This is a genomic window from Pseudomonas sp. GW822-FHT01E03, assembly GCF_058802985.1.
This window is the reverse complement of the sequence record NZ_JBXAOQ010000003.1, coordinates 517,616-574,619: the sequence shown is the minus strand read 5'-3', so window position 1 is coordinate 574,619 and position 57,004 is coordinate 517,616. Positions and strand designations below refer to the sequence as shown.

The following is a 57,004-nucleotide window of genomic DNA, read 5'->3' as shown; positions in this document are numbered from 1 at the left end:
ACGAAAGCGGTATGGCAGTCAACATTGATGTTGAAGCTGATGGCCCCATCGCGAGCAAGCTCGCTCCCACAAGGTTTCAGTGTCGCTCACATAATCTGAGCCAGGCACAAAACCTGTGGAAGCGGGCTTGCTCGCGAAAGCGGTATGGCAGTCAACATTGATGTTGAAGCTGATGGCCCCATCGCGAGCAAGCTCGCTCCCACAAGGTTTCAGTGTCGCTCACATAATCTGAGCCAGGCACAAAACCTGTGGGAGCGAGCTTGCTCGCGATGGCGGTATGGCAGTCAACATGGATGTTGAAGCTGATGACCCCATCGCGAGCAGGCTCGCTCCTACAATTGCGACTGTTCAACGTTCGATAATGGCGGTCACGCCCTGCCCGCCCGCCGCGCAAATCGAAATCAGCCCCCGCCCCTTGCCCGCCGCATCCAGCAACTTCGCCAGGTTGGCGACGATGCGCCCGCCCGTGGCGGCAAACGGATGCCCCGCAGCCAGTGAGCTGCCCTTGACGTTGAGCTTGCTGCGGTCGATCGAGCCCAGCGCCGTATCGAGCCCGAGACGGGTTTTGCAGTACTCCGGATCTTCCCAGGCCTTCAAGGTGCACAGCACTTGCGCGGCGAAGGCTTCGTGGATTTCGTAGTAGTCGAAGTCCTGCAAGGTCAGGCCATTGCGCGCGAGCAAGCGCGGTACTGCGTAGACCGGCGCCATCAACAACCCTTCGGCACCGTTGACGAAATCCACCGCCGCCGCCTCACCGTCACGCCAGTAGGCCAGAATCGGTAACCCGCGTGCCTTGGCCCATTCCTCGCTGCCCAGCAGCACCAGTGACGCGCCATCGGTCAGTGGCGTGGAGTTGCCGGCGGTCAGGGTGCCCTTGGCGCTTTTCTCATAGGCCGGCTTGAGCGCGGCGAGCTTTTCCAGTGTGGAGTCCGGGCGCAGGTTGTTGTCGCGGGTCAGGCCCAGGAACGGTGTCATCAGGTCGTTGTGCCAGCCCTCGGCGTAGGACGCCGCCAGTTTCTGATGGCTCTCAAGCGCCAATTGATCCTGTGCCTGGCGAGGGATGTTCCAGGTCTGGGCCATCAGCTCGCAATGCTGGCCCATGGACAACCCGGTACGCGGCTCGCCGTTGCGCGGGAGTTCGGGGATCAGATGTTTGGGACGCAATTGCAGGAAGGTTTTCAGTTTGTCGCCGGTGGTTTTCGCGCGGTTGGCTTGCAGGAGGATTTTGCGCAGGCCTTCGCTGACACTGATCGGCGCATCCGAGGTGGTGTCCACGCCACCGGCGATGCCGCAATCGATCTGGCCCAGGGCAATCTTGTTCGCCACCAGCAGTGCCGCTTCCAGCCCGGTGCCGCACGCCTGCTGGATGTCATAGGCCGCAGTGGCGGGCGACAGTCGCGAACCCAGTACGCACTCGCGCGTGAGGTTCATGTCTCGCGACAACTTGAGCACCGCCCCGGCGACCACTTCACCAATGCGCTGGCCGTGCAGGTTGTAACGTTCGATCAGGCCTTCGAGGGCGGCGGTGAGCATCACCTGGTTACTGGCCGTGGCATAGGGGCCGTTGGAGCGGGCGAAGGGAATCCGGTTACCGCCGATGATCGCGACGCGGTGCAGTTGGGTCATGAAGAGCTCCTGACAAAAGACCTGATGTAAACACTAACCCCTGTGGGAGCGAGCCTGCTCGCGAAGAGGTCAGCACATGCAACATCGATGTTGGCTGATACACCGCCATCGCGAGCAAGCTCGCTCCTACAATGTAACCAAGCGTAGGCCTTATCTCGTGGATCGAACGACTGATCGCCATTCATGGTCCACACTTTGATCCCCAGCTTTCGGAGCGTGTTCCATGTCTGACCGCTATATCGACTTCGCCAATTCGTCCATCGGCCATCGCCTGGTCGGCGCCCTGGGGTTGCCGACACCGACCAGACTGGAGCGCTGGCAAGCGGGCCGGTTGCGACCTGTAGAAGGCGCCCTGCTGATTGGAGGCGGGCCGTTGGCCGAACACGTCAGCGCTTTCGCCAACCGTCTGACCGACGCAATCTACAGCTACGGCGCCGAGCCTTCGATGGCCACGGCCTGGATTCCCGGCCATGGACCGAAACTCAAGGCCGTGGTGTTCGACGCCAGTGACCTGCTGCACACCGATCAGCTCAAGCAACTTCGCGAGTTTTTCCAGCCGCTGATGAAAAACCTCGACCACTGTGCGCACCTGGTGATTCTCGGGCGCGATCCGCAAACCTTGCGCGACCCGTTCGCCGCCAGTGCCCAGCGTGCCCTGGAAGGTTTCAGCCGTTCACTGGCCAAGGAGTTACGCAGCGGTGGCACCCTGCAATTGATCTACGTCGGTGAAGGTGCCGAGGGGCAACTGGAAGGCCCACTGCGGTTTTTCCTCTCACCGAAAAGCGCCTTCGTGTCCGGGCAGGTCATTCGCTTGAATCCGTGTTTGACGCCCGTCACCGACTGGACACGCCCGCTCGCCGGGCGCAAGGCACTGGTCACCGGTGCGGCGCGCGGTATCGGTGCCGCCATTGCAGAAACCCTGGCCCGCGATGGTGCCGACGTCATCCTGCTCGACGTGCCGCCGGCCAAAACCGATCTCGAAGCCCTCGCCGCACGCCTCGGCGGGCGCACCATCACCCTCGACATCTGCGCCGAAGACGCCGCCGCGCAATTGATTGAACAACTGCCCGACGGGCTCGACATCGTGGTGCACAACGCCGGCATCACCCGGGATAAAACCCTGGCCAACATGACCCCGGAATACTGGGACGCGGTACTGGCGGTCAACCTCAATGCGCCGCAAGTGCTGACCAAAGCCCTGCTCGACAGCGGCGCCCTGCACGACAACGGCCGGGTGATCCTGCTGGCGTCCATCAGCGGCATCGCCGGCAATCGCGGGCAAACCAATTACGCGGCGAGCAAGGCCGGGTTGATCGGATTGGCGCAAGCCTGGGCGCCGCTACTCCACGAGCGCAGCATCAGCATCAACGCCGTGGCACCGGGCTTCATCGAAACGCAGATGACCGCGCACATTCCCTTCGGCCTGCGCGAAGCCGGACGCCGCATGAGTTCGCTTGGCCAGGGCGGCCTGCCGCAGGACGTCGCCGAGGCCGTGGCCTGGCTCGCGCAACCGGGCACCGGCGCGTTCACCGGGCAAGCGTTGCGCGTATGCGGGCAAAGCGTTCTGGGGGCTTAAGGATGATCACCGACTGGCACACACTCAACCGCGAACCCGGCCTGCCGGGATTGTACGCACGAGCGGCGACACGGCGAAAAATCACGGGCACCACCCTACCCGATTCGGGTTTGCGTTGCTGGGTCGAAGTCGATCCCAAGCGCCTGGCGGCTTATCGCAAGGTCTGTGGTTTCGCCGACAACGGCCTGCTGCCACCGACCTACCCGCACATCCTCGGGTTTGCCTTGCAGATGCGACTGCTCACGACCAGGGACTTCCCGTTCCCGCTACTGGGCCTGATTCACCTGAGCAATCGCGTTCGTGTACTGCGTCCCATGGGTGGAGTGAATCGGGTGCGCGTCAGCGTGCATGTGCAGAACCTGCAACCCCACGCCAAAGGCGCGACGTTCGATCTGCTGACCACCCTCGACGATCAGTTGGGGCCGTTGTGGGAAGCAGAAAGCCGGATGCTCTGTCGCGGCGTCAAACTCGAGGGTGAACCGCTCGAAGAGAGCCTGGTATCTAGCCTGGCCCTGAGCGAAGTCGAGCACTGGAAAGCGCCTTCGGACATCGGCCGGCAATACGCCAAGGTGTCCGGCGACTACAACCCGATCCACCTCAGCGCGGCCAGCGCCCGACTCTTCGGCTTCCCGACCGCCATCGCCCATGGCCTGTGGAACAAGGCACGCACGCTGGCTGCGCTGGCCGGGCATCTGCCTGTAGCGAATGTCGAGATCGCGGTGCAGTTCAAGAAACCGGTACGGTTGCCCAGTGAGGTGACGTTACTGGCCAGTGCGCCAGGGCCGAGCGGGGATTTTCAGTTGGTGGGTGTCGGGGAGCTGGAGCATATGGTCGGGCATTGGCGGCCGGTTGCCTGATAAAGCTGATACCTCGACGTGGCGAGGGCGCTGGCTCCCTCGCCACAAAAGCTCCGTGGTTAGTTTTGCGGATCGAGATTATCCAACGCCCGGTTCACCGCCAGCTCACCCAGCATGATCACCTGCGCAATCCCCAACAGGGTGTTGCGCTGCGAGCCCTCCAGAAAACCTGCGAAATCACTCGCCATCACACTCGCCGACGCCAGCGACTCACAGGCGTGGGCCAGCAGGGTCTCGGTATCGATGTCCGGGGCGATGACGAACAGAGTGCTGGGTTTGTGAACGGCAGGTGGCTTGGACGGATTGAGGTAGTGATCGAGGGCGCGGTCGGCGGCTTCGTGGAATTTATTTGAGTGAGGGGATTGGTAGGGGGAAACGTCGTCGGTTTCGGGGGGATTTGGGGTGGGTTTGAACATGGTGAAGCTCCATTCTTGGATTTGGAGTTCGCCATCACTGCGACCAAGCAGAAGGGTGGCGAACCGTACGCAGGTTGGTCGACCAGGGAATGGAAACCCGGCAGGGCCTAAGCCCTCCCACGCACAGCTCGCCATTAAGCAAGCACAAAAATGCCGCTCACGCGGCACTGTGCGCCATTCTAAACCCGGGCGACCAAACCCGATCACTGATTTTGCAGCGACCGACAAAGGCTAGAGATCGCGCTTCCGACGGACAACCTGAAAAACATGTCGGAGATTTCCTCGGGATCTGAGGAAAACTACACAGGAATGTGTTGGCTGAAAGGGCGTCATCGCGAGCAAGCTCGCTCCCACAGTGGATTGGGTACACCCGCAAGATTTCGGTCGGCTGGCAGGGCGTCATCGCGAGCAGGCTCGCTCCCACAGCCAAAAGTGACCCGCTAAGAGCGGAACCGTAAGCAGCCGCTGCCGAAGAAATGGATATGTACACAACCCAAACCTCCGTTTTGGCGGAATGATTCTATGCTGACATTACTCAGTGATGGTCAAGGTAGACGCACTCATGAAAGCCAGCCTCCCCCACAAACAAAAAAGTGCCGCCGCGAATGAGTTCGCCCTGGGATTGCTGACCGCCGCCATTCATCTGAACCTGCCGGGCATCGGACAGGTACCGAATCTGCCGGCGACCCTCACGACCAGTGCGAGCCTGCAATTTTGAGTGCCGGGGACAAACTCTTCGGGCGCCTGCTCCATCGCCATCCGCCGCCCCCGCCGGAGCCGCAAGAGGCACCGCGGGTGCACAGTTTCGGATTGCAGATGCAGCTCAATGCCGAGGGGCGTGTCGTTCAACTGAGCGGTCCGCTGCGGCACTTGCTGGCCCAGCACCCCCCCAGCGAGCAGGCACCGCATCTGTTCGACTTCCTGTTGCCCCACAGCAGCCTCATCATCGAAGGCTCGCCGGCGGACTGGCAGGGGCAAACCCTGGACCTGGACTTCTACAGCCTCAACGGCCCCCCGCTGCATTTGCGCGGCTGGGTGCAGCCCTTGGCCGATACCTGGTTGTTGCAGATGCTGGACATCGGCGACCTGCTGCTTGAGCGCCTGCAATCGCGCAACCGCGAACAATGCCAGGTGCTGGCGCAGCAAATCGCCGAACAGTTGCGCCTGTGCAGCCTGACGCGCCTGCCCGAGGTGCTGACCGAGCAACTGCAAAGCCTGGCCCAGCGTTTTCAGATCCCCTGCATTGCCCTCGCCTTACTCGATGAGCAGGAACATGGTTGGCAGATTCAACAGCACTACGCGGCCCCGGATGCACCGCAACTGTGGCAAAACGGTCAACGCCTGGGCACGGGGCTGGACAGTTTGAGCGGCTCGGCTCCGCAGCACCTGACCCCGCGCGAACACCCGCGCCTGCAAGGTACGTTCGGCAATACCGATGGCTTCGTCGTGCCCTATCATGATGCGCAAGGGGTGGTCGCCTGGTTGCTGTGCGGTTTCTACACGGCGCAAAAACGCGCCCCCGATGTCACGGAACGCGACTGGCTACAAATCACCGCCGCGCTCGCCAGTCCCTTGCTCGGGCGCCTGCGCGAGCACCGGCATCACCTGCAACTGGAACGCCTGGAATCGCTGCAAGCCTTGCTGGGAACAGGCTGGTGGGAAGTTTTCAGCGACAGCGACGAGGTTCAGTTGGCACCTTCGCTGGCCACTACCCTGAACCTTGGAATGTCGCGTTTATCCATGCAGGACTGGCTCGATCAGGTGTATCCCGCCGACCGCGAAGAGCTGCGCATCTGCCTGCAAGACTTGCAGGAGACTGGCACTCCCCTGCTGCTGTGCGTGCGCCTGTATCGCCCCTACGGTGCGCCCGCACCCGCCTGGTATCGCCTGCAAGGCCAGGCTCTGGGCGCGGGAAAAAACCGTCGTCTGGTGGGGTTCATGCTCGACATCAGCGACATCAAGAACCAGGAACAGAGCGCCATCGCCGCCCATGCACGTCTGGACAATCTGATCGCCAGCTCTCCGGCGGTGATTTACGTACAGCGCTATGTCGACGGTGCGTTGCACCCGGTGTTTTTCAGCGACAGCCTGTTGCCACTGCTCGGCTGGACCCTCGCCGACTGCGCACCCGGGGCGCTCGTGGAGCGGGTGCATCCCGACGACCGACCGCAGTATTTCGAGCGCACGCGGCTGTTGCTGCGTGAAGGCTCGGTGCGTGCCCGCTATCGGTTGCGTGACAGTCACGGCGACTATCACTGGCTGCTGGATGAAGCGAAGTTGTTGCGCAACGACCTCGGCCTGCCGGTGGAAGCCGTGGGCCTGTGGCTGGACATCACCGAAGCGACCCTGGCCACCGAACAGGTCAGGCAGAGTGAAGAACGCTACCGGATGTTGGTGGAAGACTCGCCGGCGATGATCTGCCGCTACCAGCCGGACTTGACCCTGACCTTCGGCAACCGCCCGCTGGCCACCTGTCTGGAGTTGACACCCGAGCAATTGCCGGGGGTGAATCTGGGCGACTGGATGTCCGGGGAACAGCGCACTGCATTCATCCAGCGGCTGAACCGACTGAGCCCCGAGTTTCCGGTCAGCACCGCCGAGATCAACCTGCAACTGCCCGGCTGCGAACACGCCTGGTGGGTCTGGTCCGATCGTGGAGTGTTCGATGAACAGGGCCGGTTGCTCGAGGTCCAGGCCGTGGGGCGCGACAACACCGAGGTGAGGCGCGCGCAGCAGCAGCTCACACAAAGCGCGAAAATGGCCACCCTCGGAGAAATGGCCACCGGCCTGGCCCATGAGATCAACCAGCCGCTGAACGTGATGCGCATGGCTATCGTCAACGTACTCAAGCGCCTGAACAACGGCGACGTACAGGTCGACTACCTGATCGACAAGCTCACGCGCATCGACACGCAAGTGCAGCGCGCCGCGCGGGTGGTGGACCACATGCGGGTGTTCGGCCGCCGCTCGGAAACCGAGCAGCAACCGTTCAACCCGGTCCAGGCCATCGAAGGCACGCTGTCACTGTTGTCCGAGGACCTACGCGACAAAGGCGTCGACCTGCGCATCAGCGAGACCGGTTTTGAGGTGCAGGTGCGCGGCTATGTCGATCAGCTTGAACAGGTACTGATCAACCTGATGGTCAACGCCCGGGACGCGTTGCTCGGCAAGCGCGAAACCCTGCCCGGGTTCAAGCCGTGGATTTCGCTGTACACCGAACGGGATACACACTCGGTACGCCTGTGGGTCGAGGACAACGGCGGCGGTATCGACCCGCGTTTGCTGGAGCGGATTTTCGAGCCGTTCTTCACCACCAAACCGGTGGGCTTCGGCACCGGTCTGGGGCTCTCGGTGAGCTATGACATTGTCGAGAACATGGGCGGCAAGCTGAGCGTCAGGAACTCCACCGAGGGTGCGCGTTTCTGCATAGAACTGCCGATTGTGCTGCCGGATCAGATCACCAGGGATGGGCGTCCCGAGTGACAACCGAGGTTGGCACCCACCTCGACTTTGTTCAGGTCGATCCCCAGGCTCGTCAGTGCCAGGCATAAAAACCCCTGTAGGGCACAGGGGTTGAGAGACTGGCTGACTCTAGGATGCGTGCGGTGGGTAGTTGGCCAATATCCGCGTGACTGTTTCCCAGATGGCATCGCGACGATCCGTCGGGTTCGGCGTGCGGCTGAGTATCTGTTCGTCACTACCACGCCACACCAGTTTGCCGTCCTTGCCATCGAGCAGGTCGATCTGGATGGTCGCCACTTTGTAGCTGACGTTGCGGGTTTCGTTATACATAGGGGCGCCGTAGTAGCCATACCACGGGTTACCCCAGCCGCCACCGTAATTGGTGGTCACCTGTTGTTGCCGCTCTTCGACAATCAGGTAGGTCTGCACATTCAAATCGCCCTTGGCGCCTGCGGCGGCCGGGCGCAGACCGCGCTGATCCAGTTGATCGGCAACCGCCTGACGGATGCGCTGCTCGGTCAGGTCGCTCTTGATCCGTGGATCGTCGGGACGGTATTGCAGGGCGGGTTCTTTCCAGGTCCAGCTGCGATAGGCAGCAAAGTCGCGGCTGGCGTCGAAGTCATGATTGACCTGGTTGGCGGCGCAGGCACTGAGCAGCGCGGCCACTGCCAGTAAAACAAAACGGCGGAACATGATGAGTCTCCGGTTGAAGGCATGATCCTGCGGAATGCTTCTTATCTACAAGAAGCTAACTAGGAGGATACGCCGACATTGCCTTTTTCACAGCCTCCCGTATGGCATCGGCCCGCTCGCTTTCGCTGCCCCGGTTGCCGGTTTCAGCGCTGGAGCTCCACACCGGCTGGCCGCTCCTGGCGTCAAACATATCCACCTGAACCACCACGACTTGCTCCTGATAGGTACGAACGACAGGTACGGTGGCGTACCCGCCATATCCAGGGCCGTAGCCGTTGTAGCCACCATAACCGCCGCCGTAATAGTCGTCCTGTACCTGGCGCAAACGGGTTTCCAGGCGCAGGTCGGCGCTGACCAACAGGTCGGCCGGGCGATTGTCGTGCAACGGGCGCAAGCCGCGTTGATCCAGCGCATTGCTGACCGCTTCGGCGATCTGTGCCGAGTCGGCCCAGGCGGTGCCCGGCGGCAGATGCCCGTCGAGCCAGGCCCAACTGCGGTAGCGCCCATAGTCACGGGGGGCTGCCGGGTAAGCGCTGCGGTCAAAGGTGTTGGCGGCCTGGGGCGGCGCCGGTGGCAATGGGTTGGACGTGGCGACATAGGGGTTGCTGCCCTGACAGGCAGCCAGCCCCAGGCAGAACACCAGTACACCTGAATGACTTTTCATTGCGTGCTCCGATCAGACAGGCCGACAGATCCAGTGCAAGTAACGTCCAAGCCCGGCAAAGCTCGGATGACGACGGTGGGCCAGTTCCATTTCCAGCAGGTCCGCCAGCTCGGCGCGGGCCTGGAATTCCACCGGCATGTAATCGTGGAAAACCCGCACGCCACTCATGGTTTCGACCTGCCACAGACCTTCAAGTTGCGCCGCCAGCTCACGCGGATCAAGGGGCTGTTGCGGGGTCAGGCTCTGCTTTTCGCCGGCCATGTCGTTCTTGCGCATCTTGCGGAAATGCCCCTTGAGCAAGTTGCGATATATCAGCGCGTCACGGTTGTAGAACGCCAGGGACAGCCAGCCGTCAGCCTTGGTCAGCTGATGCAGCACCGGCAGGATGGCGTGGGGTTCGGCCAGCCATTCCAGCACGGCGTGGCACAACACCAGGTCGTAGGGTTCGGTGAGTTGCCCGAGCAGCTCCTGCCAGGGTGCCTGAATGAACGTGGCGCTCTGCCCTGCTTCGGCAAAACGCTGGCGGGCGCCTTCGAGCATCGGCTCGGCAGGCTCGGCGAGGGTTACCTGATGGCCGCGCTGTGCCAGCCACAACGACATGTGGCCAAGGCCAGCGCCGATGTCCAGCACGCGCAGCGGCCGGTCGGGCAAGACCTCGGCCAGATCGGCCTGCAACACCGCCAGACGGATCGCACCTTTGGCGCCGCCGTAGATTTTTTCGGCGAAACGGGTCGCCAGTTGATCGAAATGACGGTCGCTCATCAGCTGAATCTCCGTTCGCTGTCCGCCAGTTTGCTGCGCACCACGGCGTCCATGTCCAGGCCCAGTTCGCTGCACAGCAGCAATAGATAAAGCACGATGTCACCGACTTCCTGCCCGGCGTGGGCGAGTTTGTCCGCCGGCAACTGGCGTGACTGGTCTTCGGTCAGCCACTGGAAAATTTCCACCAGTTCGGACATTTCCACACTCGCGGCCATGGCCAGGTTTTTCGGGCTGTGAAATTGCCGCCAGTCATTGCGGTCACGGATGGCGTGCAGGCGTTCGGTCAGTTCAACAAGGTTCATCGGGCTCTCCTGAAGACGTATAGCTTCGGGGGGATCACAGGTGAAGGCAAGGGCAGAAGATGCATGTTCTCTGTGCAACCCTCTATGCTTGTGGGAACTCGGCAGCCTGATCGACAGCCCAAGACTCAATTCTCTTTAAACAGGACGTTCACTTCATGCAGGTAGAAGGTTTTTCCGAATGGCTCGGCCAGGTACTCGGCTCGATCATCCGCTTCATCGTTGATGGCCTCAGTGGTCTGTTCAATCTGTTGAGCAACGCCAGCAGCAATTTCATCGAAGGCCTGTCCCAGGCGCTGGGCATGGATACCTCGGTCATCAGCATCGTGACCTTGATCCTCGGCCTGATCCTGCTGTGGTCAGCGATCCGCGCCTTTCTCAATGCGTCGTTCATCATGGGTTTCATCTGGTTGGTGCTGGGGCTGTGGTTGCTCAGCTGGATCATCCATTGACCCCACCGAACACCTGTGGGAGCGAGCTTGCTCGCGATGGCGGCGGCACATCAAAAATTGATTCAACTGAAAGAGCGCTATCGCGAGCAAGCTCGCTCCCACATTGGATCTCTGGTCTTTTATGAATTGAGCTCACTTAGCTAATCCGTTTTCACCGCTACAATGCCCGCTCCTCCAAGGAGCCTGCATGTCCAACCTGACCGCCGACTGGCGCGACCGCCCTACCCATCGCCGGGTCTGGGCACTCGCCGCGCCGATGATTCTCTCGAACATTTCCGTACCGCTGGTGGCATTGGTCGACAGCACCGTCATCGGTCACCTGCCCCACGCCCATCAACTCGGTGCCGTCGCGGTCGGGGCCAGTCTGTACACCTTCCTTGCCTGGGCCATGGGCTTTCTGCGCATGGGCTCCACCGGGTTCGCCGCCCAGGCAGCGGGGCGTGGGGATGGTGCCGCCTTGCGGCAGATTCTGTTGCAGGGCCTGCTGCTCGCCATCGGCCTGGCCGTGGTCCTGGGTGCGGTGGGCGTGCCTTTGAGCGGGGTCGCGTTGCATTTCATGCAACCGTCGGCTGAGCTCGATCAGCTGACCCGCGAGTTCTTCCATACCCGCCTGTTCGGCCTGCCGGCGGCGCTCGCCAGTTATGCACTGGTCGGCTGGTTCCTCGGCACCCAGAATGCCCGGGCACCCCTGGCGATTTTGCTGAGCACCAACCTGGTCAACATTGCCCTGAACCTGTGGTTCGTCCTCGGCCTGGAATGGGGTGTGGTCGGTGCTGCCCGGGCCTCGGTGATTGCCGAATGGACCGGCGCACTGATCGGCTTGCTGATGACCCGCAAAGCCCTGCGCGCCTACCCCGGGCATATCGTCTGGGCGGCACTGGCGCTGTGGCAGAGTTGGCGGCCATTGCTGGCGGTCAACCGCGATATCTTCATCCGCAGCCTGGCACTGCAATCGGTGTTCTTCCTGATCACGGTGCAAGGCGCACGGCTGGGCGACGCCACGGTCGCGGCCAACGCTCTTTTGCTCAATGGCCTGCTGCTGACCGCCCACGCCCTCGATGGCCTGGCCCACGCTGTCGAAGCCCTGTGCGGACATGCTCTTGGCGCCCGTAACCGCGATGCCCTGCGCCGTTCATTGGTGGTGGCCGGTGGCTGGTCGTTGCTCGCAAGCCTGGGCTTTGCCGCGCTGTTTCTGTTCGCCGGGCATCTGTTCATCGAGATGCAGACCGACATTCAAAGTGTGCGCGACACCGCGTTCATCTACCTGCCCTACCTCGCCGTACTGCCGCTGATTGCCGTCTGGAGTTACCTGCTCGACGGCCTGTTCATCGGCGCCACCCGCGCCCGGGAAATGCGCAACGGCATGCTGTTGACCGTGGCGCTGGTGCTGCCTTTCGGCTGGGCACTGCAAGGCGGGGGCAACCATGGCCTGTGGATAACCTTTCTGTTGTTCATGCTGCTGCGCAGCCTGACCCTCGGCATGATCGCCTGGCGCCTGCGCCGTAACGATGGCTGGTTCGCCGGCGGTATTCACTGATCGGGCGTGGCCCCGACAATCAATTTCGACCTCATGGCCAGGGTGGATCGTTCTGCCACAGGTTTCGCAGGTGATCGAGGCGTTCCTGTTGAGTTCCGCCCGGCAACGGCTGCACGGGCGCCGCGTCGGGATACTGCAGGCGTAGCCATATCCAGCCATCGAGCACCGGGCGCTCGCTGAACCCCAGCGCGATCCCCTCCTGCACATGAGCCCACAGGCGGGGAAAATCGACACCGGTGGATCGGTTCCAGCGCCAGGCATGCTGCTCGAGCAGGCAGGTTTGCAATTTTCCCTGCTGTCCAACGCTGAGGCTTTCCTCGACTGCCAACGGGCTGACCGACAACCCCGGGCTGGACAAGCGCTGCCAGCCCTCACACCCCATCGCGCGGTCGGCCCAACTTCCGCCGAACCAGCGTAACTGGTGGATAGGTCCTAGCCAGCGACTTAGTTCAACCGCATCGCAGGCATCGAAAAAATAACTCGCCGTGGTTGGGTTGTAGTAACTCAGAAGGGCCCGGTGCAGGCCAAGCGTGACCGTGAGCATGCGCCGCAAATGCGCCAGCAACGACGAAGCGCCCGCCTCGCTGACCACCAGCAATCCGGGCCAGCGTTTTCCGTCGACGATGCATAAATCGGCCAGTGCCGGGCAGGTGCGCAGATCGACCAGGACCGGCCCCTGTTCATGCAGTGCATGCCACTCCGTGCCTTCGAACAACCCGAACCATCGGGCCTGGGCAAACATTTGCCGAAGTGTGACACCCGCCTGCGGCGTGCCCGGCACATCCAGCAACAGCCACTGCGGGGGTGCCTCGGGCGTACGTGTGACAATCATGCTCCAGAGCTCTGGCCAAGCTGCTTCGCCAGACGACAGGTGCACAAAGCCTGTGCGCAATGGTTGAAGCTGCCGCCACCGGGTAGCAGGCACAACATCAGCAATGGCTCCCCCGAGCGCAACCATTGCTCCAGGCCCTCATCATGGGTGCAGCCGGGCTGGGGAGTGTCGGCGTCCGTCACCTCGACCGTTGCCGGCGCATGCAGCACCCCGGTTATCTGCGGTTGATCGGGATCGCCCTCGACAAAACCCACGACCACCTCGGTCCCTTCCCGTATCGGCGTGAACGTCGAACCCTGCAACTGCCTGGCCAGGGGCAGCCAGCAATGACTGGGCGTCGCCCCTTCGCCCTGATAAAGCCAGTCGAATTGCACCGGTACCGGCCTTTGCGGGTCAGGGCTTGGCTCATCGACCTCGACGACCCACGCCCGTTGCGGGCCATGCATCCTTGGTTCGATCGTCGCACAGGGCGGTTTGATGGGTGCCGGCCAGTGCAGGGCACGGGCCTGGTTGTGGTAAGGCGTCGTCGTATCCTGGCTGCCCCAATGCTCAACGCAGGTCAGCAGCCAGAGCCGATTGCAATCGGCAACCGGATGACCGGACAGCGGCATCAGTCGACCGCTGCGCAAGGTCGCCAGGTCCGTCCGGCATTCGGCGCACTGCACAGCTGTCCCACCGCTACGCCGACGTTCGAACTGCCGCACCGCCGGTCGATCGCCCTCGCTGCGCAATACCACAGGTTCGCCGGTTGGAAAATGCTGCCGGTCATCACCAAACACCACACAGTGCCCCCGGGCCCGGTGTTCGAAGTGGTAGTGAAGCCCCTCCTGGGCGCACAGTCGCTGGAGAAATTGCAGGTCTGACTCTCGATATTGTGTGCAAAAATCCCGGGACGGGTATTGGCCACTCAGCTCCAGACGTCGATCCTTGCCGGTAATGCCGTGCTCCTTGAGGACCTGGTCGAGGATTTGCGGCACTGATCGGGCACTGAAGATTCGCTGGCTGAAGCGCTGGGCCAGGCAAGCCAGTTTTGGCCCCAGGCGCACCTGGCAGAGTCGGGGTCCGCTGGTGTGGTCACGCTGGACGAGCTCATGCAATTGTCCATGCACGTAGCTTCCGGCTGGTCCGAAATGCAACGAGGCAGGGCGATACAGCAAACTGGTAAGGTCAAGCACCGGGTCTTCGATCAGCAGTTCCAGGTCGAACACGAACGGCTCGCTGATGGCTTCTCTGCCGGTAAAGACCAGGACCTCTAAGGAATCGGGCAGACCTGCTACATCCAGACGAAATGACGGTTCGCTGACTGGATTGAACATCGGCGTTTCTCTACAGGAGGGGCGGCCGGGGATTCTCGCTGAGAGACATGGCCGAGTAGAGTGCCGAAATACAAATTAGGAAATAACCTACGCGAAAAGAAGACCAAATGCGTTGGGTCGTCGAAGATGTTGGAAATTTCGCCTGGAACAGGAGAATTGCCGCACCAGGTCATCTGAAATTTCCGCAGCGAACGGTAAATTTTCAGACAACCTGATGAGCGTGACGCTTACCTCAGGAAGACAGGTAAGACGAACGGGTCAGCCCCAGACGCAAGGCATCGAGGAACTGCGTGCGCTCGGTTGCGCTGATGCGGGCACTGGCGCACTTGTCGCGGTAGTGGGTCATCAGTTCTTCCGGCGACAAGTGCACGTAACGCAGCATGTCTTCGATGGTGTCGTGGGTTTCGATACCGGCGTGGTACACGCTGCCATCGGCGTTCTGGTAGATGTTCACCGAATCCGTGTCACCGAACAGGTTGTGCATGTCGCCAAGAATTTCCTGGTAGGCACCGACCAGGAACACACCCAGCAAGTAGTCCTCACCTTCTTTCAACGCGTGCACCGGCAAGCTGGTCTCGATGCTCTGCTCGTCGACGTACTGGTTGATCTTGCCGTCGGAGTCACAGGTCAGGTCTTGCAGTACCGCACGACGCAGCGGCTCTTCGTCGAGACGGTGCAGCGGGATGATCGGCAGGACCTGGTCGATGGCCCAGGTGTCCGGCAGGCTCTGGAACACCGAGAAGTTGCAGATGTACTTGTCGGCCAGCTTGTCGTTGAGTTCGTCCAGCACCTGACGGTGGGAACGCTGGCGTGCCTTCAACGAGTTGTGCAGGCGACGGCACACGGCGAAGTAGCACTGCTCGGCCAGGGCTTTCTCGGCCAGGGTCAGCTTGCCGTCGGCGTACTGGGAGGCAACATCACTCATGTAGTGCGTGGCGCGCCAGTAGGTTTCGGTGACCATTTCGATGTCGGTCGGACCCAGCAGGTCCACCAGCCACTGCACGGTTTCCGGCAGCGCTTCCTTGTTCTCGATCTGCGGCACGTCGTCGTTGTGTTTCTCGACGTCGGTCACCTGAATCACCAGCATCGCGTGGTGCGCGGTCAGGGAACGGCCGCTTTCGGAGAAGATGTTCGGGTGCGGCAGGCTTTGCGCATCGCAGAATTCCTTGAGCATCCCGACCACGACACCAGCGTAGTCGTCCATGTCGTAGTTGATCGAACTGGCATTACGCGAGTGCGTGCCGTCGTAGTCCACGCCCAGGCCACCGCCGACGTCGATGTGATCCACCGGAAGGCCGAGGTTGCGCAGTTCGCCGTAGTAACGGATCGCTTCCTTGAAACCGTGCTGGTAGTCAGCGAGGTTGGCGATCTGCGAACCCATGTGGAAGTGCAGCAGGCGAATGCCCTGGTCCAGGCCGGCCGCGCGGAAACGCTCGACCACCGACAGCAGTTGTGCCGCCGACAGGCCGAACTTGGATTTTTCACCGCCGGTGTCCGCCCACTTGCTCGAGGCCAGGGACGACAGGCGCACGCGCAGGCCGACCTGAGGTTTGACCTTGAGCGAAGCCGCTTCTTCGATCACCAGGCCGACTTCGGATTCTTTCTCGATCACGATGAACACGTTGTGGCCGAGCTTCTGGCCCATCAGCGCCAGGCGAATGAACTCGCGGTCCTTGTAGCCGTTGCAGACGATGGTGCCGCCCTTCGGCGCCAGTGCCAGCACCGCCAGCAGTTCAGGCTTGGAGCCGGCTTCCAGGCCGATGGAAACGTTCTGGGTGGCGATGATGTTTTCGATCACCGCTTCCTGCTGGTTCACCTTGATCGGGTACAGCGCGGTGTACTTGCTCTGGTATTCCAGACGCTCGATGTTGGCGTCGAATGCGCCGGTCAGCTGACGCACGCGGTCTTGCAGGATGTCCGGGAAACGGACCAGCAATGGCAAGGACAGGCCGCTTTTGCGCAGCTGGTCGACTTGCTCGTACAGGTCGATAGGCGAGCTGCTCGGACCGTTCGGACGAACTTCGACGCGACCGGCGTCATTGATCGCGAAATACCCGGCCCCCCAATGGCGAATCCCGTAAACACTGCGGCTGTCCGCAACTGTCCATTGGCTGCCATCGTCTTTGCGTGTGCGTCGTACGGACATCGAAGTCCCCTATAAAGAAGTCATAGTGCGTCGCCTGGGTTCAGGCCGGCGCAGTCTAAAGAATGAAAATGACGGTTCGTCAACGAGGCAATAGACCCCGCCGACCGCAGTGAGTTTAGATACCGGTCATGAACAGGCTCTGTGAAAACCATGTAGACGATGCCGGACCTGAATGTCATCAGGACCGGATCAAGCCGAGGGTGGTTTTCACAGAGGCTGCTAGCCGCCGGACTTCTTCGCTTTGAAACCGAGCTTGATCAGTTCTGCCAAGAGTAGCTCGACATGATCGCCCTGGATTTCGATGACACCGTCTTTCAGCGCCCCACCGGTACCACAGCGTTTCTTCAACGTCGTGGCCAGGTCCTTGAGCGCGTCTTCAGCCAACGGCACGCCGGTGATGGTGGTCACCGTCTTGCCGCCACGGCCCTTGCTTTCGCGACGCACGCGAGCGATGCCGTCGCCGGCCGGGATAACGGTCTGTCTGCAGATGCAGGCGTCCACCGGTTTACTGCATTCCGGGCAATGACGACCTGCGTCGGTGGAAAATACCAGGCCGCCCAAGGCGGCGAAGGATGCGGCTTTTTTGGCCACCGGCAATCCTCTTCGGAGGACAAAGACTGGTCGCAGCACTTGGGAAGGCTATCGACCGCGAAGCCCCACTCAGGCAGGGGCAGCGCTACTGAAACGGTACGACATTCATTTCACTGTAGGAGCGAGCTCGCTCGCGATGGACGTCAACGATGACGCGGGACGTCAGACAGCCCGTGTCGTTCTTGCGTTTTTCGCGAGCAGGCTCGCTCCTACAGGAAGCAATACCGGTTCAGTTTAAAAAGGTCGCGCAGTGTAACGGCAAAAACGCCGATTGCTAAGAGCCAATCGGCGCCAATTTATAGCTGTTTTGCGACGTCGATCCGGCGTGAGCGCAAATAGCGCTTCAACGCGGCCAGAGAGTCCGGGCAATAAGGCTTTTGCTCGATTTCCAGCATGACCTGATCGATGGGGATAAAGCGCGCTTCGAGCACCTCTTCCGGTTGCAGGATCAACGGGCCGTCCCACACCGCCGAGAACGCCGAACACCACAGGCGATTGCCGGTGTCCTCAAAGTAAAAGTGGTCATGGGCGGTCAGTTCCACACCACTCACGCCCAGTTCTTCCTCCAGCTCCCTTGCCGCCGACTCGGCATAGGTTTCACTGGCGAGCACCATGCCCCCCGCCGCCACGTCCCAGAAACCGGGATAGATTGCCTTGCTCAGGGTGCGGCGATGCACGCACAGCTCGCCAGCGGAGTTGAACAACATAATGTAGGTGCCGCGCCCGATCAGCCCGCGCTCGCGCAAATCGGAACGGACCAGGGCGCCGAGCAGGTTGTCCTGCTCGTCAACCCAGGCGATCTGTTCGGCATCGGAAGCCGCACGGTGCGCGGCCTCCCTGGCATTATCGACCATGACTCAGCCCTGATTGAGCAGTTGACGCAAATCGATCACCGCCGCGTTGGCCCGGGAAATGTAGTTGGCCATGACCAGCGAGTGGTTGGCCAGTACGCCGAAGCCACTGCCGTTCAGGATCATCGGGCTCCACACCGGCTCCTGCGACGCTTCCAGTTCACGAATGATCTGGCGCACGCTGACCGTGGCGTTCTTCTTGGCCAGCACATCGGCGAAGTCGACTTCAATGGCGCGCAGCAAATGCGAGAGAGCCCAGGCCTGGCCGCGAGCTTCGTAGAACACGTTGTCGATCTGCAGCCATGGGGTTTCGACGATTTCCTCATCGACTTGCGGCGCCACACCCGGCGTCACCACCTCGGTCTTCAGCGCAGTGTTGAGCTTGACCCGGCCCACACTGGCCGACAGTCGTTGCGACAGCGAACCCAGACGGGTGCCGACGTCACCCAGCCAGTTGTTCAGGTTGTCGGCGCGGGCATAGAACAACGCGCTCTTCTGGTTAGGATCGGACAGTCGCGCCTGATAGCGGCTCAGGGAATTGATGCCCTCCAGGTACTCGGACTCACTGGATGGCAGCACCCAGCTCTTGTTGTCGAAGTTGAAGCGCGGCTCGGCCTTGGCCAGGTCGGCGTCTTCGGCGGACTGCGATTGCGAACGGGCGAAGTCTTTACGCAGTGCCCTGCTCAGGTCGCGGACCTGCACCAGCACGCCATATTCCCAGCTCGGCATGTTGTCCATCCACAGGCCTGGCGGGAATCGGTCGTTGGAAATATAGCCGCCCTGCTTGGTCAGCAAGGTGCCGGCAACGGTCTTGAGGGTTTCCACCGTGGTGTAGCCGACGACCATCTGCTTGCCTTCTTTCTCGGCCGCCAGTTGAGCGGTTTGCTGGACCGGGAACAGCGCCGGCTCCTGGCTCCAGTACCAGCCCAGGACACTCGCCACCAACAGGTAGATGCCCAGCAGAGTGGCCAGTGCCCGGCTGAACAACAGACCACCCAGATAACTGCGGGTCTCCGACTTCGGTTCAGCGGTACGTTCAGGCGCACTGTCTGTGCGGTTCTTCCAGTCCAGCATGGCGATATCCTTTCAAGCTCTTGAGTTCAACGGTTCGACCACAACCATACAACAACGTGCCTTGGCCCGGCACCCGCCATCGCACCGATGTGGAAAATTACCGGGCTTGCGGATCAAAAGAACGTCTGTGCACCCGACGACGCTGCGACCCTCAAAATCCCCCCTAATGGTTTGGATTGCCACCCTAAGGGAATCCCCGACCCTCTAAAGCCCAAAAAAACGGGCCGATCAGCACTGGCAAAAAAATCATGAATGGCCGGCGTTCCGTCACTCGTCCACTTCCACCCCGCGCCCGCCAAGTGCCCTGATTCAGGCACTTCGCCCCTTAAAACCGCGACTTGAAAGGCTAGAACAAGACCGGCCAGTCACAAACTGAATAAAGACACATTGCAGATTATTGACGTACAGCACTCATGTAATGGAAAAGTGGTGCTAGCATAGAGCCACCACTCGACCTCAGTGTGCACCCTAACTAGTAGTCAGGATATGACCGAGCCAGAAGATCCCAGCCGCGAGCGCCTCAAGCACCACTTTGCCCAGCGGGTAATTCATCAGGCTCGTCAGATTCTTGAGATATGGCAGCGCCTGCAACGCAGTGAGTGGTCCACCGCCGACCTTTCGGAACTGAGCGAGGCCAATCTGCGCCTGCTGCGTTTCGCCGAGCGTTTCGAACAACCGGAACACTCGCAACTGGCACGCCACATAGGTCAGTCACTGGAAGCGGTCGACGCCAATCGCGGACGCCTGAGCAGTGGCCTGATCACCGATCTCAACCGCTTGATGCAGCGCCTGTCACGCACCGGCCTGCGCCATGGCGACCAACTCGATCAAACCTTCCTGCCGCCGCTGCGCAAGCCCATCTACGTGATGTTGCAGGATCACGACCGCGCCGAGCGCCTGGCCAAACAACTGGAATTCTTCGGCCTCAGCGCCCAGTCCCTGGACAGCGTAGACGCGTTTCGCTCATCGATGGTCGAGCGCATGCCGGCGGCGATTGTCATGGACGTGGACTTTAGTGGCACCGGTGTCGGCCTGAAACTGGCCGCCGAAGCCCAGGAAGGCCTCGATCATCAGCTGCCGCTGCTGTTCTTCAGCCTGCACGAAACCGACACCCCGACCCGCCTGGCCGCAGTGCGTGCCGGCGGCCAGGAATTCCTTACCGGCACCCTCGAAGCGTCGAGCCTGCTGGAGAAGATCGAAGTCCTGACCTGCGTTGCCCAGTACGAGCCTTATAAAGTGCTGATCATCGACGACTCCCGCGCCCAGGCCTTGCACACCGAGCGTCTGCTCAACAGCGCCGGGATCGTCACCCGCACGCTCATCGAGCCGATCCAGGCCATGGCCGAACTGGCGGACTTCCAGCCGGACCTGATCATCCTCGACATGTACATGCCGGCCTGCACCGGTACGGAACTGGCCAAGGTGATCCGCCATAACGACCGTTACGTCAGCGTGCCGATCATTTACCTGTCGGCCGAAGACGACCTGGACAAGCAGCTCGACGCCATGAGCGAGGGCGGCGACGACTTCCTGACCAAACCGATCAAGCCCCGGCACCTGATCACCACCGTGCGCAACCGCGCGGCCCGGGCACGCAACCTCAAGGCACGGATGGTCCGCGACAGTCTCACCGGGTTGTACAACCACACGCATATCCTGCAATTGCTCGAAGACTGCTCGTTCCGCGCCCGCCGCGAAAGCAAGCCACTGAGCTTTGCCATGCTCGACATTGACCACTTCAAACGGGTCAATGACAGCCACGGCCACCCCATGGGCGACCGGGTGATCAAGAGCCTGGCGCTGTTTCTCAAGCAACGCCTGCGCAAAACCGACTTCATCGGCCGCTACGGTGGCGAAGAGTTCGCCATCGTCATGCCGGATACCGATATCGAAGCGGCCTACAACGTGCTCGATGAAATCCGTCAGCGCTTTGCCGAGATTCACTATCCCGCGCAACCCGAGGATCTGTGGTGCACCTTCAGTGCCGGAGTGGTTGAGCTTTGCGAAAGCTCCGACAGCCTGATGATGGCCAACCAGGCGGACGAAGCGCTGTATCGCGCCAAACACGGCGGACGCAATCGCGTACAGGGCGCACGCACATCAAAGCAAAGTGCCACTTTTTTATCGGAATCGACCGATACGGTCATAACCCTGTAACAGAAACGCAATAACTTCAGGCACTTACCATTTCTGCCGTTGGTAGTCCGTAATGCGCCTGAAGCTGCTGACCAATCTCAATACCCTCCTTCTGGTGGCCGTGTGCGTGGCCCTCGGCGCTACGCTGTGGTGGTCGCAGAAAGCCCTGGAGCGTCCATATCTATTAATGGAGCGCTACCTGGGCCTGTCGCAGCAATTTCAGAATGACGTCGCCCGCAGCATTGAGGATTACCTGGGCAGCGGCGATGCGCTGCGCCTGAGCAGTGCCGCCCAAGGCATCGACAGCCTGCAAAAAGAACTCGGCGAATTGCCACCGGCCTTGGCCGAGGCGTTGCGCCCCAGCCTGTCGACCCTTGAAGAATTCAGCAAGACCGACCTGCTGGCCGCCGGCAAACTGGCAGGTGATCCGCAGGCCTTGCTGCTGCAGGCCGAGCGGGAACTGGGCGCCAGTCTCGATCAGCTCAGCCAGTACGCCAGTGGCAATGCGGCCTACCTCACGCCGCTGCTCACCGCATCGCAACACTTGGGAAAATTGTCCCTGACCCGGGACAAACTGGTCAGCAGCGGCCGTAGCGAATTGGCCGCCGATGTCGAACGCGAAGTGGCCAACATCCGTATCCAGGCAGAGAAACTCGACGCCCTGCCATTGCTGGGCGTGACCACCAGCAGCGAGTCGAACACCGATGATTTCGCCTCGATGATGGGCCTGGAGAACAAGGAAACAACCGTCGCCGAAGATGCCGGCGTCGGCCTCAAGCGCGAGCTCAACAGCCTGCTCATCCGCTATCCGGCCGAGCTCTCGCGCACTCGCGATCAAATCCGCAAACGCGCCGACCTCAGCGCGGCGACCCACCTGAAAATCGCCGACGTGCAACAGGCCATTGCCGGGATGGAGCCAGTGGTGCGCGCCCAGCACGGGCAGATCCAGGGTGAAGTACGGCTGATGCAAGGCGTGATGATCGGCTTGATTCTGTTGATCGCATTGCTGATCGACACCCTGCAACGCAAACTCGCACGGACCCTGACCAACCTCGCCCCGGCCCTCTCGACTTGGGCCGAAGGCGACTTCAGCCGCGACATTCAACTGGGCAACACCAACCGCGAATTGCATGACATTGAAGCGTCGCTCAACCGCCTGCGTGCGTATCTGGTGGACCTGGTGGGGACCATTCGCCGCAACGCCGAACAGGTGGCCGGCAGCAGCCGCACCCTGGCCGACCTGAGCAACGACCTGCATGACGGTGCCGAGCATCAGGCTGGCGACACGGCACTGATCCGCGACTCCCTCAGCGAACTGGAAGTGACCATTCAACAAGTCGCCGGCGACGCCAGCCAGGCCGCCGAAGCCAGCCGCCACGCCGGCCTGGCCGTGGAGCATGGACAGAAAGTCATCGGCCTGAGCCTCACCGGCCTGCATGCGCTGGTGGATGAAGTGCAAGGCAATGCGCAAATGATCGAACACCTGGCCGAAGAGTCGGCCACCATCGGCGGCGTGTTGACGGTGATCCGCTCGATTGCCGACCAGACCAACCTGCTGGCCTTGAACGCCGCCATCGAGGCGGCTCGGGCCGGGGAAATGGGCCGAGGTTTTGCGGTGGTGGCCGAAGAGGTGCGCTCACTGGCGCAACGTACCGCCGGGGCTACCGCAGAAATCCAGACGCTGATCGCAGGGCTGCAAACCGCCGCGCGGCAATCGGTGGAGGGCATGCGAGCCCAGGTCGAACACGCCGAAGCCACGGCCAGCCAGGCCCAGGCCGCTGATGGCGCGCTGGATAAAATCGTCGGGGCGATCCAGACCATTTCCGACACGGCGGTACGCATCGCCGATGTCACCGCCCAGCAAAGCGGTGCTGTCAGCGAAATCCGTGACCACAGTGAGCGGATTCACCAGCTGGGCGGGGATAATTTGCTGCGCATTGGTGAAGGGCGTGAACAGGGAGAAAATCTTCTGGTGCTGGGTGGTCGATTGCATACAGCCGTTCAGGCCTTCCGCGTCTGATAGACCGCCATCGCGAGCAAGCTCGCTCCCACATTTGATTTGTGCACGACGCAAATCCCCTGTGGGAGCGAGCTTGCTCGCGATGGCGTCAGAACAAACACCTCAGACTCCCCTCCTGCATATCACGCCGCCGTCCGCTATCATCCCCCCAATTCCGATACGCGAGATCGTCATGCGCCGCTTGCTCTGCCTGTTGTTTTTAGTGTTCGTCCTGCCGGCCAGCGCCACTGGCTTGCTGGAGAACCGACCCAGCTCAAGCCTGGGCTCGATCAACAACAGCGCCGACTTCCTGCCGGTGCGCGAAGCTTTCCAGCTGAGCCTGGTAGACAGCACACCGCAATCGATCAAGTTGCGTTTCGTCGCCACCGAAGGTTACTACCTCTACCGCCACCGTTTTCAGTTTCGCGCCGACCCGGCCGATGTCCTCCTCGGCGCGGCGAAACTGCCCGACGGCCAGAAAAAGCACGATGAATACTTCGGCGATGTCGAGGTCTACCACGGCATTCTCGACATTGAGTTGCCGCGCACCGACCAACGTGCCTTCACCCTGGTCGTGACCTATCAGGGATGTGCCGACAAAGGCCTGTGCTATCCGCCGGAAACCGAGCGCCTGAGCATCGACGGCAGCGGCGCTCCGGCGACGGCTTATCAATGGAGCTGGCGCGAACTGGCGTTGTTTTTCCTCGCCGGCCTGGGCCTGACGTTCACGCCATGCGTGCTGCCCATGCTGCCGATCCTTTCCGGGGTGGTGCTGCGCGGTCAGGTCGGTGGCTGGCGCGGTTTCAATCTTTCACTGGCCTATGTGCTGCCGATGGCCGCCTGTTTTGCCCTGCTCGGCGCCCTGATGGGCCTGTTCGGCGCCCAGCTCAATCTACAGGCGCGACTGCAATCGGCCTGGGTGCTGGTGCCGTTCGCGATGTTTTTTGCAGTGTTTGCCTTGGCGATGTTCGGCGTCTTCGAACTCAAGCTGCCCCACTCCATCAGCAGTCGCCTGGACCGCATCGCCGGCCGCACCAAAGGCGGCTCACTGTTGGGCGCCGCGGTGTTGGGCGTGGTCTCCAGCCTGCTGGTTTCACCCTGCGTTTCGGCACCATTGGCCGGGGCGCTGCTGTACATCAGCGCCAGTGGCGATGCGCTGGGCGGCGGCTTGAAACTGTTCATGCTCGGCCTCGGCATGGGCGCGCCGCTGTTGCTGGTGGCCACCGGTGGCGCAGCCTGGCTGCCGAAGAGCGGTCCGTGGCTGGTCTACGTGAAAAACGCGATTGGTGTGTTGTTGCTCGGGTTGGCCGTTGGCCTGCTCAGCCGTGTCCTGCCAGGGCAGGTCACCTTGCTGCTGATCGGTTTGCTGGCCGGCGGTGTCGGCCTGTTCATGGGTGCGCTGGAGTTCGTCTATAAACCACCACGCAAACGCCTGGGGCAATTGTTCGGCATGTTCCTGCTGTTTTACGCACTGGCCTGCTGGTATGGCGCCTTCAGCGGCCAGACCGACCCGTTCAACCCGATCGGCCAGCCCCGTATCGCTGAAAACAACGGACCCGCGCAAAACACCAGCACCTGGCAAACCGTCAGCACTTCCGCCGATCTGGACCGCGTGCTCGCTGAGGCCCGGTCGTCCGGCACACCGCTGCTGCTCGACTGGTACGCCGACTGGTGCATCAGCTGCAAGGTCATCGAGCGCGAGGTACTGGATGACCCTGTCGTCATCGAACGCCTCAAGGGTTACCGGCTGATCCGCTTCGACATCACCGCCAGCAACGCCGAGCAACGCGCCCTGCTCGATCGCTACCAGTTGTTCGGCCCCCCGGCCCTGATGTTTTTTGGCAAGGACGGTGTCGAACGCGCCGATGTGCGGGTGATCGGCGAGATCAACGCCAGGGACTTCGCCGAACGTGTAACCAGGGCGAATGACCAATTTTAATCAAGCAGTCATATATTTCGCGCAAACATCGGTCATCGTGCTGGCTATTGCAGAGAACTGGACAGTCACAAAGGCTTTGCGGCATAGTCGCCGGGTTCTGACAATTGCTCACAGATAACATAGGAACCGCCGATGGCGACGTTACTCGTTCTGCACGGACCCAACCTGAACCTGCTCGGCACTCGCGAACCGGGCACCTACGGCGCCACGACGCTGGCGCAGATCAACCAGGACCTGGAACGCCGTGCCCGCGAAGCCGGTCACCATTTGCTGCACCTGCAAAGCAACGCCGAGTACGAATTGATCGACCGCATCCACGCTGCCCGCAGTGAAGGCGTGGACTTCATTCTGATCAACCCAGCAGCTTTTACACATACAAGTGTCGCATTACGTGACGCGCTGCTGGCGGTGAGCATCCCATTCATCGAAGTGCATTTGTCTAACGTGCACAAACGCGAACCTTTCCGCCATCACTCTTACTTCTCCGACGTAGCGGTGGGAGTGATCTGCGGCCTTGGCGCCAGCGGTTATCGACTGGCCCTGGAGGCCGCCCTGGAACAGCTTGAACAAAAAGTTAACCGCCCCTGACCGACCCTTGGGAGTTGATGATTCATGGATATCCGTAAAGTTAAGAAACTGATCGAATTGCTGGAAGAGTCCGGCATCGACGAGCTCGAGATCAAGGAAGGCGAAGAGTCCGTACGCATCAGCCGTCATAGCAAGACCCCGGCTCAGCAGTACTACGCGCCAGCTCCAATGCATGCTCCGGCTGCCGCGCCTGTCGCTGCCGCCGCTCCGGTTGCCGCTGCCGCACCTGCTGCCGCCGCCGCGCCAGCACTGAACGGCACCGTTGCCCGTTCGCCGATGGTCGGTACGTTCTATCGCAAGTCTTCGCCAACCTCGCCGTCCTTCGTAGAAGTCGGCCAGACCGTGAAGAAAGGCGACACCCTGTGCATCGTTGAAGCCATGAAGATGATGAACCACATCGAAGCTGAAACCAGCGGTGTGATCGAATCCATCCTCGTCGAAGACGGCCAGCCGGTTGAGTACGACCAACCGCTGTTCACCATCGTTTGAACCGCGGAGAGCCTTTGATGACTGCGAAGTTGGAAAAAGTTCTGATCGCCAACCGCGGTGAGATCGCCCTGCGGATCCTGCGCGCCTGCAAAGAGATGGGCATCAAGACCGTCGCCGTTTACTCCAAGGCTGACAAGGAACTGATGCACCTGGGCCTGGCAGACGAATCCGTCTGCATCGGTCCGGCATCGGCCGCCCACTCCTACCTGCACATTCCGGCAATCATTGCCGCGGCCGAAGTGACTGGCGCCACCGCCATTCACCCGGGCTACGGTTTCCTTGCGGAAAACGCCGACTTCGCCGAGCAGGTCGAGAAATCCGGCTTTGCGTTCATTGGCCCGAAAGCCGAAACCATTCGCCTGATGGGCGACAAGGTATCGGCCAAGCACGCCATGATCGCTGCCGGCGTACCGACTGTTCCGGGTTCTGACGGCCCGCTGCCGGAAGACGAAGAAACCGCTCTGCGCATTGGTCGCGAAGTCGGTTACCCGGTGATCATCAAGGCCGCTGGCGGCGGTGGTGGTCGCGGCATGCGCGTTGTGCACAAGGAAGAAGACCTGATTGCCTCGGCGAAACTGACCCGCTCCGAAGCAGGCGCGGCGTTTGGCAACCCGATGGTCTATCTGGAAAAATTCCTGACCAACCCACGTCACGTGGAAGTCCAGGTCCTTTCCGATGGCCAGGGCCAGGCTATCCATCTGGGCGACCGCGACTGCTCGCTGCAACGTCGTCACCAGAAGGTTCTTGAAGAGGCGCCGGCACCAGGTATCGACGAAAACGCACGTGAGGAAGTACTCGCACGCTGCGTCAGGGCTTGCATCGATATCGGCTACCGTGGCGCAGGCACTTTCGAGTTCCTGTACGAAAACGGCCGCTTCTACTTCATCGAGATGAACACTCGTGTCCAGGTAGAGCACCCGGTTTCGGAAATGGTCACCGGCATCGACATCGTCAAGGAGATGCTCAGCATCGCCGCCGGCAACAAGCTGTCGTTCACCCAGGATGACGTGGTCATCCGCGGTCACGCGCTGGAATGCCGGATCAACGCCGAAGACCCGAAAACCTTCATGCCAAGCCCGGGCACGGTCAAGCATTTCCACGCTCCAGGCGGCAACGGCGTTCGTGTCGACTCGCACCTGTACAGTGGCTATGCGGTTCCGCCGAACTACGATTCGTTGATCGGCAAGCTGATCACCTACGGCGCAACCCGCGACGAAGCCATGGCGCGCATGCGCAATGCGCTGGACGAGATCGTGGTCGACGGGATCAAGACCAACATCCCGCTGCACCGCGACCTGACCCGCGATGAAGGCTTCTGCAAAGGGGGCGTGAACATTCACTACCTCGAGCACAAGCTGGCTGGCGAGAAGCACTAAGCTTCGACCCGATCAACAAAGCCGCCTTCGGGCGGCTTTGTTGTATCTGGACATTTCATCCGACTGCCCCCCTGTGGGAGCGAGCTTGCTCGCGATAGCGTCGGCAAATCCACTATCGATGTCGACTGATAGACCGCCATCGCGAGCAAGCTCGCTCCCACAGGGGTATGTGTCGATGTACAGGGCAAGCCACTCCCACAAAACCTCCGCGCTCGCGTAAACTTGCGCGCTTCTCGCAGCCCGCTAGGCTGCAATCAATATTTTTCAAAGGTGCCCGCCATGCCTTGGCTGCAAGTCCGTCTCGCCATCAGCCCAGAACAAGCCGAAACCTATGAAGACGCTTTCCTTGAAGTGGGCGCCGTGTCGGTGACCTTCATGGACGCCGAAGATCAGCCGATCTTCGAGCCGGAACTCAACACCACGCCGCTGTGGTCCCACACGCACCTGCTGGCCCTGTTCGAAGGCGGCACCGAGCCAGGCCCGGTATTGGCCCATCTGGAGCTGCTGACCGGCAGCCCGTTGCCCGAGCACCACAGCGAAGTGATCGAAGACCAGGACTGGGAACGCAGCTGGATGGACGGATTCCAGCCAATGCGTTTCGGCCAGCGCCTGTGGATCGTGCCGAGCTGGCACGCCGCGCCGGAGCCTGATGCAGTGAATTTGCTGCTGGACCCGGGCCTGGCATTCGGCACCGGCACCCACCCGACCACCGCACTGTGCCTGGAATGGCTCGACGGCCAGGACCTGAAAGACTGCAACGTGCTGGACTTCGGCTGCGGCTCGGGGATTCTGGCGATTGCCGCCCTGCTGCTGGGCGCCAAGGAGGCCGTGGGTACCGACATCGACGTGCAGGCGCTGGAAGCGTCCCGCGACAACGCCGGGCGCAATAACATCGCTGATGAACTGTTCCCACTGTATCTGCCGGAAGATTTGCCGCAGGTTCAGGCCGATGTGCTGGTGGCCAACATTCTCGCCGGCCCGCTGGTTTCCCTGGCACCGCAGCTGTCGGGCCTGGTCAAGTCGGGCGGGCGCCTGGCGCTGTCGGGCATCCTCGCCGAACAGGGTGACGAAGTCGCTGCCGCCTACGCCAGGGACTTCGATCTGGACCCAATCGCCAATCGCGATGGCTGGGTACGCATCACTGGCCGTCGGCGCTAGAATGATCGCCTGCATAATCCGGATCGCCGCATGACCGACAGCTTCGTCACCCAGTGCCCGCATTGCCAAACCAGCTTCCGCGTCAGCCATGCCCAGTTGAGCGTGGCTCGCGGGGTGGTTCGTTGCGGCTCCTGCCTGCAGGTATTCAATGCCGCCAGGCAGTTGCTTGAGCAGGCCGGCAAGGAAGCACCGGTCGCGACGCCGCTCCCGCCTGTGCAGCCTGAGGAGCCCCTTGAGCCATCGCCACCGCGCGCCATCAGCCAAAAGCAATGGAGCGCGACCGAACTGGACCTGGACAGTCTCGACCTCGACGAAGAACTCGCCCGGCTCGAACAGCGGGAAATCCAGCCGGCCACCGAACTCGGCCGCCATCGCGACGACTCGCTGAGCGCCCGTCGCGACAGCGCCGGGCAGGACGACGAAGAGCCGTGGTCCGACAGCCTGTTCAGCGCGTCGGCGGCCGATCGTGCGCCAGTCGACGAACCGCTCGACAGCCTTGAAACACCAGAGCCGACGGTCGAAACGAGCAAAACCTCACGCACCGAACCTTCGCTGTCCCTGGAACCGGTTGATCTCGACGACGAATCGCAACCACCCCATTTGCGATTGCACGACCCTCTTGATGCGCCGCTGAACCATGAACGCCTGTCGGCCGCCGACGAGAGCGAAATCGACGACAACCTGCCCTCGATAGAACCGCTGCGCAAGCGACGCGAACGCAGCGAACCGGGCGTGCGCGCCGAAGCGCTGCAAGACCTGACCGACGACCCGCTGCAACTGGACTGGCAAAAACGCCGCTCACCTTGGGGCCGACGGCTGTTGTGGTTGCTGCTGGTGCTGATTGCCGCAGGCGCCCTCGCTGGCCAGTACATCGCCTACCATTTCGACGAACTGGCGCGACAGGATCAATATCGCCCGTGGTTCCAGCAACTGTGCCCGCAAATCGGCTGCACCGTGCCCTCCAAAGTCGACATCGCGAAAATCAAAAGCAGCAACCTGGTGGTGCGCAGCCACCCCGAGTTCAATGGCGCCCTGGTGGTCGATGCGATCATCTATAACCGCGCGCCCTTCTCCCAGCCCTTCCCGCTGCTGGAACTGCGCTTCGCCGACCTCAATGGCCATCTGATCGCCAGTCGTCGCTTCAAGCCTGGCGAGTACCTCAATGGCGATCTCGAAGGCATGGCGGAGATGCCTCCGCAAACGCCGATCCACATCGCCCTGGACATTCTCGACCCAGGTGCCAAGGCCGTGAACTACAGTCTGAGCTTCCACTCTCCGGAGTAAAACGCTTCATTACTCCCGGATTAACGCCGGCTTTCTGACTGCTCCAGGCAAACCAAACCACGGGTAATAACAGAATAACTGTTCAGAATTTGTTCAATTCAGCCTTTATCCAGTCATCGAGAGCGGGTATCATGCCAACCCTTTTTCGAACTCTCATGATCCGGCCCCACAACAGGGAAGTCCTATGTCGGCGGTACGCATCGGCCCATACACATTACATAACAGCTTGATTCTCGCCCCCATGGCGGGTGTCACCGACCAGCCCTTTCGTCAGCTGTGCAAGCGCTTGGGCGCGGGACTGGTCGTCTCGGAAATGGTCACCAGCGACATGAGTTTGTGGAACACCCGCAAGTCGCGCATGCGCATGATCCACGAAGGTGATCCCGAGCCACGCTCGGTACAGATCGCCGGTGGGGACGCGCAGATGCTGGCGGACGCCGCCCGTGCCAACGTTGAAATGGGTGCGCAGATCATTGATATCAACATGGGCTGTCCGGCAAAAAAAGTCTGCAACAAGGCTGCCGGTTCCGCACTGTTGAAGGATGAACCCCTGGTAACCGAGATCCTGCAGGCCGTCGTGGCTGCGGTCGATGTGCCGGTTACCCTGAAGATCCGGACCGGTTGGGACCGGGACAACAAGAACGGCCTGACGGTGGCGAAGATCGCCGAACAGGCAGGCATTACGGCGCTGGCGGTGCATGGCCGCACCCGTGCCGACCTGTACACCGGTGAAGCCGAGTACGACACCATTGCCGCAATCAAGCAGGCGGTGTCGATTCCGGTCTTCGCCAATGGCGATATCGATTCGCCGGAAAAAGCCCGGTACGTGCTCGACGCGACCGGTGCCGATGGCCTGTTGATTGGCCGGGCTGCCCAGGGGCGGCCATGGATTTTTCGCGAGATCGAGCATTTCCTGCGTACCGGCGAGAAACTCCCGGCGCTGGAACTGATCGAGGTGGAACGCATTCTGCTAGAGCATCTGGCTGCCCTGCACGCCTTCTATGGTGATGTCATGGGCGTACGCATTGCTCGAAAGCATGTGGGCTGGTATCTCGCAACCCTGCCGGGCGCCAGGGAGTTTCGCGCCCACTTCAATCGTTTGGATGGTACGGATGCACAATGCGCCAACGTTCGGGCGTTTTTCGCCGAGCGTTACAAGAGCCTGACAGGGGACGGAGAGTGGGTGGCCGCATGACGATGATGACCGAGACTTTAGTGAGTGGAACAACACCCGTGAGCGACAACGTGAATTTGAAACAGCACCTCAATACGCCAAGCGAAGAAGGTCAGACCCTTCGCGGGAGTGTCGAGAAGGCGCTGCACAATTATTTCGCCCACCTTGAGGGCGCTGCCGTCACGGATGTGTACAACCTGGTGCTCTCCGAAGTCGAGGCTCCCCTGCTCGAGTGCGTGATGAACTACGTCAAGGGCAACCAGACCAAGGCCAGCGAGATGCTCGGGCTTAACCGGGGCACGCTGCGCAAGAAACTCAAGCAGTACGATTTGTTGTAAGCATTCAATCAAACCAGAAAGGCGCCCGCGTAAAACCGGTCGCCTTTTTTGCTGACTTCCTTTGCTTTTGATGGAAATTGAGATGACCGACCAGACTACCCGCCTGCCGATCCGCCGCGCCTTGATCAGCGTTTCCGACAAGACCGGGATCCTCGAATTCGCCAAGGAGCTTGAAGCCCTGGGCGTCGAGATCCTCTCCACCGGCGGGACGTTCAAGCTGCTGCAGGACAACGGCGTTGCCGCAGTGGAAGTCGCGGATTACACAGGCTTCGCGGAAATGATGGACGGCCGGGTGAAGACCCTGCACCCGAAAATCCACGGCGGGATCCTCGGTCGTCGCGGTATCGACGATGCCATCATGAACGAGCACGGCATCAAGCCGATCGATCTGGTAGCGGTCAACCTGTACCCGTTCGAAGCCACCATCAACAAGCCAGGCTGCGACCTGCCGACCGCCATCGAGAACATCGATATCGGCGGCCCGACCATGGTCCGTTCCGCCGCCAAGAACCATAAAGACGTGGCCATCGTGGTCAATGCCAGCGATTACGCCAGCGTCCTGGAAAACCTCAAGGCCGGTGGCCTGACCTACGCCCAGCGTTTCGACCTGATGCTCAAGGCGTTCGAGCACACCGCCGCCTACGACGGCATGATCGCCAACTACATGGGCACCGTGAACCAGTCTGCCGACACCCTGAGCACCGAAGGTCGCAGCGAGTTCCCGCGTACCTTCAACAGCCAGTTCATCAAGGCCCAGGAAATGCGCTACGGCGAGAACCCGCACCAGAGCGCGGCGTTCTATGTTGAAGCCAAGCCTGCCGAAGTCGGCATCGCCACCGCGACCCAACTGCAAGGCAAGGAACTGTCGTACAACAACGTGGCCGACACCGACGCCGCGCTGGAATGCGTGAAGAGCTTCGTCAAGCCGGCTTGCGTGATCGTCAAGCACGCCAACCCGTGCGGCGTGGCTGTCAGCCCTGATGCCGAAGGCGGCATCCGCAAGGCCTACGACCTGGCCTACGCCACCGACACCGAATCCGCCTTCGGCGGCATCATCGCCTTCAACCGCGAACTGGACGCCGAGACTGCCAAGGCCATCGTCGAACGTCAGTTCGTCGAAGTGATCATCGCTCCGTCGGTCAGCGAAGAGGCCCGCGCCATCGTCGCTGCCAAAGCCAACGTACGCCTGCTGGCCTGCGGCGAGTGGTCGGCTGACCGCGCGGCGGCCTGGGACTACAAGCGCGTCAACGGTGGCCTGCTGGTACAAAGCCGCGACATCGGCATGATTGGCGCCGACGACCTGAAAGTGGTGACCAAGCGCGCACCGAGCGAGCAGGAAATCCATGACCTGATCTTCGCCTGGAAAGTTGCCAAGTACGTGAAGTCCAACGCCATCGTCTACGCCAAGAATCGCCAGACCATCGGTGTCGGCGCCGGCCAGATGAGCCGCGTGAACTCCGCGCGTATTGCTGCTATCAAGGCGGAACATGCCGGTTTGCAGGTAGCCGGTTCGGTGATGGCTTCCGACGCCTTCTTCCCGTTCCGCGACGGTCTGGACAATGCGGCCAAGGCGGGCGTGACTGCCGTGATCCAACCAGGCGGCTCGATGCGTGATGCTGAAGTGATTGCTGCTGCCGACGAAGCCGGTATCGCAATGGTATTTACCGGCATGCGCCACTTCCGTCACTGACAGCACAGCACTCCCCTGTAGGAGCGAGCTTGCTCGCGAAGAACGACTAGACGCCACAGTGTTTCAGACACCCCGCGTTATCGTTAACCACCATCGCGAGCAAGCTCGCTCCTACAGTTCCCAGATTTGCGTCATCCGAGGTTTTTGAAATGAATGTTTTGATCATTGGCAGCGGTGGCCGTGAACACGCCCTGGCCTGGAAAGTGGCTCAGGATCCGCGCGTGCAGAAGGTGTTCGTGGCGCCGGGCAACGCCGGTACCGCCATCGAAGCCAAGTGCGAGAACGTCGCCATCGACGTACTGGCGCTTGAGCAACTGGCAGACTTTGCCGAGAAAAACGTTTCCCTGACCATCGTTGGCCCTGAAGTGCCGCTGGTTGCCGGTGTTGTGGATCTGTTCCGCAGCCGTGGCCTGGATTGCTTCGGTCCGACCGCTGGCGCTGCGCAGCTGGAAGGCTCGAAAGCCTTCACCAAGGACTTCCTGGCTCGCCACAAGATCCCGACCGCCGATTACCAGAACTTCACCGAGATCGAGCCGGCCCTGGCTTACCTGCGTGAAAAAGGCGCTCCGATCGTGATCAAGGCCGATGGCCTGGCCGCCGGTAAAGGCGTGATCGTCGCCATGACCCTGGCCGAAGCCGAAGACGCCGTGCGCGACATGCTGGCGGGCAATGCCTTTGGCGATGCGGGTTCGCGCGTGGTCATCGAAGAGTTCCTGGACGGCGAAGAAGCCAGTTTCATCGTCATGGTCGACGGCAAGAACGTCCTGCCGATGGCCACCAGCCAGGACCACAAACGCGTCGGCGACGGCGACACCGGTCCAAACACCGGCGGCATGGGTGCTTACTCCCCGGCGCCAGTGGTCACCGCCGAAGTGCACAAGCGCGTCATGGACCTGGTGATCTGGCCGACCGTGCGCGGCATGGCCGAGGAAGGCAACGTCTACACTGGTTTCCTGTACGCCGGTCTGATGATCGACAAGGCTGGTAACCCAAAAGTCATCGAATTCAACTGCCGCTTCGGCGACCCTGAGACCCAACCGGTGATGCTGCGCCTGCAGTCGAGCCTGGTGCTGCTGGTCGAGGCTGCTCTGGCCCAGGCGCTGGACAAAGTAGAAGCGCAATGGGATCCACGCCCGAGCGTCGGCATCGTGCTTGCCGCTGGCGGCTATCCTGGTGACTACGCCAAAGGCGTGGCCATCAAGGGGCTGGATGCAGCCGCCGCACTGGAAGGCAAAGTCTTCCACGCCGGTACTGCACTCAAGGACGGTCAAGTCGTAACGGCCGGCGGTCGGGTGCTTTGCGCAACGGCCATGGGCGCCAGCGTTGACGCTGCACAGCAGCAAGCCTACAAGCTCGCGGCTTCGATTGACTGGGAAGGCTGCTTCTATCGCAAGGACATTGGCTACCGCGCCATTGCCCGCGAGCGTGGCGAAAATCAGGAATAAGGTAAACACCGCGCCAGGCAATGAACACTGTTTATTGCCTGGCTATTCCGGCGCCGCGCATCGTTATATTCTGGCATCAACCTAACGAAGGGATTTCGCCGTGCGCTGGCTCAGGATTGCCATAAGCTTGACCGTCACTTTGCTGACCTTGCTCTGCATGCTACCGGCCCAGGCCGCGCAAGGCAGTGGCTGGGCGGTATTGCTCGACGAACAGGGCGACCTGCAACTGAGCGACATCCGCTCCGCACGTTACACCAATCAATTCAGCCCTATCGAACTCGACCGCATTACCGCCGCCGAACCCGATGGCGCGTTATGGTTGCGATTCAGGCTTGCACCGGGCAAACATGAACAGTTGCTGCGCGTGTTCGCACCTGACCTGCGCCAGTTCAACATGTACGTACTGGACGGCGACAAGCTGATCGATCAATCCAGCACGGGCAACGAACACCCCCAATCCGAGCGACCATTGCCCAGCAGCGACTTCATGCTGGCCCTGCCGCAAAGCGACACCCCCCTCGACGTATACCTGCGACTGGCCTCCGACCACCAGTTACGACCCTACATCACCCTGCAGTCAGCGATCATCTCGGCCGCCAACCAGAACCAGACGCTGATTTATGGCCTGCTGTTCGGTTGCATCGCCATGCTGATCCTGCACAACCTCATCCGCTACGCCTACACCCGCTCGCACAGCGCCCTCTGGTTGGCGACGTGCGAAGGGCTGTTGATGCTCAGTCTGCTGTTGTTGCTGAATCTCGCCAGCCCCTGGCTGCCGGACTGGCATGCACTGCAAACGCCGGGGGCTTACCTGGCATTATTAATGACTGCCCCCTGCGGCCTGATGCTTGCCTATCGCTTCTTCGCCCCGCTCGGGCCGCATCCGCTGAACCGGTTGCTGCTTGGCGAGGTCGTGCTGATCACCGCCTGCAGCCTGATGCTGCTGTTCGTCAATACCTTGCCGCTGAACTTCATCACCTACGGCCTGGTAGCCCTGGCTGGCCTGACCATGCTGTTCATCAGCGCCTATCACTGGCAAAAAGGTTATCGCCCGGCTCGCCTCTTCGTGGCGGCCATGGTGGTGTTCAACCTCGGGACACTGGTCATCCTGCCTGCTCTGTTGGGGCTGACCCTGATCGAACCCCATGGCCTGATCACCACATTGCTGGCGTTCATCTGCATCAGCGGCCTGTTGATGAGCATTGCACTGAGCGAGCGCCAGCGACGCATCACCGAAGACCGCTTCAGCATCAGTCGTGACCTGGCGGCCAGCAACGCCGAGATCAACGCCAAGGCCGAGTTCCTGGCAAAAATCAGCCATGAAATCCGCACCCCGATGAACGGCGTCCTCGGCATGACCGAACTGCTGCTGGGCACACCGCTATCGGTCAAGCAACGCGACTACGTACAGACGATCCACAGCGCCGGCAACGAACTGCTGACACTGATCAACGAAATTCTCGACATTTCCAAACTCGAGTCCGGACAGATTGAACTGGACGACGTGCAGTTCGACCTCAACGCGCTGATCGAAGACTGCCTGAGCATCTTCCGCGCCAAGGCCGAGCAGCAAAACGTCGAGTTGATCAGCTTCATCCAGCCGCAAGTGCCGCGGGTGATCAGCGGTGACCCGACACGCTTGCGCCAGACGCTGTTGAGCCTGCTTGAAAACGCCCTGAAAAAAACCGATGAAGGCGAAATCCTGATCGTCGTGGCGCTCGACGAGCGCAACACCAAACCACGCCTGCGTATCGCCGTGCAGGACAGCGGCGAGCCCATGGACGCCGAAGAGCGCGACGCCCTGATGCACGCCGAACTGCACAGCCGGCATTTTCTTTCGGCCACCCAGTTGGGCGGCAACCTGGGGCTGGTGATAGCCCGCCAGCTGATCCGCTTGATGCAGGGGGAATTCGGGATCAAGAGCGGCAACAACCAGGGCAGCACCCTGTGGCTGACCCTGCCGCTGGACCCGGATCGCCTCGAACACCCGACCTCCGACCTCGACGGCCCGCTGCAAGGTGCGCGGGTATTGGTGGTGGATGACAATGACACCTGTCGCAAGGTGCTGGTGCAGCAATGCAGCGCCTGGGGCCTGAACGTCAGCGCCGCATCTTCCGGCAAGGAGGCGCTGGCCCTGCTGCGCACCAAGGCTCATTTGCGCGATTACTTCGATATAGTCTTGCTGGACCAGAACATGCCCGGCATGACCGGCATGCAACTGGCGGCCAAGATCAAGGAAGACCCGAGCCTGAACCATGACATCCTGCTGATCATGCTCACCGGCATCAGCAACGCACCGAGCAAGATCATCGCGCGCAACTCCGGGATCAAGCGCATCCTGGCCAAGCCGGTTGCCGGCTACACCCTCAAGACCACCCTGGCCGACGAACTGACCCAGCGCAACAAAGGGCTCGTCGCGACCCAGCCCGTGCCAATCGGCCCGACGCTGCCGGTCAAGGTCCCCTGCGACTTCCGCATTCTGGTGGCTGAAGACAACAGCATCTCGACCAAGGTGATCCGCGGCATGCTGAGCAAGCTCAACCTGCAACCGGATACCGCCTGCAACGGCGAAGAAGCCCTGCAGGCGATGAAAGCCCAGCGTTACGACCTGGTGCTGATGGACTGCGAAATGCCGATCCTCGACGGCTTCTCAGCCACCCAGCAATTGCGTGCCTGGGAAGTCGGCAACCAGCGGGTTCGCACCCCTGTGGTGGCGTTGACCGCCCATATCCTTGCCGAACATAAAGAGCGTGCGCGCCAGGCTGGCATGGACGGACACATGGCCAAGCCGGTGGAACTGTCGCAGTTGCGCGAACTGATCGAACACTGGGTCGCCCAGCGTGATCAGCAGAAACGCACGACGACCCCAACGTCCTGAGCCGACAGACGTCGCAACCCCTGATAGACTCCCCCTCGACTTCCCTCGCCAGTGAGCCCGGCACCATGCTCCATGTGTTGTTCAGCGTTTATCTGAAGATGCTGGTGCTCTACAGCCCATTCTTCGTGTTGTCCTGCTTCATCAGCCTGACCCGTGGTTATTCGCGCAAGGAACAGCGTCGGTTGGCCTGGAAAGTAGCGGTCGCCACCCTGGTCTCCAGCGTTCTGCTGTACTTGTTCGGCCGAGTGATTTTCAGTGTGTTCGGCATTACCGTGGACGCCTTTCGTATCGGTGCCGGCAGTGTGCTGTTCATCTCGGCGCTGGGCATGGCGCAAGGCAAATCGGCGGTACAGACCGACAATGTGCAGCAGGATGTCACCATCGTTCCATTGACCATCCCGCTGACAGTCGGCCCCGGCACCATCGGTGCCTTGCTGGTGATGGGCGTGAGCCAGCCGCACTGGGACGACAAGCTCACGGCCATTGTCGGCATTGCCCTGGCCAGTTTTACCGTGGGCGTGGTGCTGTTCTTGTCCAGCCGCATCGAACGGATTCTCGGCGACCAGGGGTTACAGATCGTCAGCCGATTAATGGGGTTGTTCGTGTGTGCACTGGCGGCACAGATCATCTTCACCGGGGTCAGGGGCTACCTGCTTCCTTAGCCCGTCATGTCTCTCACCGTTCTTGTTCTCGGTCTCCCCTTGAGCGGTGTCGGAAAACCGGCATCAATCAACGAGGAGACTGCACGGCGTGCTCGCTGACCTGGATGCACAGTGCCTGTCGTTGCGACCCTAACCACAGCACTGTGTCTTCTCTGAATGCCTTGTATTCGTCGACCGAAAACCGCGAATGAAGGAACGAAGTGCTCACACCTCCCACAACGCGACTCAAGGCAAAATCCTGCCTGATGAACTGGCGATCTATCGGCTGACCCGTTTCAAAAAACACCGAAGCCAACGTCAGGAAGCCATCAGCCTCGACAACGCCTGCCAGCACTCTCACGCGATGATGACGGTTGCCGGCGTAATGACCTGCCGTGCTCGCCGATTCAGTCTCGACAGTCATGATCGATTGCCCACGGAAAACACCGGCTGCCACCGACGTCTCCGGCAATTGCGCGACCCTGCGCAAAGCACTTGCCGTCAGCACGATCTGCTCAGCGGACAGACTTGATTGAAAGGCCGCATGGACAGCGTCCTGTATTGAGAAAACCGTAACACCTGCAACCGGGAACATTCCCGAAGTTCTCCCTTGATCGTGGAACTTCCAACCACAGGCAACCAGCGTATCCACAAATACATCGGTCCATTGAGCGTGGTTCCTGCCGCCTGGAAAGTCTTCCTCTGCCGCGAGTTGCGCAAATAAAATAGTGTCAAGGGCGTCCTGCCCGACTGCAGCCGACAACGACGTCGACAACAGTAAAACGCTGCCTGAATTTATCAATACGGAATACGCCATACGCTTTCCTTGTTTTCAAGAAGGCCAGAGACACAAAGCCTCTGGCCTTGCCCCTTCACTTGCGCCGGCTGAAACGCTTGACCAGAACTTCCTTTCGGTGAACGCCAAGATACTCTTCGATATCCGACTTGATTTCCGCATAACGGACGGGATTGAAAGTAATGAACGACTTTCCGTGAAAAATATCCAGAGAGGACGTCTTCCAATCAACAAACAGCAAACCGCCGTCCTTCCCCCCACCCTGATGATCAACCGCGCCTATCGCAATCAGGATAATTCCGTTTGCCATTTGTTCGCAGGGAATAGTGGACAAGCGCACGCCTTCGGCATTCTTCGACTCAAGATTCAACAGGTTGATCGCCTCAGGCTCTTTCTTCAATGCATCCAATGTAGAGCTGGTCACTGCACTGAGCACGGAGGCCCCTGGAATTGCAGCCTTTGCGGCTTCGACGGCCGCCTGAATAATATCGACCATGACATTATCCATCGTTACCTTAAGCGAAGTGGCGCTGTATTTTGAATAGCCTTTATCCGGCACGAAACATCCAAGTTCCTCCATGCACTTTGTAAACGCATGGTACCAAGCCTTGGGATCCTTACTATCAGAAACCTCGTAAGTTGCTTCCATCTTCGACATGGTGATCAAGTTTTCAATAATCGCCATGTTCTCGAGACTTATTTTGTCTCCGTACCCGACTAGACTGTTGCCAAGTACCACCGCGTTGAGCTCCTTTGTAGGGCTCGATGCAATCGACAAAGCCAAGGACCTTACACGCGGCCTGCCAGCCAAGGAAACTTTACGCTTCTGAATGCACTTTCTTACAAAGTCAACGCGTTGCGAAACACTTACCGCACTCTCAAAATTATCCACAAACAATACTCCTTTATATATTAATAAGCGCCCCATCCGGGAGCGCCCTGAATCTAACCTGCCCTATCCAGACTATCAACAGCGACTAAATACAACATATGTACCTCAATCAATATTTACTAAGAGCACATACAACTCATACAGATAAAGCACGCAAGACAACCGGACCGTCATTAACCTATGACGATCCGGTTTTATCCAATAAATAAAAAATACTTACTGTTATAGGGGGGTGAGCTTATCGCCATAGCTGCGCGGCGTGTACACCCACGTACTGCCATCGAGGCGAGGAATCACGCGCGTTGTCGAAGAGCCGATGAGTACCATGGTCCGCATGTCCACCTGATCGACACTCAGTTGACCGAGTGTTGTCACCCGCAAGGTCTGACCCGGACGGCCGATGTCCCGCCCTAACACAACCGGAGTGGCCGGTTCACGATGCTGGCCAACAATCTCCAGCGCCCGCCCTAATTGCCACGGCCGCGAACGTGAGATCGGGTTGTAAAAGGCCAGAGCGAGATCGGCTTGAGCGGCCAGATCCAGGCGTTTTTCAATGATCGACCAAGGCTTGAGGTTGTCCGACAGCGACAGCACACAGAAGTCATGCCCCAAGGGCGCACCGGCCTGGGCAGCCGTTGCCAACGAAGCAGAGACACCCGGCAAAATCTCAAGATCGACGTTGTGCCAGATGGCATCGCTAGACTCGTGAAGCGCCTCAAGCACAGCGGCTGCCATGGCGAAGACACCCGGATCGCCAGACGACACCACCACCACCGACCGACCTTGGGCAGCCAGTTCAAAGGCGTGACGGGCGCGCTGCATTTCTTCACGGTTATCGGTGCAGTGCAGGATCTGATCAGCCCGGAACGGCCCGGCCATGCGCACGTAGGTCTCGTAGCCGAGAACATCGTTGGCACGAGCCAGTTCCGCCTTCACCGCCGGCACCATCAATTCGGCAGCGCCCGGCCCGAGACCAATCACCGCCAGGCGCCCGCGAGGGCGGCCGATCTGCAAGGGGTCCAGCGGCTGCTCGGCGACCGCAATGGCAATAGTGTCATCACCAACGATGGAGACAGGCTGCGCTATGGCATGCCGCAGCAGTTCACTGGCCGCACCTGCAGCACTGACAAAACGCAATGGCACACCCAGCTCAAGCGCAACTTCGCGCAGCGCGGAGCTGGCCATTTCGGTGTCGGCGGCCAACAGGCAAGCCATCGATTGCACGGCGATTCCGGCCTGATGCAAAGCCTCGCGAATGGTCCCCGACACATTGCTCGACTCGCCCGTGACGGCAACCAGCACGTTGCGTGGATAGATCAGCAATTCGTTGGCGGCTGGCTCGCGCTCGGTATGGCCGACGTGAACGGTCAGCCGCGCCTGCTCATTCTCAGGCAACTGCACGTGTGCCAGCCACGGAGCCTCACCCTCAATGCGCACCGTTTCGCCGGCGAGCAAATCGGAAACGAAACGCTTGCCCAACTCCAGATCACCAAGGGCATAGCCACTGGGCGGGTTGAGCAGGCACGTGCCGAAACGCAACTCGCCGCTGGTGGTGATCGCCGCCGCGACTTCCAGCGCGGCGGCAATCTCCCGCGCCATCACATTTACCCCACCAAGACCACCCAACAGTGGAACCACGGCGCTACCGTCTTCGGCTACCGCCAATACCGGTGGTTCGGCGCCTTTTTCCAGCAACAAGGGCGCCAGCGTGCGGATCACGATCCCGGCCGCGCACAGAGCAATGATCGGCGTGCCCTGTTGATAGAGTTCGCGCAGGGTCGCACCGAACTCGTGATAGGCCCGATCCGCACCTTCGACCCGTTCGGCCAAGCCATGGATCAGGGCGCCGGGATACACCTGCTGAATACTACGCGCGGTGGCGAGGCTGCCATTGCCAAGAATGACAATCGCCGGAACTGGACGGGTCATCAGCCTTGCCACCTTTCACCAGGAACGATGATCAACGAGAAGTACGGCGAGGACATCGGCTCGACCTGATCCAGCGGCACGATCTTCTGATTGGCCATGGTCGCGCGCTCGACGTACAACGCGCGCTCGGCCAAGCCGAGTTCTTCCAGCACTTGGCGAACCTTGGGAAAGTTGCGCCCAAGCTTCATGATCACCGCCGCATCGGCATCGGCCAGGCGACGCTTGAGTTCGTCGTGCGGCAACACACCGGACAACACCGACAGACTCTGATTGCGATACACCAGCGGCGCACCGAGCACCGAGGCCCCGCCGAGCATCGAGCACACACCGGGCACGACTTCGGCCTGATAACGCTCGGCGAGCCGGTCGTGCAGGTACATGTAGGAGCCGTAGAAGAACGGATCGCCCTCGCAGATCACCGCCACGTCGCGACCGGCATCGAGATGCGTCGCCAATTCGTCGGCTGCGTCATCGTAGAAGTCGCTGATCACTTGCTCGTAGGACAACGGTGCCGGCAAGGCTTCGGTGGTCACCGGGTACACCAGCGGCAACAAATTCTGCGCTTCCTGCAGATGCGCCTCGATGATACCGAAGGCGTTGCCTTTCTTGCCCTTGGCCACGAAGTACGCCACCACTGGGGATTCGCGCAGCAAGCGCAGGGCCTTGACGGTAATCAGTTCCGGATCACCGGGACCGACGCCGAGGCCGATCAAACGTCCAGGTTGCTGCATCATTCGATCTCCGTGGCGAGGGCATTGACGGCGGCGGCGGCCATGGCGCTACCGCCCAGGCGACCCTGCATGATGACAAAAGGCACTCCACGGCTGTCAGCCGCCAGCGCGGCCTTGGATTCGGCGGCGCCGACGAAGCCCACCGGAAAACCGAGGATCAGCGCCGGTTTTGGCGCACCGGCGTCAAGCATTTCCAGCAAGTAAAACAGTGCCGTCGGAGCGTTGCCGATGACCACCACGCTGCCTTCCAGATGCGGGCGCCACAGTTCCAGCGCAGCGGCTGAGCGGGTGTTACCCAAATCACGAGCCAGTTCCGGAACACTCTCGTCGCGCAAGGTGCAGATCACCGGATTGTTCGCCGGCAACCGCGCACGGGTCACGCCTTCGGAGACCATCCGCGCATCGCACAAAATCGGCGCGCCGGCCGCCAGCGCATCACGCCCGGCCTTGCCCGCACCTTCGGAAAACTGCAGGCCGTCGATGGCCTCGACCATGCCGCAGGCGTGAATGACACGGACCGCGAGTTTCTCCAGATCGTCCGGGATTCGGTCGAGGTTGGCCTCGGCGCGAATGATCGCGAAGGAGTTGCGATAGATCTCCTGACCGTCGCGGATGTAATCAAGCATCAAGGGGGCTCCGTGAGCGGGCGTCGAGCAGGGTCGCGACCGCTTCAATAGTAAGGTTGCGTGCGTGCAGCGCGCCGAAACCCGGCAGCGCTGCATCGCGAAAATAGAGGTCGTAGTGACCGTGGGCGACGGCCAGTAATGTGACGGGCGCCGTATGCGCGGCGGCGCAGGAGCGCGCGCACCCGCTCAAATGGACACTCGGCGTTTGTCCGTGACGTTGCAGCAATGTCGCCAGTTGCAAGGCATCACCCTTGGTCTCGGCCAGGCTTTTACCGCAGCCGTTTGAGCCGGTGCAGGCAATCAACCGGGACAATGGCAGATCGGCTTCGCACTGCAAGCCCAGACATTGCAATTGCCGAATGACCTCAGCGGCGTTTTCCGTGCGGACATTGGGCAACAGCAGGCTTTGCCAAGGCGTGAAGCGCAGACTGGAATCACCGAACTCCCGCGCCAGTTGTGCCACACCCCGCAGCATCGCCGGATCGAGTCGCCCCAGCGGCGGGACGGCTCCCACATAGACAACACCGGACTCGGCCTGGGGATGGGCACCCATGTGCAAATCACTGGAGCCCGAAACCCGTTGCCAACCGATAACGGCCTGCAGCGGCACTCGCTCAGCCAGTCGAAGCACAATGCCCCCGATCGGGTACTCGGCCAGCAAATGGCGCATTCGCGTCTGCTCGGGGCGCGCCAGTTCAAGGAACAACTCAAGGACCGCGACTACCAGCGCGTGCCCGTCAGCCAGTGCAACCGAACCGGCGGGGCTGTCCGTCGGACATCCCGCCAGACCGAACGCCAGTCGTCGCTCGCCGTCTTGTTCAAACGCCGAGAGCCACAGGTCATGGGGATGCTCGAGCATCGTCAGGTCTTCACCGCCATCAAGCTGCACGGCGAACTTGGCACTGAGGTCGTGGAACGCTTCCTGGTTTTGCAGTGTGGCGAGGATCTGCCCGGCCAGCGGGCGGGTGTCGAACAGCATGCGCCGATCGATCCCGGCGCCGGGGCTGAGCATCAGGTTGCGCACATCGTCGCCAGCCGCCGTACGCGGCCCCAGATCGGCGGCCAGCAGGCTGTCGATCAACGCCGCTTGCTCGTTGCCAATGCCGCGGATCTGCAGGTTGGCCCGGTTGGTCGCCTCGATCGCTCCGCTGGCATATCGCTCGGCGGCATCGGCCACAGCGATTGCCTGGTGCGCACGGATGGCGCCACCGTCGAGTTTGATCCGGCAAATACCACCGTCCAATGCCTGGACGACACGCAACAACCCGGGACAGGCGGAAGGGCGCAAGCGGTTGGGTATCTGACGTGACTTCACAGGACGACCGGTACAAGACGAAGGACAGCATTATGCCTGCTTTGGGCGGTCTGATGAAAAGCCCAAGCGGCTTGACGACGAAATACTCTCGATCCAGACATAAAGTTGCTTCGCTTGCAAACAGCAAGAATCAACTTCACCCATCAATCTTATTCAAACCACACGGCCACTCTTGTACTTTTACCCAACATACAAAACAAACAACACCGGAACATAGATATATTCAAGGAGTAGTACATGAACACGGAAACACCGGCTGGAGCATTGACCGCCCACAATCTCATTTCATGCATCGAGCAACTTTCGCTGCAAGATTACGATGACTTCACTCATTGCACTCAGATAGCCACCCAGTCCGCCGACATGGTCAGCAGTCGCTTTGCCAACTCGACAAAGTGGCTGCATGAATACGTCACAACGTTGAATTTTCTTGGCTGGTCCGTCTTTCAGGATGCGATCTTTACCCGCACTCAACACACCCTCTCGAAAAGCATTGCGGAGTTTCTGGTCCAAAGCGCTCAAGCCATGCCGGACATCCGACAAGGGAACGCCATGATTGACACGCTCGACGCGCTGAAAACCGACGAGCCCGCGCTGTATTCGCTGGATCAACAAAGTCTCTTGGGAGAGCGGTTTCAGGTAATACCTGCACGCTATGATTCAAAGGGTTTTCTTGAGATCGCAGTTTTTAATCTCGAATTGGTGACATCTACAAAAAGGAGCAATTTTCTATTTTTTCACATGGAAGAACAGACGACAAAGATCATTCAGCACCGAGCCACTCTGAAACTTGATAAAAGCGTACTCGAAAGCAAAAGAGCGCTCATAGACCGCAAACGGAGCGAAATCAGGATGAAGAGATTCGACCTGCAAAAGGTACCAACAATACATCCGTAATAGTGCGCTATCACCGTCAATGACGCTTTCTCCCGCTGACAACCGGCGAACTCAATCCACACCGCGCTATGATGCACCACCGCACAGGTCGACACAGACCGGCAGCGCGATGATTTGGCTTCGATTGATAGATGAGGAACAGCATGACCCCCTGGCTGACAGTGGTAGGCATTGGAGAAGAAGGCTTCAAGGGGCTTGGCAAAAATGCCCGACACGCTCTGCTGAACGCTACGCGGATCATTGGCGGTCAACGGCAACTGGACTTGTTGCCAGCCTGCATCTGCGGTGTACGGCAATTGTGGCCCAGTCCCTTCGCCCTTGAACCGGTTTTGGCGAAACAGGGAGAACCCGTTTGCGTCCTGGCCAGCGGTGATCCAATGTTTTTCGGGGTGGGAGCCAGTCTCTCCCGACATTTATCCAGCGATGAAATGCTTATTCTGCCCGCTCCCTCTTCTTGCTCGCTTGCCGCGGCGCGAATGGGTTGGCCCTTACAGGAAGTGGTCACGTTGTCAGTGGTTGCCCGCCCCGTCGCCGCACTCAACGCGCAATTGTCCAGTGGCGTGCGCTTGCTGGTGTTGAGTAACGACGGCCGCAGCCCCGCCGCCATCGCCGCACTGCTGCGTGAACGTGGTTTCGGCCCGAGCCGGATAACGGTGCTCGAGCATTTGGGCGGTGAAACCGAGCGACGTGTCGACGGCATCGCCAATGAATGGACCGATCCTGTGATCGCCGACCTGAACCTGATCGCTATCGAGTGTATCGCCGAGCCGAACACGCTACGCCTGTCGCGACTGGCCGGCCTGCCGGACTCCGCCTTCAGGCACGACGGCCAACTGACCAAGCGCGATGTGCGCGCCATCACCCTCGCGCGCCTGGCCCCGACCCCCGGCGAACTGTTGTGGGATGTCGGCGCCGGCAGTGGCTCGATCGGCATCGAATGGATGCGCGCCCACCCCGGTTGCCGCGCACTGGCCATCGAGGCAGATGCGGGCCGACAAGCGTTGATCGAACACAACCGCGATGCCCTCGGCGTTCCCGGCCTGCAACTGGTTCGCGGCAGCGCGCCGCAGGCACTGACCGGGCTGGAGCGGCCGGATGCGATTTTCATCGGCGGCGGTGTCACCCGCGAAGGCGTGCTCGATACCTGCTGGGCCGAACTCAAACCCGGTGGCCGGCTGATTGCCAACGCAGTCACACTGCAAAGTGAAATGACCCTGATGGCCTGGCGCGAGCAACACGGCGGGGAGCTGACGCGAATTCATATCGCCCAGGCCCAACCGCTGGGCGACTTCGACACCTGGCGCCAGGCCTTGCCGATTACCTTGCTGGACGTGACGAAGCCCTTCGATGCGTGACGAAACCGCCGAACACCCCGCCCCTCTGCGCAGCGGCCTGACCACCGGCAGTTGCGCCACGGCCACCAGCCTCGCCGCCGCGCGTCTGCTGCTGGCTGGCACATCCGCCGATGCGGTGGAAATCGTGTTGCCCAAGGGCAAACAGGTGCAGATGCGCCTGGAGTTCTGCCGCCTCACCGAGGACGGCGCCGAATCGGGAACCCTCAAGGACGCCGGTGACGATCCGGACGTGACCCACGGTGCCCTGCTCTACTCCCAGGTGCGCCTGAGCAGCGAACCGGGGACGCGCTTCAAGGCCGGTCGCGGTGTCGGCACCGTGACCCGGCCCGGGCTGGTGCTGGGAGTCGGCGAGCCCGCGATCAACCCGGTGCCGCGCAAAATGATCAGCGAACACCTGGCCCGACTGGCTGACGAGCTCGACTACATCGGCGGTTTCGAGGTCACGGTCAATGTCGAGAATGGCGAGGCACTGGCACTGAAAACCATGAATCCACGCCTGGGCATTCTTGGCGGTCTGTCGATCCTCGGCACCAGTGGTATCGTCCGACCGTTTTCCTGTGCGGCCTACATCGCCTCGATCCACCAGGGTATCGACGTGGCGAAAACCAACGGTTACCTGCACATCGCCGCCTGCACTGGCAACGCCAGCGAAGACACCATGCGCCGGGTCTACAACCTGCCGGAAATCGCCCTGATCGAAATGGGCGACTTCGTTGGCGCCGTGCTCAAGCACCTGCGCAAAGTACCTGTGGATAAACTCAGCCTGTGCGGTGGTTTCGGCAAGATCAGCAAACTGGCGGCCGGGCACATGGATTTGCACAGTCGTCATTCGAGCATTGACCTGCCGCAACTGGCGTTATGGGCGGCGCAGGTCGGCGCCGATGCGGCGTTGCAGCAGAGCATCCGCGAGGCCAACACCAGCCAGCAGGCACTGGCCATGGCCGCCGCAGCCGGGGTCGCCCTGGGCGATGCCGTCTGTCAGCACGCCCTGGATTTTGCCCGCAGCGTGGTGCCGGCGCAGGTTCAGGTGGAAGTCTTCGCCATCGATCGCCAGGGCGGGATCGTTGGCCATGCGGGAGCCTTTCAATGAAGCGCATCCTGTTGCTCGGCGGCGTGACCGAAGCCATGGCCATTGCCCGCACGCTGGGACCGCAGCATATCTACAGCCTGGCCGGTGTCGGTCGGATTCCGACGGATCTGCAATGCCAGGTGCGCGTCGGCGGCTACGGTGGTGCCGAGGGTCTGGCGCAATTTATTCGCGATGAAGGCATCGATCTGCTGCTCGACGCCACTCACCCCTACGCCGCCCGGATCAGCCAGAACTCCGCGACCGCCGCGCGCTTGAGCGGCATTCCCTGCTGGGCGCTACGGCGTCCGGCCTGGCAAGCCCAAGCGGGTGATGACTGGCGGGAAGTCAGCGATTGGGCAGGACTGATCGACGCCCTGAAGCCCTTCCGTCGACCGCTGTTCACCCTCGGTCGCGAGCCCCTGCAACACCTGGACGAAATTCCAGCGGAACAATTCTGGACCCTGCGCGCACTGGATGTGTATCCGGGCAACGAGCGCTGCGAAGTGATTGGCGCACGTGGGCCCTTCCTGATCGACGATGAACGCGAGTTGTTCGAACGGCGAAACATCGACGTGCTGATCAGCAAGAACAGCGGCAGCACAGCGACCGAACCGAAACTGGAAGTGGCGCGTGAGCGGGGGGTGCCGGTGATTGTCTTGAAGCGGCCGGTGTTGCCCGACGTGGATCGTGAATTCCTCTCGGTGGCGGATATGCTGGATGTCCTATCGATGTAGGACTGTTCCTGAGAGTTGCTAAATCCAGCGATTGCGCTGGCAATAAACTCAGACGCAGCTGGCTATCTACTCTACGACCGCATTCCTATAGTTCGCCTCCTCCTGAACCGATCAAGCGCACCCGACATCCACGGGGATGAATGGCCTCGCCCAAAAGAAAGTGACGCTTGCCACCCTGTATCCCAAGGAATACGATTAAATATGGTCGAATTTGAGCGATCCCGAGTATTTGCTGACTGGCTCAACTCGCTGAGGGACACCATTGGCAAAGCTCGAATAATCGCGAGACTCCGGGCAGCCGAGTATGGAAATTTTGGTGATTGTGAATCTGTAGGTGCTGCGGTGTATGAGATGCGCGTTCACTACGGCCCAGGCTACAGGTTGTACTTCACTCGCAGAGATGAGGTGATTTACTTGCTGTTGATTGGGGGTGACAAGTCGACTCAAAAACGAGATATCAAACGTGCTATTCAAATGGCACACAATATCGGTAATGAGGAGTAAATCATGGCCGAACAATTTACCCGTTTTGATGCCGCCGAGTTTCTCAAGACACCGGAAGAAATGGCGGCTTATCTGGATGCCTGCTTTGAAGAGGATGCTGGAGACGGCGTGCTGATACGTGCAGCGCTCAACGATATCGCCCGGGCAAAGGGCATGACACAAATAGCCCGTGATGCCGGCTTGGGGCGCGAGAGTCTGTACAAGGCACTAAGCAGTAGTGGCAATCCGGAATTCGCGACTATCATGAAGGTTATGAAAGCCTTGGGTCTGCGTTTGCACGCCATCGCTGTCTGATGCTGCGACACCACACCGCACGCCGCCTTTTTACTTATCGGCCCTGATCAGGCTAAATAGCCCGCGCCTGATCGCCCACCCAAACGGATTTTGTCCCATGTCCCGACAACGGCTCGCAATTGCCTGGATAGCCTGCTTCGCAGTGCTGTTCAACATGCTCGCCATGCCGATGTCCGGAGCGATGGCGCAAACGGCGAAGTCATCCGCCGAACAGTTGTTGTGGGGCAGCTTCTGCAGCTCCAGTGGCACCAGGATGGTGGCGATTTCCATCGGCGACCTTGAACAGAAAGCCCCGCAAAGCGACGATCATTCCAACATGCAGCATTGCTGGTGCTGCTCGGGTTCCGCGCCATTGGTGGCGTTGCCGGGGCATACGCCACAACTGTATTTCGCGCACTTCGAGTCCAACCGAAGCCTGCCTGCCACCTCTCTGGAAAGCCCGTCACCGCGCCAGCAATGGCCGAGTCTCAACCCCCGCGCGTCCCCTCTGGTGTGATTTTTTCTCGCAATTGACTGCGTTTTAAATCGTTCCGGAGAATTGCCATGTTGAACAAACTCATCGTTCTGGCTGCGTTGCTGCTGCCTGCCTGCTTTGCCAATGCCCACGAATACAAGGTCGGCACACTGGAAATCGCTCATCCGTGGTCCCAGGAGTTGCCACCCAATGCGCCCACCGTTGCGGCGTATTTCGTGATCAACAATCAAGGCAAGACCGCCGACCGCCTGCTCAGCGTCGACACCCCCATTGCGGGCGAAGCGCAATTGCATGAGCACGTGATGCAAGGCGACATGATGAAAATGCAGCACGTACCGAGCGTGGAAGTGCCCGCCGGTGGCGAGGTCACTTTCGCACCCATGGCCTATCACGTGATGTTGCTGGGCCTCAAGGACCGCAGCCTGCTCACTGACGGCAAGCGCTTCCCCATGACGCTGCACTTCGAAAAGTCCGGTGACGTGACGGTCGAAGTCGCGGTGCAGAAGCAGGCGCCGGACGCCATGCAAGAACACAAGCACGCGCAATAACCACCCGCGCTGAATCCGCCCATGCGCCCGCTTAGCGCCAGGTCATCCGGGTCACGCAATCAGGCATTGAGCCTGACACGTGGCAGCTGGATCAGCCTGTTCGCCATGCTGATGATCTTTATCGGTCCGCTGATTTCTCAGTCGATGCCGATGGATTCGCGCGCCATGTCGATGAACATGCCTACGGGTATGAGCATGGACATGTCGGCGATGGAGCATGCCGACCATGCCACGCAAGCCACGCAAGCCACGCAAGCCACGCAAGCCACCACCGAGCATTGCCCGCCAGCCCCCGGGCACCATGTGCTGTGGGAAAAGTGTGGCTATTGCAGCCTGCTGTTCAATTGCCCGGCGCTGACCGGTGGCGTGTCTTTCGCCAACTTCGTCATCCCGCCCATCAATACCTTCACCACACCCTCTCCCCGCCTGGGCCATGCCCGGCCAACCTTCTTCCCCGGCGCCCGCACCCGCGCCCCGCCCGTCGTCGCGTAAACACTCACTTCTGATTTCACACGGTCCGCAAGACAGCCAAAGCAACCTGTGGGAGCGAGCTTGCTCGCGAAGAGGAAGTATCAGTCAACGTTGATGTCGTCTGGCACACCGCTTTCGCGAGCAAGCCCGCTCCCACAGGGACAGCTTCAGGCTGCCGGCCGTGTCGTTTACGACTGTTCGATGGAAATTGTCATGTCCAGGTTTTCCGCTGTCCCGTGCTTGAGCCCTGCCCAAGCCTCTTATGCCCTGAACGAATTCGGCGTTCGTTTCAGACACGCCACCGCTATCCTGTGCGGTGCATTGCTGGCGCCATCTGTGCTGGCCGATGACCATGCCGGTCACACCGAAGAACTGAGCCCGACGGTGATTACCGCCGTTGCGCCCAGCTCGCCCCTGACCATCGTCACCAACCCCAAGGACCCGCGACAACCGGTGCCCGCCAGCGATGGCGCCGATTACCTGAAGACCATCCCCGGCTTTGCCATGGTGCGCAATGGCGGCACCAATGGTGACCCGGTGCTGCGCGGCATGTTCGGCTCGCGGCTGAACATCCTCACCAACGGCAGCATGATGCTCGGTGCCTGCCCGGGCCGGATGGACGCCCCGACCTCCTACATCTCGCCGGAAACCTACGACAAGCTCACCGTGATCAAAGGCCCGCAAACCGTGCTGTGGGGACCGGGTTCCTCGGCTGGCACTATCCTGTTCGACCGCGAGCCGGAGCATTTCGGCGCACTCGGCACCCGGGTCAACGCCAGCGTGCTGGCCGGCTCCAACGGCCGCTTCGACAAACTGGTGGACGCTGCCGCCGGTGGACAATCGGGTTATGTGCGGGTCATCGGCAACACCGCACACTCCGACGACTACCAGGACGGCAACAACGACACCGTGGCGTCGCGCTATGACAAATGGAACGGCGACGTGGCCGTCGGCTGGACGCCGAACACCGACACCTTGCTGGAGCTGACCGCCGGCCGTGGCGATGGTGAAGCCCGCTACGCCGGGCGCGGCATGGACGGCTCGCAGTTCCTGCGCGAAAGCCTTGGCCTGCGCTTCGAGCAATCCAACATCGGCGAGGTACTGGATAAGGTCGAGGCGCAGGTCTACTACAACTACGCCGATCACGTGATGGACAACTACACCCTGCGCACGCCCTCCGGCACCGGGATGATGGCCGGCCCCATGGCCTCCAACGTCGACCGCCGCACCCTCGGCGCCCGGGTCAAGGCCACCTGGCGCTGGACTGATGTGCAACTGATCGGCGGCATCGACGCGCAGACCAACGAACATCGCCAGCGCGGCGCCATGGGCGTCGACACCTACAAGGACCTGCCGTACACCAAGGATGCCGACTTCCATAACTACGGAGTCTTCGGCGAATTGACCTGGTACGCCGCCGACCGTGACCGCCTGATCAGCGGCGCGCGCCTGGACCGCGCCTCGGCCAAGGATTATCGGCAGACCACCGGCTCGGGCATGATGACCCGCCCCAATCCGACCGCCGACGACACCCGCGCCGACACCCTGCCGAGTGGTTTCATCCGCTATGAGCATGACCTGGCCGACAGCCCGACCACCCTGTATGCCGGCCTCGGTCACTCCCAGCGATTCCCGGATTACTGGGAGCTTTTCTCTCCCAAGTCCGGCCCCGCCGGTTCGGTGAATGCCTTCGACTCGATCAAACCGGAAAAAACCACCCAGCTCGATTTCGGCCTGCAATACAAGACCGAAGACCTCGAAGCCTGGGCCTCGGCTTACGTCGGGCAGGTGCGCGATTACATCCTGTTCAACTACACCCCGACAATGATGGGTACGACCTCGCAAGCCGAAAACATCGACGCGCGAATCATGGGCGGCGAACTGGGCGCCGCTTACAACTTCACCGACAACTGGAAAGCCGACGCGACCCTGGCCTACGCCTGGGGCAAGAACAGCAGCGATGGCAGTGCATTGCCGCAGATGCCGCCGCTGGATGCCCGTTTCGGCCTGACCTACAGCGAAAACAACTGGAGCGCCGGCGCACTGTGGAGAGTGGTCGCCGCACAAAACCGCATCGACCAGAACAAGGGCAACGTGGTCGGCAAGGACTTCGACAAGACGCCGGGCTTCGGCGTGTTCTCCCTCAACGGTGCCTATCGGATCAACAGCAACTGGAAGGTCAGCAGCGGCGTCGACAACCTGTTCGGCAAGGCTTACGCCGAGCACTTGAACCTGGCCGGCAACGCCGGTTTCGGCTACCCGGCCAATGACCCGCAAGCCATCAAGGAACCGGGGCGAACGCTCTGGACCAAGGTGGACATGAGTTTCTAAAAACTTCGCGAGCAAGCTCGCCCCTACAGGGGAGCGAGCCTGCTCGCGATCGGTTGCGCAGCAACCGCAAAAACAAACAACTAAAAGATCCAGCCAAGCGGAGCACACGTGATGAAACAGCCCAAAGTGAATTTCTACAACCTGGCCTGGCGCTGGCATTTCTATGCCGGATTGTTCGTTGCGCCATTCATGGTGATGCTGGCGTTGACCGGCACCGTCTACCTGTTCAAACCGCAGCTCGACTCGTTGATGTACAGCAGCCTGCTCAACGTCCCGGCCGGTCATCACACCGTCCCGGCCGACGACCTGCTGACACGGGTGAAAACGGCTTACCCACAAGGTCAGGTCACCCAGTACCTGCCGCCGGTCACTGCCGAGCGCAGCGCGCAGTTTGTCGTGCTCAACGATGAAAAGGAGCTGAACGTTTTCGTTGATCCGTACCACGGTGACATCCTCGGTGAACAAGATGCCAAGAAGAACCTGCAAGCCATCGCCCGGTCGATTCACGGCGAGCTGATGATCGGCACCGTTGGCGATCGGCTGATCGAACTGGCCGCCGGGTGGGGCGTGGTGCTGGTGGTGTCCGGCATTTTCCTGTGGTGGCCGCGCGGTCAGGCGGCAGGCATTTTGTGGCCACGCCTGAACAGTCGAGGTCGCGTATTGTGGCGCGACCTGCACGCGGTCACCGGGTTCTGGGGCGCATCCCTGCTGCTGGTGATGCTGCTCAGCGGCATGACCTGGACCGGTTTCTGGGGCAAGCAATACGCCGAAGTATGGAACGTGTTCCCGGCGGCCATGTGGGATGACGTGCCGAAGTCCGACGTCGAGGCACGCAGCCTCAACACCGCCACCCGCCAGACCGTGCCGTGGGCCATGGAAAACACCCCGATGCCGATGTCCGGCGACCATGCCGAGCACATGGCCCACGACGACGCAGCGGCCGGTCCGGCATCGCCGACCATCCGCCTGCAGGACGTACAAAACATCGCCAGCGAGCGCAAGGTCGAACCGGGTTACAGCATCACCCTGCCGACCACCGCGACCGGCGTGTTCACCATCGCCGTATTCGCCGACGACCCGCGCAATGACGCCACGCTGCACATCGATCAGTACACCGGCAAAGTCCTGGCCGATGTACGCTTCGAGCAGTACGGCACCGTCGCCCGCGCCACGGAAATCGGCGTGATGCTGCACGAGGGCAAGATGTTCGGTGTGTTCAATCAGATCGTCGTGTTGCTGATCTGCCTGATGATTTTGCTCAGCGCGGTCAGCGGCGTGGTGATCTGGTGGAAGCGCCGTCCGCAAGGAAAACTCGGCGTGCCGCCGCTGCGCCATGACCTGCCAAAATGGAAAACCGCGATGGTGATCATGTTCGCCCTGGCAGTGGCCTTCCCGTTGGTGGGTGCTTCTCTGGTGGCGGTGTGGGTGCTCGATCGCGTGCTGCTGTCGCGCTTTACCCGGCAAACTGAGTCGGCTTCATCTTCATCTTGAAACAGGCGAGATGCGCCGGGAGAAAGGCACTGTAAACTCCCCGCGCATCACCTCAGCCCCATCGCGAGCAAGCTCGCTCCCACAGGGATTGCGTAAGACCTGTGGGAGCGAGCTTGCCCGCGAAGGGGCCATCAGCATCACCTCAAGAGTCACTGCATGACCTCGCTGAATCTGACAAACCTTACCTGGTCCCCACTGGGTCACGGCCATTGCCACCACCAATTCCAGCTGCGTGACGCCTCGCTACACGTGGCCGCCGGTGAGTTCGTCGGGCTGATCGGCCCCAACGGCAGTGGCAAGACCAGCCTGTTGCGGTGTGCCTGGCGCTTCAATCAACCGGAAAGCGGCGAGGTCAGACTCGATCACCAGAACGTCTGGAAGCACTCCTCGCGCTGGTGCGCGCAACGCATCGCCGTGGTGTTGCAGGAGTTCCCTGATGCCTTCGGCCTGACCGTCGAGGAGGTGGTCGCCATGGGCCGCACGCCGCACAAAGGCTTGTTCGATGGCGACACCCTTGAAGACCGCGACCTGGTCAATCAGGCCCTGGAATCCGTCGGCCTCAAGGGCTTCGAAGACCACGGGTTCGCCACTCTCTCCGGTGGTGAAAAACAGCGGGTCATCCTCGCCCGCGCCCTGGCCCAGCAACCACAACTGCTGATCCTTGACGAGCCGACCAACCACCTCGACCCGCATTTTCAGCTTGAGCTTTTGAAGTTGGTCAAGCGCTTGAATATCGGCACCCTGGCGAGCATCCACGACCTCAATCTGGCGGCGGCTTTTTGTGATCGACTGTACGTGATCAACCATGGTCGTATCGTCGCCAGCGGCACGCCGAAAGAAGTCCTGACCGCTGCGCTGCTGCGCAATGTGTTCGGCGTCCAAGCACTGATCGATGAACATCCACTGCACGGCTACCCACGAATCACCTGGATAACCCAACCATGACTTTGCGTTCCCTGCTGCGCTCCTGCCTCTCTCTCGTGATGCTGCTGGGCAGCGTCCAGGCATTGGCCGAAGCCACCCGTTACCCGCTGACAATCAAAAGCTGCAACCGCGAAGTGACCTTCAAGCAGGCACCAAAACACGCGCTCAGCCACGACATCAACATGACCCAGATGATGCTCGCCCTCGGCCTCAAACCACGGATGGCCGGTTACAGCGGCATCAGTGGCTGGAAGGCCGTGACGCCCGAGATGCAGGGCATTCTCGAAGGCCTGCCGGAACTGGCGGCCAAGTACCCGTCGGTGGAAACCCTGCTCAATGCCAACGTCGATTTCTTCTTCGCCGGCTGGGACTACGGCATGCGTATCGGCGGCGATCTCACGCCGCAAACCCTGCAACCGCTGGGCATCAACGTGTATGAGCTGAGCGAGTCTTGCGCCTTCGTGATGAAGCGCCCGCCGGCCAGCCTCGAAGACACCTACAACGACCTGCGCAACCTCGGCAGAATCTTTGACGTGCAGGACCGCGCCAATGCCCTGATCACCCACATGCAGGCGCAAGTGGCAGACATTGGCAAAGACCTGCCCGCGGATAAACCGCGGGTCTTCCTGTACGACAGCGGCGAAGATCGCGCCATGACCTCAGGAAGCCTGGGTATGCCGCAAGCGCTGATCGACGCCGCTGGCGGGCGCAATGTTCTGGAGGATGTCGACGCAAGCTGGACCCGGGTCAATTGGGAAACCGTGGTCGAGCGCAACCCGCAGGTGATCGTGATCGTCGACTACAGCGAAGTCACTGCCGATCAGAAGATTCAATTCCTGCTGAGCAACAAGGCCCTGCAATCGGTGGACGCGATCAGGCACCAGCGCTTCATCGTCATCCCTTACGTGCAGGCCACGCCGGGGATCGATAACGTGCTGGCGGTCGCAACCCTGGCCAAGGGTTTCCACGGCGAATGACCAACCGTCGCTACGCCCTGATGCTGATCGCACTCGGTGCCCTGTTACTGGTGTCGTGCGTGGTGTCCCTGGGTTTCGGCCCGGCGCGGGTGCCGCTGGATGTGGTGTGGCACATCCTGTTGCATAAACTGTTCGGTTTCGGTGTGGTGGACTGGAACCCCGGACAGGAACATATCGTCTGGCTGATCCGCGTCCCGCGCATGCTGCTCGGCGCGCTGGTGGGCGCGGGCCTGGCGTTGATCGGCGCGGTGCTGCAAGCAGTCACGCGCAACCCGTTGGCGGATCCGCACCTGCTCGGCGTGACTTCCGGTGCCACACTTGGCGCGGTGATCGTGGTGCTGCATGTCGGTGAAATC

Annotated in this window: 52 protein-coding genes (1 of these 52 only partly in view); 34 read left to right on the top strand and 18 right to left on the bottom strand. The window is 60.9% G+C overall.

Annotation, left to right across the window (positions count from 1 at the left end):
* Window positions 1–348: 348 nt before the first annotated feature.
* On the bottom strand, window positions 349–1,626 hold the full coding sequence (locus tag AC1RP7_RS08640) for an acetyl-CoA C-acetyltransferase (protein WP_493181615.1): 1,278 nt from the start codon (window positions 1,624–1,626) through the stop codon (window positions 349–351).
* Between the two features lie 223 nt (window positions 1,627–1,849).
* On the opposite strand from AC1RP7_RS08640, the gene AC1RP7_RS08635 reads away from it, so the two are divergent.
* Together AC1RP7_RS08635 and AC1RP7_RS08630 are read left to right on the top strand one after the other, a co-directional pair.
* On the top strand, window positions 1,850–3,202 hold the full coding sequence (locus AC1RP7_RS08635; RefSeq protein WP_340312230.1) for a 3-oxoacyl-ACP reductase: 1,353 nt from the start codon (window positions 1,850–1,852) through the stop codon (window positions 3,200–3,202).
* A 2-nt stretch (window positions 3,203–3,204) separates the two neighbouring features.
* Window positions 3,205–4,059 (top strand): MaoC family dehydratase, encoded by an 855-nt coding sequence (locus AC1RP7_RS08630; protein WP_493181614.1) that lies wholly within the window; start codon window positions 3,205–3,207, stop codon window positions 4,057–4,059.
* A gap of 59 nt (window positions 4,060–4,118) precedes the next feature.
* Here AC1RP7_RS08630 and AC1RP7_RS08625 read toward each other — a convergent pair whose 3' ends face one another.
* On the bottom strand, window positions 4,119–4,475 hold the full coding sequence (locus AC1RP7_RS08625) for a DUF6124 family protein (RefSeq protein WP_493181613.1): 357 nt from the start codon (window positions 4,473–4,475) through the stop codon (window positions 4,119–4,121).
* A gap of 562 nt (window positions 4,476–5,037) precedes the next feature.
* On the opposite strand from AC1RP7_RS08625, the gene AC1RP7_RS08620 reads away from it, so the two are divergent.
* Together AC1RP7_RS08620 and AC1RP7_RS08615 are read left to right on the top strand one after the other, a co-directional pair.
* Window positions 5,038–5,193: a hypothetical protein gene (locus AC1RP7_RS08620; RefSeq protein WP_198530222.1), complete on the top strand. Its 156-nt coding sequence runs from the start codon at window positions 5,038–5,040 to the stop codon at window positions 5,191–5,193.
* Window positions 5,190–7,958: an ATP-binding protein gene (locus AC1RP7_RS08615; protein ID WP_493181612.1), complete on the top strand. Its 2,769-nt coding sequence runs from the start codon at window positions 5,190–5,192 to the stop codon at window positions 7,956–7,958. Before AC1RP7_RS08620 ends, AC1RP7_RS08615 begins: the two co-directional genes overlap by 4 nt.
* 108 nt (window positions 7,959–8,066) lie before the next feature.
* Here the strand turns inward: AC1RP7_RS08615 and AC1RP7_RS08610 are convergent, their stop codons facing one another.
* Genes AC1RP7_RS08610 through AC1RP7_RS08595 form a run of 4 tightly spaced genes read right to left on the bottom strand, consistent with a single transcriptional unit; the run spans window position 8,067 to window position 10,358 of the window.
* Window positions 8,067–8,630, bottom strand: a complete 564-nt coding sequence (locus AC1RP7_RS08610) for a DUF4136 domain-containing protein (protein WP_057712146.1) — start codon at window positions 8,628–8,630, stop codon at window positions 8,067–8,069.
* 55 nt (window positions 8,631–8,685) lie between these two features.
* Window positions 8,686–9,294, bottom strand: a complete 609-nt coding sequence (locus AC1RP7_RS08605) for a DUF4136 domain-containing protein (RefSeq protein WP_493181611.1) — start codon at window positions 9,292–9,294, stop codon at window positions 8,686–8,688.
* 12 nt (window positions 9,295–9,306) lie between these two features.
* On the bottom strand, window positions 9,307–10,056 hold the full coding sequence (locus AC1RP7_RS08600; RefSeq protein ID WP_057712148.1) for a methyltransferase domain-containing protein: 750 nt from the start codon (window positions 10,054–10,056) through the stop codon (window positions 9,307–9,309).
* Window positions 10,056–10,358, bottom strand: a complete 303-nt coding sequence (locus AC1RP7_RS08595; protein ID WP_085727452.1) for a MazG-like family protein — start codon at window positions 10,356–10,358, stop codon at window positions 10,056–10,058. The genes AC1RP7_RS08600 and AC1RP7_RS08595 overlap by 1 nt, the downstream gene beginning before the upstream one ends.
* A gap of 155 nt (window positions 10,359–10,513) precedes the next feature.
* Between AC1RP7_RS08595 and AC1RP7_RS08590 the strand changes: the two genes are divergently transcribed.
* Window positions 10,514–10,807, top strand: coding sequence for a hypothetical protein (locus AC1RP7_RS08590; RefSeq protein ID WP_057712150.1), 294 nt, complete (start codon window positions 10,514–10,516; stop codon window positions 10,805–10,807).
* A 187-nt stretch (window positions 10,808–10,994) separates the two neighbouring features.
* Window positions 10,995–12,344 (top strand): MATE family efflux transporter, encoded by a 1,350-nt coding sequence (locus AC1RP7_RS08585; RefSeq protein WP_154910389.1) that lies wholly within the window; start codon window positions 10,995–10,997, stop codon window positions 12,342–12,344.
* Between the two features lie 31 nt (window positions 12,345–12,375).
* Here the strand turns inward: AC1RP7_RS08585 and AC1RP7_RS08580 are convergent, their stop codons facing one another.
* From AC1RP7_RS08580 to AC1RP7_RS08555, 6 genes are all read right to left on the bottom strand, one after another.
* Complete coding sequence (locus tag AC1RP7_RS08580) at window positions 12,376–13,176, bottom strand: DUF4123 domain-containing protein (protein ID WP_493181610.1); 801 nt, start codon at window positions 13,174–13,176, stop codon at window positions 12,376–12,378.
* Window positions 13,173–14,492 (bottom strand): type VI secretion system Vgr family protein, encoded by a 1,320-nt coding sequence (locus AC1RP7_RS08575; RefSeq protein WP_493181609.1) that lies wholly within the window; start codon window positions 14,490–14,492, stop codon window positions 13,173–13,175. Before AC1RP7_RS08575 ends, AC1RP7_RS08580 begins: the two co-directional genes overlap by 4 nt.
* Window positions 14,493–14,724: 232 nt before the next feature.
* On the bottom strand, window positions 14,725–16,638 hold the full coding sequence (gene speA / locus AC1RP7_RS08570; RefSeq protein WP_057712154.1) for an arginine decarboxylase: 1,914 nt from the start codon (window positions 16,636–16,638) through the stop codon (window positions 14,725–14,727).
* Window positions 16,639–16,857: 219 nt separating this feature from the next.
* Window positions 16,858–17,229 carry a translation initiation factor Sui1 gene (locus AC1RP7_RS08565; RefSeq protein ID WP_057712155.1) on the bottom strand — a complete coding sequence of 124 codons (372 nt, stop codon included), beginning with the start codon at window positions 17,227–17,229 and terminating at the stop codon, window positions 16,858–16,860.
* A gap of 296 nt (window positions 17,230–17,525) precedes the next feature.
* On the bottom strand, window positions 17,526–18,083 hold the full coding sequence (locus tag AC1RP7_RS08560) for an NUDIX hydrolase (RefSeq protein WP_057712156.1): 558 nt from the start codon (window positions 18,081–18,083) through the stop codon (window positions 17,526–17,528).
* Between the two features lie 3 nt (window positions 18,084–18,086).
* Window positions 18,087–19,154 (bottom strand): DUF2333 family protein, encoded by a 1,068-nt coding sequence (locus tag AC1RP7_RS08555; RefSeq protein WP_493181608.1) that lies wholly within the window; start codon window positions 19,152–19,154, stop codon window positions 18,087–18,089.
* A 486-nt stretch (window positions 19,155–19,640) separates the two neighbouring features.
* Here AC1RP7_RS08555 and gcbA point away from each other — a divergent pair, with 486 nt between their 5' ends.
* The 14 genes from gcbA (at window position 19,641) to AC1RP7_RS08485 (ending at window position 38,310) form a co-directional block, all read left to right on the top strand.
* Window positions 19,641–21,311, top strand: coding sequence for a diguanylate cyclase GcbA (gene gcbA, locus AC1RP7_RS08550; RefSeq protein ID WP_057712158.1), 1,671 nt, complete (start codon window positions 19,641–19,643; stop codon window positions 21,309–21,311).
* Between the two features lie 52 nt (window positions 21,312–21,363).
* Window positions 21,364–23,310 carry a methyl-accepting chemotaxis protein gene (locus AC1RP7_RS08545; protein ID WP_493181607.1) on the top strand — a complete coding sequence of 649 codons (1,947 nt, stop codon included), beginning with the start codon at window positions 21,364–21,366 and terminating at the stop codon, window positions 23,308–23,310.
* 172 nt (window positions 23,311–23,482) lie between these two features.
* On the top strand, window positions 23,483–25,228 hold the full coding sequence (locus AC1RP7_RS08540) for a protein-disulfide reductase DsbD (protein WP_493181606.1): 1,746 nt from the start codon (window positions 23,483–23,485) through the stop codon (window positions 25,226–25,228).
* Between the two features lie 132 nt (window positions 25,229–25,360).
* Window positions 25,361–25,816: a type II 3-dehydroquinate dehydratase gene (gene aroQ / locus AC1RP7_RS08535; protein WP_493181605.1), complete on the top strand. Its 456-nt coding sequence runs from the start codon at window positions 25,361–25,363 to the stop codon at window positions 25,814–25,816.
* A gap of 24 nt (window positions 25,817–25,840) precedes the next feature.
* The gene (gene accB / locus AC1RP7_RS08530) at window positions 25,841–26,305 is read left to right on the top strand and encodes an acetyl-CoA carboxylase biotin carboxyl carrier protein (RefSeq protein WP_008053948.1); all 465 of its coding nucleotides are present in this window, start codon (window positions 25,841–25,843) and stop codon (window positions 26,303–26,305) included.
* Between the two features lie 17 nt (window positions 26,306–26,322).
* Window positions 26,323–27,681, top strand: coding sequence for an acetyl-CoA carboxylase biotin carboxylase subunit (accC, locus tag AC1RP7_RS08525; protein WP_057712161.1), 1,359 nt, complete (start codon window positions 26,323–26,325; stop codon window positions 27,679–27,681).
* Window positions 27,682–27,960: 279 nt separating this feature from the next.
* A complete protein-coding gene (gene prmA / locus AC1RP7_RS08520) occupies window positions 27,961–28,839 on the top strand; it encodes a 50S ribosomal protein L11 methyltransferase (protein WP_090452919.1) in 879 nt (292 codons plus the stop codon).
* Between the two features lie 30 nt (window positions 28,840–28,869).
* Window positions 28,870–30,123 carry a DUF3426 domain-containing protein gene (locus AC1RP7_RS08515; RefSeq protein ID WP_154910385.1) on the top strand — a complete coding sequence of 418 codons (1,254 nt, stop codon included), beginning with the start codon at window positions 28,870–28,872 and terminating at the stop codon, window positions 30,121–30,123.
* A gap of 184 nt (window positions 30,124–30,307) precedes the next feature.
* Entirely contained in the window at window positions 30,308–31,318 is a 1,011-nt protein-coding gene (gene dusB / locus AC1RP7_RS08510; RefSeq protein ID WP_150813557.1) for a tRNA dihydrouridine synthase DusB, read from the top strand.
* On the top strand, window positions 31,315–31,635 hold the full coding sequence (gene fis, locus AC1RP7_RS08505) for a DNA-binding transcriptional regulator Fis (RefSeq protein ID WP_015093301.1): 321 nt from the start codon (window positions 31,315–31,317) through the stop codon (window positions 31,633–31,635). Before dusB ends, fis begins: the two co-directional genes overlap by 4 nt.
* Window positions 31,636–31,717: 82 nt before the next feature.
* Window positions 31,718–33,325, top strand: coding sequence for a bifunctional phosphoribosylaminoimidazolecarboxamide formyltransferase/IMP cyclohydrolase (purH, locus tag AC1RP7_RS08500; protein WP_102669203.1), 1,608 nt, complete (start codon window positions 31,718–31,720; stop codon window positions 33,323–33,325).
* Window positions 33,326–33,474: 149 nt separating this feature from the next.
* Window positions 33,475–34,770 carry a phosphoribosylamine--glycine ligase gene (gene purD, locus AC1RP7_RS08495; protein WP_090452915.1) on the top strand — a complete coding sequence of 432 codons (1,296 nt, stop codon included), beginning with the start codon at window positions 33,475–33,477 and terminating at the stop codon, window positions 34,768–34,770.
* A 100-nt stretch (window positions 34,771–34,870) separates the two neighbouring features.
* Window positions 34,871–37,648, top strand: a complete 2,778-nt coding sequence (locus tag AC1RP7_RS08490; RefSeq protein ID WP_493181604.1) for a hybrid sensor histidine kinase/response regulator — start codon at window positions 34,871–34,873, stop codon at window positions 37,646–37,648.
* Window positions 37,649–37,713: 65 nt separating this feature from the next.
* A complete protein-coding gene (locus AC1RP7_RS08485) occupies window positions 37,714–38,310 on the top strand; it encodes a MarC family protein (RefSeq protein WP_057712167.1) in 597 nt (198 codons plus the stop codon).
* 67 nt (window positions 38,311–38,377) lie between these two features.
* On the opposite strand, the gene AC1RP7_RS08480 is transcribed toward AC1RP7_RS08485, so the two are convergent.
* The 6 genes from AC1RP7_RS08480 to cobG all read right to left on the bottom strand — a co-directional run bounded on the left by AC1RP7_RS08480 (window position 38,378) and on the right by cobG (window position 44,563).
* Complete coding sequence (locus tag AC1RP7_RS08480) at window positions 38,378–39,106, bottom strand: hypothetical protein (RefSeq protein WP_057712168.1); 729 nt, start codon at window positions 39,104–39,106, stop codon at window positions 38,378–38,380.
* A gap of 55 nt (window positions 39,107–39,161) precedes the next feature.
* On the bottom strand, window positions 39,162–39,977 hold the full coding sequence (locus AC1RP7_RS08475) for a hypothetical protein (protein WP_493181603.1): 816 nt from the start codon (window positions 39,975–39,977) through the stop codon (window positions 39,162–39,164).
* 222 nt (window positions 39,978–40,199) lie between these two features.
* Complete coding sequence (gene cobJ, locus AC1RP7_RS08470) at window positions 40,200–41,906, bottom strand: precorrin-3B C(17)-methyltransferase (RefSeq protein ID WP_493181602.1); 1,707 nt, start codon at window positions 41,904–41,906, stop codon at window positions 40,200–40,202.
* Window positions 41,906–42,637, bottom strand: a complete 732-nt coding sequence (locus AC1RP7_RS08465) for a precorrin-2 C(20)-methyltransferase (protein WP_033063580.1) — start codon at window positions 42,635–42,637, stop codon at window positions 41,906–41,908. Before AC1RP7_RS08465 ends, cobJ begins: the two co-directional genes overlap by 1 nt.
* Window positions 42,637–43,263 carry a precorrin-8X methylmutase gene (locus AC1RP7_RS08460; protein ID WP_057712171.1) on the bottom strand — a complete coding sequence of 209 codons (627 nt, stop codon included), beginning with the start codon at window positions 43,261–43,263 and terminating at the stop codon, window positions 42,637–42,639. The genes AC1RP7_RS08465 and AC1RP7_RS08460 overlap by 1 nt, the downstream gene beginning before the upstream one ends.
* Window positions 43,256–44,563, bottom strand: a complete 1,308-nt coding sequence (gene cobG / locus AC1RP7_RS08455) for a precorrin-3B synthase (RefSeq protein WP_493181621.1) — start codon at window positions 44,561–44,563, stop codon at window positions 43,256–43,258. Before cobG ends, AC1RP7_RS08460 begins: the two co-directional genes overlap by 8 nt.
* Before the next feature lie 252 nt (window positions 44,564–44,815).
* On the opposite strand from cobG, the gene AC1RP7_RS08450 reads away from it, so the two are divergent.
* From AC1RP7_RS08450 to AC1RP7_RS08385, 14 genes are all read left to right on the top strand, one after another.
* Complete coding sequence (locus AC1RP7_RS08450) at window positions 44,816–45,475, top strand: hypothetical protein (protein ID WP_492587188.1); 660 nt, start codon at window positions 44,816–44,818, stop codon at window positions 45,473–45,475.
* Window positions 45,476–45,618: 143 nt separating this feature from the next.
* Window positions 45,619–46,830, top strand: coding sequence for a precorrin-6y C5,15-methyltransferase (decarboxylating) subunit CbiE (cbiE, locus tag AC1RP7_RS08445; RefSeq protein WP_493181601.1), 1,212 nt, complete (start codon window positions 45,619–45,621; stop codon window positions 46,828–46,830).
* Window positions 46,823–47,920: a cobalt-precorrin-5B (C(1))-methyltransferase gene (locus AC1RP7_RS08440; protein WP_493181600.1), complete on the top strand. Its 1,098-nt coding sequence runs from the start codon at window positions 46,823–46,825 to the stop codon at window positions 47,918–47,920. Before cbiE ends, AC1RP7_RS08440 begins: the two co-directional genes overlap by 8 nt.
* Window positions 47,917–48,633, top strand: a complete 717-nt coding sequence (locus tag AC1RP7_RS08435) for a cobalt-precorrin-6A reductase (RefSeq protein WP_493181599.1) — start codon at window positions 47,917–47,919, stop codon at window positions 48,631–48,633. The genes AC1RP7_RS08440 and AC1RP7_RS08435 overlap by 4 nt, the downstream gene beginning before the upstream one ends.
* Before the next feature lie 201 nt (window positions 48,634–48,834).
* Entirely contained in the window at window positions 48,835–49,137 is a 303-nt protein-coding gene (locus AC1RP7_RS08430) for a type II toxin-antitoxin system RelE/ParE family toxin (protein ID WP_150813566.1), read from the top strand.
* 3 nt (window positions 49,138–49,140) lie between these two features.
* Window positions 49,141–49,431 (top strand): addiction module antidote protein, encoded by a 291-nt coding sequence (locus tag AC1RP7_RS08425; protein ID WP_057397803.1) that lies wholly within the window; start codon window positions 49,141–49,143, stop codon window positions 49,429–49,431.
* Between the two features lie 97 nt (window positions 49,432–49,528).
* Window positions 49,529–49,927, top strand: coding sequence for a DUF2946 domain-containing protein (locus AC1RP7_RS08420; protein WP_079246679.1), 399 nt, complete (start codon window positions 49,529–49,531; stop codon window positions 49,925–49,927).
* Window positions 49,928–49,974: 47 nt separating this feature from the next.
* Window positions 49,975–50,454 carry a copper chaperone PCu(A)C gene (locus AC1RP7_RS08415; protein WP_057712179.1) on the top strand — a complete coding sequence of 160 codons (480 nt, stop codon included), beginning with the start codon at window positions 49,975–49,977 and terminating at the stop codon, window positions 50,452–50,454.
* A 21-nt stretch (window positions 50,455–50,475) separates the two neighbouring features.
* Entirely contained in the window at window positions 50,476–50,946 is a 471-nt protein-coding gene (locus AC1RP7_RS08410; protein ID WP_493181598.1) for a DUF2946 domain-containing protein, read from the top strand.
* Window positions 50,947–51,138: 192 nt separating this feature from the next.
* Window positions 51,139–53,256 (top strand): TonB-dependent copper receptor, encoded by a 2,118-nt coding sequence (locus tag AC1RP7_RS08405; protein ID WP_493181597.1) that lies wholly within the window; start codon window positions 51,139–51,141, stop codon window positions 53,254–53,256.
* Window positions 53,257–53,367: 111 nt separating this feature from the next.
* On the top strand, window positions 53,368–54,747 hold the full coding sequence (locus AC1RP7_RS08400) for a PepSY-associated TM helix domain-containing protein (RefSeq protein ID WP_429521906.1): 1,380 nt from the start codon (window positions 53,368–53,370) through the stop codon (window positions 54,745–54,747).
* Window positions 54,748–54,903: 156 nt separating this feature from the next.
* On the top strand, window positions 54,904–55,692 hold the full coding sequence (locus tag AC1RP7_RS08395) for an ABC transporter ATP-binding protein (RefSeq protein WP_090452889.1): 789 nt from the start codon (window positions 54,904–54,906) through the stop codon (window positions 55,690–55,692).
* The gene (locus AC1RP7_RS08390) at window positions 55,689–56,648 is read left to right on the top strand and encodes an ABC transporter substrate-binding protein (protein ID WP_493181596.1); all 960 of its coding nucleotides are present in this window, start codon (window positions 55,689–55,691) and stop codon (window positions 56,646–56,648) included. The genes AC1RP7_RS08395 and AC1RP7_RS08390 overlap by 4 nt, the downstream gene beginning before the upstream one ends.
* Window positions 56,645–57,004, top strand: partial view of a FecCD family ABC transporter permease gene (locus AC1RP7_RS08385; protein ID WP_493181595.1) — the beginning only. Its footprint extends 651 nt past the window's final position; only the first 360 of its 1,011 coding nucleotides appear in the window; its start codon is at window positions 56,645–56,647; its stop codon lies off the right edge, out of view. Before AC1RP7_RS08390 ends, AC1RP7_RS08385 begins: the two co-directional genes overlap by 4 nt.

What these genes read in the sequence shown, in the direction of transcription:
- cbiE (WP_493181601.1), top strand. Translation starts at nt 45,619, where the DNA reads ATGACCCCCTGGCTGACAGTGGTAGGCATTGGAGAAGAAGGCTTCAAG.
- AC1RP7_RS08560 (WP_057712156.1), bottom strand. Translation starts at nt 18,083, where the DNA reads ATGGTCGATAATGCCAGGGAGGCCGCGCACCGTGCGGCTTCCGATGCC.
- prmA (WP_090452919.1), top strand. Translation starts at nt 27,961, where the DNA reads ATGCCTTGGCTGCAAGTCCGTCTCGCCATCAGCCCAGAACAAGCCGAA.
- AC1RP7_RS08575 (WP_493181609.1), bottom strand. Translation starts at nt 14,492, where the DNA reads ATGTTCAATCCAGTCAGCGAACCGTCATTTCGTCTGGATGTAGCAGGT.
- AC1RP7_RS08420 (WP_079246679.1), top strand. Translation starts at nt 49,529, where the DNA reads ATGTCCCGACAACGGCTCGCAATTGCCTGGATAGCCTGCTTCGCAGTG.
- aroQ (WP_493181605.1), top strand. Translation starts at nt 25,361, where the DNA reads ATGGCGACGTTACTCGTTCTGCACGGACCCAACCTGAACCTGCTCGGC.
- AC1RP7_RS08600 (WP_057712148.1), bottom strand. Translation starts at nt 10,056, where the DNA reads ATGAGCGACCGTCATTTCGATCAACTGGCGACCCGTTTCGCCGAAAAA.
- AC1RP7_RS08610 (WP_057712146.1), bottom strand. Translation starts at nt 8,630, where the DNA reads ATGTTCCGCCGTTTTGTTTTACTGGCAGTGGCCGCGCTGCTCAGTGCC.
- AC1RP7_RS08545 (WP_493181607.1), top strand. Translation starts at nt 21,364, where the DNA reads ATGCGCCTGAAGCTGCTGACCAATCTCAATACCCTCCTTCTGGTGGCC.
- dusB (WP_150813557.1), top strand. Translation starts at nt 30,308, where the DNA reads ATGTCGGCGGTACGCATCGGCCCATACACATTACATAACAGCTTGATT.
- AC1RP7_RS08485 (WP_057712167.1), top strand. Translation starts at nt 37,714, where the DNA reads ATGCTCCATGTGTTGTTCAGCGTTTATCTGAAGATGCTGGTGCTCTAC.
- AC1RP7_RS08440 (WP_493181600.1), top strand. Translation starts at nt 46,823, where the DNA reads ATGCGTGACGAAACCGCCGAACACCCCGCCCCTCTGCGCAGCGGCCTG.
- AC1RP7_RS08430 (WP_150813566.1), top strand. Translation starts at nt 48,835, where the DNA reads ATGGTCGAATTTGAGCGATCCCGAGTATTTGCTGACTGGCTCAACTCG.
- AC1RP7_RS08595 (WP_085727452.1), bottom strand. Translation starts at nt 10,358, where the DNA reads ATGAACCTTGTTGAACTGACCGAACGCCTGCACGCCATCCGTGACCGC.
- AC1RP7_RS08540 (WP_493181606.1), top strand. Translation starts at nt 23,483, where the DNA reads ATGCGCCGCTTGCTCTGCCTGTTGTTTTTAGTGTTCGTCCTGCCGGCC.
- gcbA (WP_057712158.1), top strand. Translation starts at nt 19,641, where the DNA reads ATGACCGAGCCAGAAGATCCCAGCCGCGAGCGCCTCAAGCACCACTTT.
- AC1RP7_RS08450 (WP_492587188.1), top strand. Translation starts at nt 44,816, where the DNA reads ATGAACACGGAAACACCGGCTGGAGCATTGACCGCCCACAATCTCATT.
- AC1RP7_RS08580 (WP_493181610.1), bottom strand. Translation starts at nt 13,176, where the DNA reads ATGATTGTCACACGTACGCCCGAGGCACCCCCGCAGTGGCTGTTGCTG.
- AC1RP7_RS08630 (WP_493181614.1), top strand. Translation starts at nt 3,205, where the DNA reads ATGATCACCGACTGGCACACACTCAACCGCGAACCCGGCCTGCCGGGA.
- AC1RP7_RS08410 (WP_493181598.1), top strand. Translation starts at nt 50,476, where the DNA reads ATGCGCCCGCTTAGCGCCAGGTCATCCGGGTCACGCAATCAGGCATTG.
- AC1RP7_RS08640 (WP_493181615.1), bottom strand. Translation starts at nt 1,626, where the DNA reads ATGACCCAACTGCACCGCGTCGCGATCATCGGCGGTAACCGGATTCCC.
- AC1RP7_RS08605 (WP_493181611.1), bottom strand. Translation starts at nt 9,294, where the DNA reads ATGAAAAGTCATTCAGGTGTACTGGTGTTCTGCCTGGGGCTGGCTGCC.
- AC1RP7_RS08590 (WP_057712150.1), top strand. Translation starts at nt 10,514, where the DNA reads ATGCAGGTAGAAGGTTTTTCCGAATGGCTCGGCCAGGTACTCGGCTCG.
- AC1RP7_RS08625 (WP_493181613.1), bottom strand. Translation starts at nt 4,475, where the DNA reads ATGTTCAAACCCACCCCAAATCCCCCCGAAACCGACGACGTTTCCCCC.
- AC1RP7_RS08480 (WP_057712168.1), bottom strand. Translation starts at nt 39,106, where the DNA reads ATGGCGTATTCCGTATTGATAAATTCAGGCAGCGTTTTACTGTTGTCG.
- cobJ (WP_493181602.1), bottom strand. Translation starts at nt 41,906, where the DNA reads ATGACCCGTCCAGTTCCGGCGATTGTCATTCTTGGCAATGGCAGCCTC.
- AC1RP7_RS08405 (WP_493181597.1), top strand. Translation starts at nt 51,139, where the DNA reads ATGTCCAGGTTTTCCGCTGTCCCGTGCTTGAGCCCTGCCCAAGCCTCT.
- AC1RP7_RS08585 (WP_154910389.1), top strand. Translation starts at nt 10,995, where the DNA reads ATGTCCAACCTGACCGCCGACTGGCGCGACCGCCCTACCCATCGCCGG.
- AC1RP7_RS08465 (WP_033063580.1), bottom strand. Translation starts at nt 42,637, where the DNA reads ATGCAGCAACCTGGACGTTTGATCGGCCTCGGCGTCGGTCCCGGTGAT.
- AC1RP7_RS08515 (WP_154910385.1), top strand. Translation starts at nt 28,870, where the DNA reads ATGACCGACAGCTTCGTCACCCAGTGCCCGCATTGCCAAACCAGCTTC.
- AC1RP7_RS08460 (WP_057712171.1), bottom strand. Translation starts at nt 43,263, where the DNA reads ATGCTTGATTACATCCGCGACGGTCAGGAGATCTATCGCAACTCCTTC.
- purD (WP_090452915.1), top strand. Translation starts at nt 33,475, where the DNA reads ATGAATGTTTTGATCATTGGCAGCGGTGGCCGTGAACACGCCCTGGCC.
- AC1RP7_RS08390 (WP_493181596.1), top strand. Translation starts at nt 55,689, where the DNA reads ATGACTTTGCGTTCCCTGCTGCGCTCCTGCCTCTCTCTCGTGATGCTG.
- AC1RP7_RS08425 (WP_057397803.1), top strand. Translation starts at nt 49,141, where the DNA reads ATGGCCGAACAATTTACCCGTTTTGATGCCGCCGAGTTTCTCAAGACA.
- AC1RP7_RS08395 (WP_090452889.1), top strand. Translation starts at nt 54,904, where the DNA reads ATGACCTCGCTGAATCTGACAAACCTTACCTGGTCCCCACTGGGTCAC.
- AC1RP7_RS08400 (WP_429521906.1), top strand. Translation starts at nt 53,368, where the DNA reads ATGAAACAGCCCAAAGTGAATTTCTACAACCTGGCCTGGCGCTGGCAT.
- accB (WP_008053948.1), top strand. Translation starts at nt 25,841, where the DNA reads ATGGATATCCGTAAAGTTAAGAAACTGATCGAATTGCTGGAAGAGTCC.
- accC (WP_057712161.1), top strand. Translation starts at nt 26,323, where the DNA reads ATGACTGCGAAGTTGGAAAAAGTTCTGATCGCCAACCGCGGTGAGATC.
- AC1RP7_RS08555 (WP_493181608.1), bottom strand. Translation starts at nt 19,154, where the DNA reads ATGCTGGACTGGAAGAACCGCACAGACAGTGCGCCTGAACGTACCGCT.
- AC1RP7_RS08635 (WP_340312230.1), top strand. Translation starts at nt 1,850, where the DNA reads ATGTCTGACCGCTATATCGACTTCGCCAATTCGTCCATCGGCCATCGC.
- purH (WP_102669203.1), top strand. Translation starts at nt 31,718, where the DNA reads ATGACCGACCAGACTACCCGCCTGCCGATCCGCCGCGCCTTGATCAGC.
- AC1RP7_RS08435 (WP_493181599.1), top strand. Translation starts at nt 47,917, where the DNA reads ATGAAGCGCATCCTGTTGCTCGGCGGCGTGACCGAAGCCATGGCCATT.
- fis (WP_015093301.1), top strand. Translation starts at nt 31,315, where the DNA reads ATGACGATGATGACCGAGACTTTAGTGAGTGGAACAACACCCGTGAGC.
- AC1RP7_RS08620 (WP_198530222.1), top strand. Translation starts at nt 5,038, where the DNA reads ATGAAAGCCAGCCTCCCCCACAAACAAAAAAGTGCCGCCGCGAATGAG.
- AC1RP7_RS08415 (WP_057712179.1), top strand. Translation starts at nt 49,975, where the DNA reads ATGTTGAACAAACTCATCGTTCTGGCTGCGTTGCTGCTGCCTGCCTGC.
- speA (WP_057712154.1), bottom strand. Translation starts at nt 16,638, where the DNA reads ATGTCCGTACGACGCACACGCAAAGACGATGGCAGCCAATGGACAGTT.